A 57,671-nucleotide genomic window follows, 5' to 3' on the forward strand; every position below is an offset into this window, starting at 1 on the left:
AAATCACCATTACAGAGTTATCAAATCGTCTAAACGTTTGGGTGCATTATGTAGAAGCCAAGAGCCGTGCGATAGAGTCCAGGACAGGTATGCGAAGCATGTTTATAGATGAAAGGCTTACACCGGAGGATCAGCGAATGGATTTCCTCCATGAACTCTGCCATTTGCTCCGGCATGTTGGGAATCAGATGATCCTGCCCGATTTATTTACACAGGCGCAGGAATATGAAGCCTTGAATTTCGTGTTTTATGCTGCTATTCCTTTTTTCATGGTTAGCAGCATGCCAATCCCAGATAATAGGCAAAAGGCAATAGAATACATAGCTTATAACTTCAACGTAACCTTACAATTTGCCGCCAAACGATTAGCTCAAATTGAGCGTCGCATACTTCAATGGCAGTTTGATGCTGTAGCTTCTCAATGCTGTACAACGATTGAGACAAAGGACCAAGAGCCGGCCGTAGGCACTACCGTATATGCTTTTTATGATTCATCAGCAGATGTTAGCGGCCCGTCACAATTGGTCATAGAAGCAGATGAGAAAGCTGTGGACTCAGCAGTTGATTACTTGTTCTCCGTGGATGGTCCCTTCGACCGTTTAGAGCTGGAGGATTTGCCTTACTATAATCGGTGCACACGCCTCTTTGCCCAGGACTTGATCTATAAGGATGGTATGATCGGCGTGAATTTTGCGGTTTTAAATATTAAATATGGCAGGAATCAGCAATACGTCTTGCACATGAAGGATATCGAAAAAGTTGTTTATCTAGGGAGATACTTTTAAGGAGGGGATATTAATGAGAGGCCACATCGCTAAGAAGGGCAACAAGTACTACATTGTCATTGATCTTGACCGAGATGAAGTCACAGGAAAGAGAAAGCAGAAATGGTTATCGGGTTACGACAGAAAGAGAGACGCAGAAAAGGCGCTGCCAAGTGTACTATCGGACTTTATGAAAGGGACCTTTGTCGAACCCTCTAAAAAGACATTCGGTGAAATCATGAAATCTTGGCTCGAAGACAAGAAAACCTCCGTCAAGCACGGAACGTGGAAGTCCTATGAATGGCTGGTTAATTCACATATTATCCCCAACCTGGGAAACGTACAGGTCACCAAATTAAAGCCCCAACACCTTCATGATTTGTATCATAAGACTTTGATCGACAAACTGTCCGTGGGATCAATAAAAAAAGCGCATGTCCTTATTCTTGATGCTCTTAACCGTGCCGTTATCTGGGGAATGATTTCTCAGAACGTAGCCCAATATGTTGATCTTCCCCAAGGGAAGAAGAAAAAATTCGAAGTATGGAATGAAGATCAGCTCAGGGTATTCCTTGACGCTGCATCAAAGGATCAATATTACATGGCCTTCGAACTTGCAGCATCGACAGGCATGCGACAGAGCGAGATCCTGGCTTTAAGAAGAGTTGACGTCGATCTGCAAACCAAAACAGCATCCGTTCGCCAGGCCTACACATTGGCCGAAGTCGGACATGACTTTGATGATACGAAGAACGACAGCAGCGTGCGCTCTATCGCGCTATTTGTGGACACAGTCAAACTCCTGGTGTCACACTTTAGGCATCAGGATCGGGAACGAGAAACCAATCCCTTATATAACGATTCGGGTCTTGTTATTCAGACCAGTGTCGGCACCCCACTTGGCCCGCGTAATCTGATGCGTCATTTTTATCGTATTATGGAAGCAATCGTAAAAGATCATTCAGATTTCCCGAAAATTCGATTCCATGATCTTCGGCATACTCATGCGACGCTGCTGCTAAAGGCAGGGATTCATCCCAAGATCGTTCAGGAACGTCTAGGACATAGCTCAATCAATGTCACCCTCGACACTTATTCCCATGTCCTCCCTAACCTTCAGGAATCGGTATTGAAAAACATTGGCGATTCGATTACCGGGAAACGAAATCCCACCCCATAAAACACTTTAATTGAGCGAATGCAGAAAAACCAGGGCAATCAAACAAAAAGGACGCGGTCCCGCTAATCCGGAATGCCGCGCCCTATAAGGATTTTATATGAAGCAAAAAAAATACAACGTTACATTTTTATTTTATTCTAAATATATTTTTGTTTTCAGTAAAAGAACTTTGGATTGTTTTATCATAAACAAAGACATCTAACAATTCTTGCTCCCTAACACCAGTCTGAAAAGATATTTGTGATAATGATGTATCCATCTTTTCCGACAGATACTTAAGAGCATGAGCCAATAATTTTGGCGTTTCTGGAACAATCTCATCATCAAATGGCTCTTTATATCTCCACTTTTTCCTACTAATTTGCTGCCTCAAATAAAGTGCATATTCTTGCGTAAAAAGCTCAAGTTGTTCCGCTCTATAAATAATAGCTTGAACAGATACTAACCAATGCTTTTTTAGCAGGAGGAGATAATCTAGGCCAAGAGAAGACAAGTCCTTGGTTAAACCACTTTCAGGAAGCAATATTGCAGTTCCAAGTCTATTGGCCTCATACTCCATTATTTTACTGTTTTCTTTCTTGCTCAACGTCTTTTTAGAGTATTTAGAGTGAAGTATTAAATGACCCAGCTCATGAGCTATGTTAAATCTAAGACGAACTGCCGAAGTAATATCTTTATTAAGAATAATGTATGGAGTGTCGTCAATAAGTACAGAACATGCATCAATTCCTTGATGATTTAAATTTAAATATACAATGTATACACCCATCTTTTCGCATAAGGCGGTTAAATTGCTAATAGGCCCGTCGGACAAACCGAATCTTGTCCGAATACTCTTTGCTATATCTTCAACCTCACCATCTGGTGTAGGGGAAAAAGTGAACGGATCTACCTCCTTTAACAAACTATTGTCGAAAGAAGGCATCTTCACTTTTGATTTTATGTTTTTAACAACTAAATCGATAAGGCCAATTTGACTTTCAGTCTGATCTTTATATTTCTTTGCAACACTTGCTTTACTTCTATAAATGAACGCTTTATTATATACTTCTTCCTTTATTTCAGTTGTATAGAAAAAGGAAGGTTCAAATCGTAGTATATCAGCCAGTTTATGCAGCATCTCAATACTCGGAGTTGCCCTGTTTTTTTCATACTTTGAAATTGATTGATGGCTCACTTGAGCAAGTAAAGCTACCTCCTCAAGAGTCATATTTCTTATTTTTCTTGCTTCTTCAATTTTCCTGCCGTTGAACGCACTATGAAGTCTTTCTTGAATCATTAGCTTCCTCTCCCTCAGCATAACGCTGAAATTCTTCAAAAGTAAAATCGTCGATAGTCTCTATTTGGGATTTGGGGTAGAAGCCTTCAATTACTCGATATTCTTCGAGCAACTGGACAGATGCTTCAAAAATACCTGAAGTATTAGGAATTCCAAGATTAATAAAATTCGGGTTACTCGATTGATATCCATGATTCATCTGAAAATATTTCTGGGAATCATACGAAATACTGGCCTCAGAGGTATTGTCAACATCAATATAGCTTTGAATTGGCTTGATAAGTCTATCTCGACAAAACGCTTTGCGAGCGCATTGGTCCTTTGACTTAACTTGATTAAAGTGTAAAAGAAGATCAGCATTGTATAATTCAAGAAACGGATGAGAACGGTTGGAATTAAATTTGATTCGATAACTTAACGGAAGTTCCCCATTTTTCACTGCTTGAATCATAAAAAACTCGACAGCGACATTCTTTATTTCAGGAAGCAATCGTTTCTTGCCTCTCAGGCTTTTAAATATTGCAGTGTTATTTAACAAGAGATCTGACCATTTATATGCATCCATTATTGCTTGGGACATTCGCGCTCTTACTGAAGCAGGTAAGTATGTATCAATAAGTTGCCTTGGCTCTGGATTAATTATAATTTCCATCAAAACCCCACCCCTTTATGCATTTGCAACCATTTTACAATATAGAATGGTTTTTTGCAACCTCACTTTAATGGTACTCCCGCCTAAGAATGCCCAATATTCCACTTTACTCAACTAAAGGTTAGAAGAATGTTAGAAGTACAGCTCATCAAATAGAAAAGACGCGGCACCGAAAATCCGGAATACCGCGCCCTGTAAGGCTTTTAAAGGATGCTGGTGAAGGGAATTGAACCCCCGGCCTACGCATTACGAGTGCGTTGCTCTACCCCTGAGCTACACCAGCTTAAACAGGTCTTTCATATCAATACTGCAACGAAACAAAAACTATTATACATCTTTCATTTCAAAATGCAATACCCATTCGATCAATTGGTATTTATTGCAATTTAGAGCGCACAGATTGGAGCTTCTGCTCGCTGGAAGCTGCCTGGTCGCGTCTGTCGTCGATTTTGACGGAAGTGGATACCCGCTGTGCCCCCGACATGAATGGTGCCTCGTGCAGCGCCGCAATCGCCTTCCATACGTCCTCAAGCGGCCCCTCTATGATCGTGCTCATCGACGTTAACTGATAACTTACGCCCTGCTGGGTCGCCAGCACCCGCTGCATATCCGCCACATACGCGCTTAAGCTCGTGGTCGCCGTTCCGATCGGAATGACGGTTACTTCTGCTATCGCCAAAGTTACCCCTCCTCTATATCTAGACATGCTATTTGTTCGTTCCGCCGTCTCCCCTTATTGTATCCAACTCCGGAAAAGATAGCAAAGAGCCGGCAGCCGCCCCCGCAAATTTTTTTTAATCGCGCCATATGTGCTTTTACGGCCCAAAAGGGGCATTTTCGGACATTTTCCGAGTCATTCCTTCAGCCTCTTAGTAGCAAATCCGGTACTTCTCTGATATAATTCATCTTGCTTGTCTTTTTCGAATTTTGTGTTTACAAACACAATATATTGGGTTAAATTAGGATACAACAACCAAATATAGTGGAAACAGGTGAACCGCGCTCGATCGGGCCTACGGTTCCTAACAGGGAAGCACGGTGCAATTCCGTCACGGTCCCGCCACTGTAACCGGACAGCCGGGAGAGCTTCTCTTCGGCAAAAATCGGCAGAAACCACTGTGGGCAAAGTCGCTTCGCGGGAAGGTGCCGACGGACGTTCCGGGAGTCAGGAGACCTGCCTGTTCCTATACACATCACCTACGAGGAATAGGGAACGTGTTGCCATGAACATATCTACATATGGGGTGTAGATACATTCTTCTGCGCCCATTTTTGGTGCCTATAAGAATAACATGCAGCATTTTCGCGATTCGTTAGGTAAGATCGCCGGAAATGCTTTTTGTATGGCCCTAACCCCTTTCCTCGCAAAAGACATTAGTTCATTTTATATCACACCGTTTATTTTACTCATTATTCCAATATTACCTATCTTGAAAGGGGAACTGTACATGCCTCAGCTCGTGACCAAACCGAACAATCGTCAGCTGGCTTTTGATGAAATCCGCCTCTCCGTCTATGCGGACCGCGTTCTGGAAGGATTGGAAATGCTGGATAAGGAGCGCCTGCTTCGCGGCGTAACCAGCAAACTGCGCCGGGAGGAAGTAACCGGAGACGAAATCAGCAGCGCATTTACGATGTCGGCGCTTGAGCTTGTAACGAAGGAGGAGCCGAACTGGAAGTTCGCTGCAGCCCGCTCCCTTTTGACTTCTTTATATAAAAAAGCAGCATACAACCGCCGCTACAAAGCCTACGCGAACGAGCCTTACGGTGCTTTGTATCCCCTCATTTCCGAGCTGGTGAACAAAGGCATCTACCGCGAAGAGCTTCTCGAATGCTACACCAAAGAACAGATTGATGAGCTTGGAAAATGCATTGATCACAGCCGTGACCTGCTGTTTGATTACATAGGCCTTCTCACCCTGTCCGACCGCTATCTTGCCCGCGATTTCGACGGGCGCGTCATGGAGCTGCCTCAGGAGCGCTACATGGTCATCGCCATGTACCTGATGCACACCGAGCCTGCCGAGAAACGCATGGAGCTTGTCAAAGAAGCTTACTGGGCAATGAGCAACATCTATATGACCGCAGCGACGCCAACGATGTCCAATGCAGGCAAAAAAGTCGCCGGACAGCTGTCCAGCTGCTTTATTGACACCGTGGACGACTCGCTGGAAGGCATTTTCGATTCCAACACCGACGTGGCGCGTCTGAGCAAAATGGGCGGCGGCATCGGCGTCTACCTTGGCAAGGTTCGTGCGCGCGGATCCGACATCCGCGGCCATAAGAATACCAGCTCCGGCGTCATCCCGTGGATTCGCCAGCTGAACAATACCGCCGTCAGCGTCGATCAGCTCGGTACGCGCAAAGGCGCGGTTGCCGTCTATCTGGACGTGTTCCACAAAGACATCCTGGCCTTCCTCGACCTGAAGCTGAACAACGGCGACGAGCGCATGAGAGCGCATGACGTCTTTCACGGCGTATGTATTCCAGACTTGTTCATGGAAGCCGTCGAGCAGCGCAGCGAATGGAATCTCTTCTGCCCGCATGAAGTGAAGAAAGTGATGGGCTGGAAGGATGAGAAGGGCAACCCGCTTGGCCTCGAGGACTTCTACGATATGACGGTTGGTCAAGGCGAATTCCGCGAAAAATACGCGGAGGCTGTTGCGCATCCGCTGCTGTCCCGTATCACGGTGCCTGCGATCGACATCATGAAGCGCGTGATGAAGTCGCAGCTGGAAACCGGTACGCCGTACATGTTCTACCGCGATACCGTCAACCGCGCCAACCCGAACAGAGCCCATGGCATGGTGTACTCCTCCAATCTCTGTACGGAAATTATGCAGAACCAATCCGCGACCGTGGTGGAAAAAGAAGAGCTTGTGACGAAAGACGGACAGACCCGCATCGTCATCTCCAAAGTTCCCGGCGATTTCGTCGTGTGCAACCTGAACTCGATTCACCTGGCCCGCGCCGTACCAGCTGACGTGCTGGAGCGTTTGATTCCGATCCAGGTGCGCATGCTGGACAACGTCATCGACATCAACAACATTGAAGTGCTGCAAGCGCAGTACACGAACAGCCAATACCGCGCGGTCGGTCTCGGCACCTTCGGTCTGCATCATCTGCTGGCACTTGAGGGCATCCGCTGGGAATCGGACGAGGCCGTTGCCTATAACGATAACTTGTACGAAAAGATCAACTACCTGACGATCCGTTCCAGCCTGGAGCTGGCCAAGGAAAAAGGCCACTATCCGAAGTTCAAAGGCTCCGACTGGGAGAATGGCGCTTACTTCGACAGCCGCGGCTACACAAGCGGCGAGCGCGAAGGCAAATTCGTGACAACAGAACAGTGGACGGCGCTTCAGAAGGAAGTGCAGGAGAATGGCGTCCGCAACGCATGGCTGTTCGCCATCGCGCCTAACGGCTCCACTTCGATTATCGCCGGCTCTACCGCCAGCATTGATCCGCTCTACGACCTGCTTTCTTACGAAGAGAAAACGACTTACAAAATTGCCAATCCGGCTCCAGACCTGTCTGAAAAGACAATCTGGTACTATAAAACAGCCTTTATGATCGATCAGAACTGGTCTATCAAAATGGCCGCGGCCCGCCAGCGCCACGTTGACCAAGGCCAAAGCTTCAACCTGTACGTCCGCCCGGATATCCGCGCGACCGACTTCCTCGAGCTGCATTTGCATGCCTGGAGAGCCGGCATCAAATCGACGTATTACGTGCGCAGCCGCGCGCTGACGATTGAAGAGTGTGAATCCTGCGCTTCGTAAAGTTTATGAAAAAGGCCTTTTTCCCAACCCTCCCAAACCCTCCCTTCTAAGCTTATGCTTCCGAAGTAGCTTCCCTTTGGGAAGCTTTTAGGAGGGCCCCGAGGGCTCCTGCCCTCTGGACACCCGAAATTTTGGCGTGAAAAGGAGATGTTGTGCGTAGATGTTACTGCGTGCTAGGAGCGCTTTCGTCCTCGGCTCGTTTGCGCTGCAACTCGCTTTAGGACACGCTGGAATTCTACTGCTTAAGGGCAATACTTTAACTGCGCCAGGGCATTCCCTGTTTTGCTTTGCAAAATGCGGTCAGCCCCCGGCTGGTTTTTTTGATAGGAATAAAATATTAGAAGATAGAGCCACAAACAGATTGCAATAGAAATCAGCAGTTTTAGTCGGCAACACCCTAACACGATCACTGCATCACCCAGATGTTGATATAGATGCTTTTCTAACAATTACAAATCTTAAGGAGTGACGGACGGTGCAATTACAGAAAATTTTTAATACCGAAGCGCCCAACCAATCCACGCGCATTATCGAAGGCGAATGCTCGGGTATCCTCAACTGGAACGATATCCGCATGCCTCATATGTATAAATTGTACAAAGTGCTTTTGCTCAACCACTGGATCGCGGACGAAATTCCGATGTCCAAAGACGCGCAGCAGTTTCCGCTTCTGGATGCGGAAGAGCAGCGCACCTTCAAGATCAATATCTCACTGCTTGCGGTGCTCGACTCCATGCAGACCATGTTCGTCGGCGATGTGAAGAGATATTTTACGGATTCCTCGCTGGAAGCCATCTCGGCCATCATCGGACAACAAGAGGTTGTCCATAACCAGTCCTACTCCTATGTGCTTTCTTCGATCGTGTCGGAGCAGGAACAAAAGGAAATTTTCGAATACTGGAAGCATGATCCGGTCCTTCTCGACCGCAATCGCTTCATCTCCGAGATCTATCAGGAGTTCCGTGACGAGCAGTCGCCGCAAACCTTCTTCCGCGCGCTCGTGGCCGATCTCATCCTTGAAGGTATTTTCTTCTACAGCACCTTTGCCTTCTTCTACAATCTCGCCCGTGACCAGAAGATGATGGCGACCAGCCAGATGATCTCGTACATTCAGCGCGACGAGAACCAGCACTGCTACTTCTTCGGCGAAGTGTTCAAGCAGCTGCTCAAGGACTTCCCTGAGCTGAATACGCCGGAAAACATGGACTACGTCTACCGCACCATCGACCGCGCGGTGGAGCTCGAAACAAACTGGGCTCATTACACGCTGAGCAACAACCGCGGCATCGACCTGAACGAGCTGTCCGATTACATCAAATACATTGCGAACAAGCGCCTGAAGCTGATGGGCATGGACAAAGCGTACGAAGGCGTGGACTCCAACTGCATGCCTTGGATCCGTCCGTTCTCCGACGAAGCTTTGAACGCGACCAAAACGGACTTCTTCGAAGCCAAGTCCCGCAACTACGGCAAAGTCGGCGACGACAACGGGTTTGACGATCTGTAAGAAATTGCGAAGCTTTGACATGATATACATTTATATATTCAGCAAGAGCCTGTGGATCTCAGACCCGCGGGCTCTTTTATTTATGTTCTTCGTTTGCGCATGGAGGGGCCTCGCAGGATCTGACTGGATGGACTGAATGCTACCCTCCCTCATAGCTGCCCCGAACCGGTTACTGGCTATGGAGGCGAATCGCCTCTACTGTATTTGAACGCCCAGGCTGCCGATCACGGCCGAACAGATTTCCGGGCTATCTGCTCCTTGTCCGGCTGTGCCCCTCATCCCGCTGCGGCGTCCGAGCTCCACGGCAAGCTCCTCGAGTGCGTTATCAAGCCTTTCTGCAAGTTCTGGCTCAAGCCGTATATCTCCGGATGGAAGCTTCGTTACCTGCGAATCCACGGCATACACGCCCCCGAGGATGTGTCTTGCGCCAAGCGCCGATAGAACCGGCTTCAGTGCGTAGTCCATGGCCAGCAAATGGGCCGGGCTGCCGCCGATCAACAGCGGAAGAATGATTTTTCCGGCCAAGATTTTCTGCGGCAGCGTATCGAGAAAGGTTTTGAGAAGCCCCGTGTAGGAAGCCTGATAGACCGGACTGCCGATCATCACGACGTCCGAAATTTCCACCATCCGGTTGGCCTCGGCGATTTCTGGCGCATCCCGTCTCGCCCGGATCAGATCCTCGGCAGGCAGCATGACCACATCGATTCGCTGAACCTCATGTCCCCGCGCAGTCAGGTAGCCCTCTGCGTAGCGAAGGACTCTCGTAAGCCGGGACGCCGCCATCGGACTCCCGTTCACCGTGATGATTTGTGCCAGCTTGAACAACCCCTTTGGATAGGCTTGCCGAAAGTAGCGACAACGCCCGTAGTCTCCTCTGCTCCCACTACTATAAGCATCCGGCAGGGAAAGTGTTCTTGTCAGGTTAGAGGATGATTGCAGAAAAATGCATATTGCGCCTTAAACCGGTTTACGCTATACTTAGCCGAAAGAATTGAACACGTACCATTATGCCTTTGACCAGCATCCAACTGTGAGGCGTTTTCGACCAGAGCCGGGACTCCCGCTGCTCTCTAAGTTGACCGGCTTTCCGTCCGTTACCGCGGAACCAAGAGGATCGGCTCCTGCCTGCAAGGCAGTCCGGTCAAGTTGGGTGGCACCGCGAGCAGAGCGCTCCTCGTCCCAAAGGATGAGGGCGCTTTTTGTATTTTTACGGACAAAGGAGCTTGATTAACCATGTTAACGATGCAATTTATCCGCGACCATGCGGAACAGGTACAGCAAACGGCGGTAAACAAACATATCCCCTTTCAGGTGGAGGAGCTGCTGGATTGGGATGCGAAGCGGCGAGAGCTGCTACTGCAAGCGGAAGGCATGCGGGCGGAGCGCAACAAGCTGAGCAAGGACATCGCTCCGCTGATGAAGGAAGGCCGCGAGGAAGCGGCCCGGCCGATCATGGAGCGGGTCAAGGAGCTGAACGAAGGACTCGGTGGTTTGGAAGCCGAGCTGCAGGAAGCCGAGCGCCGCGTATCGGAAATGCTGCTGCTCGCTCCCAATATTGTGTCGGAGGATACGCCCGTCGGCAAGGACGACGGCGACAATGTGGAGGTCCGCAGGGTCGGCGCGGTGCCGGCGTTTGATTACGAACTGCGCGATCACGTGACCCTCGGCGAGCTGCATGACATGATCGACATCCCCCGCGGCGTCAAGACCGCCGGCACGCGCAACTATTATCTCAAGGGAGCCGGCCTCTACCTTCACCTGGCGGTGCAGCGGCTCGCGCTGGATTATCTCGCCGCGCATGGATTTACGCCGATGGATGTGCCGGTGATGGTTCGGCCTGAAGCCTTGAACCGGACGGGCTTCTTCCCTACCGGTCAGGACCAGACGTTCGAGCTGGCTGACGAGGGCAAGTGGCTGGTCGGCACGTCGGAGGTATCGCTCGTTTCGTACTACAGCGACGAATTCGTCGATGTGACAGAGCCGATCCGTCTGGCCGGGATGTCGGCCTGTTACCGCCGTGAAATCGGCTCGGCGGGCCGGGACGTCCGCGGATTGTACCGCGTCCACCAATTCGCCAAGGTCGAGCAGGTCGTCCTGTGCAAGAACGACCCGGCTGTGTCGGAGGCGGTTCTGCAGGAAATCACCGGCCATGCCGAGGCCATCCTGCAGCTGCTCGAGCTCCCCTACCGGGTTATGGCCGTGTGCACCGGCGACATGTCGCAGAAAACACACAAGCAGTATGACATCGAGACTTGGATGCCCAGCCGGGAGGCGTACGGCGAGACGCATTCGTCGTCGAACCTGCTGGACTTCCAGGCAAGGCGTTCGAATATCCGGTACCGGGACGAAGACGGAAATGCGCAGTACTGCCATACATTGAACAATACGGCCGTTGCTTCGCCGCGCATCCTCATTCCGCTGCTGGAGAATCATCAACAGGCGGATGGCAGCATATATATCCCTCAAGCGCTGCGCCCTTATATGGGCGGCAAAGAGCGGCTGATCCCCATGCAGCATCTGAAATAAAGCCGGATCAGGCATAATGGAAAGATGGATGGATCAATCCTGAATGCAGCGGCTTACACCGGAACTTTCTCCCTTCTGCGGTTGCAGAAGGGAATTCCGCAGGAATATACTGGTTGTACAATCGATTCAGCGCACCATGATCAATCCTACGGAGGTGATTGGATTGGACAATCCAACAAACGTACAAGATGTGGGGACGCTCTACCTGCAAATCGCAACCGCTAAGTTCAAGGAGCTCAAGCAATCGGCCGAAAAGGCCATGGCCCAAATTCAAGACGATATCAAACTGAATTGGGCTCCGAACGAGGAATCCAACAGCATTGCCGTCATCGTCAAGCATATGAGCGGCAACATGATTTCCCGCTGGACGGATTTCCTCACAACGGACGGGGAGAAGCCGGACCGTGACCGGGATGACGAGTTTGAGGGCACAATCGAGTCCAGAGAAGAACTGCTCGCGATTTGGAATCGCGGCTGGGACGTCTTCCTGCAGACGCTGTCAGAGCTCAAAGGCGAGGATATGCTGCGCACGGTCTACATCCGGCAGCAGCCGCACTCCGTCCTCGAGACCCTTGAACGCCAGATGTCGCACTATTCCAGTCATGTCGGCCAAATGATTTATGCAGCGAAATGGATTCAGGGCGATGACTGGCAGTCGCTGACCATTCCGCGGCGCAAGAAAGCTTAGCATTCTCTTGCAATTTCGCACGGCGAATCACAACACAAAAGCAGCCTCCCGGTCCGGTTCATGGCGGGGAGGCTGCCTTTTGTTCAGCTTGCAATGTTTGATTCATGTTCTGGATGCGTCTCTTCTCTGCCCTTTTCCGTGCGGTGGACTCCTGATGCTGATTCATCAGCACCACGCCCAGCATTGCTGTCACCAGGCAAACTCCGGCGATATAGACCAGCTCGAAGGCTCCCCCCGAGAACAGCAGCACCAGAAACAGCATCAGAAAAGTGCCGCAAAATATACCGACGCCTGCCATGATTTTCTCCATACGCTTCTCGCCTCCTCTCTAACAATAGCTCGATTGACGTCAGCAGGTTGTGGTTCCCACAGTATGAAAATCGTCTCCTTCCACATATTGTATATTCTTCTTTAAACATACGCATTCCTCTCCCATTCGTGTCACCTTTTTCATGGACGGAGACTATGCTGTAACAAGGGATTATAATGGGCAAGGAGCGAACTGAATGATGAAACCGGAGTATTCCTTTATCCATGCCCGGCTGAAGTCGGGCAAATATACGATGAACAAGCTGGCCTCGGCCGGACTTACCCTGCTGATGCTGATGCTGCTGTCGCGGGTGCTGCCGATGCCCGAAACGCCTTGGGGAGCACAGAGCGGCGAGCTGTTCATTACGCCTGAGGTATGGGTTTACAGCTATGCCATGCTGGTATCCATCGCCTCAGACGCCATACTGGCCATTCTTCCGCCTCTGAGCCGCATGAAACAGGCTTCCCTGTATGCGGCGGCCGCTTACACGGCTTTTTACTGCCTGTTCATCCGCACACCGGAATTCGATGGATATCCGGAACTGGCGGCGGTCGCAGGCGTCTGCACCCTCTTGGTCTTCTTCACCGGCAAGCGCATCTTCTCAGGCGATTCCTTGTTTACGCCTTTATTTGCGCTCGTCGTTCCGCTGATCTGTTTATTTTGTCTGTAAGAATCACATGATTGACGATCCTTTCAAAGCAGACAGACCGCGCTTAGAGGATGTTCTTGCGAGGTAAGGTGTTTAGCCCCAGATGCTTTAAGGTTCTTATCTCTAAAATCATCGGCACGGTCCCGTCATCCGGTGCTTTGCAGCGCCTCGATCAGGGCCTCGGCACTCCGCATTGACTGTGGCAGCAAATTTCGTACTTCGAATTGTCTTCCAGCAACAAAAAGCCGCCCCTCGGGTCACATGGACCTTAAGGGGCAGCCGCCACCAATAGCCTTTTCAAATGAAGCTGATTGGCCAGCCCGCCATCCTAATCCAGCCGCTTCAGCTGAACCGGCTTGCCTGTGCGGGCTGACTCGTACGCGGCAAGACCTACACGGGCGGACCGGTAACCATCCTCACCCGTCACGGGCACCGGCTGGCCCTGGATAATACGATCCACAAAGCTGTTCACCAGCTCGGTATCCATATCGTCCCCCCAGTAGCTCCATTCGGCTTTCCGGGCTGCATCGCTGTACAAATCGTTCTTTTGTGCTAATGCATCAATGAAAAGTGACCCTTTGGTGCCGATAACCTCCAAAGTTACATCGCCCCACGTCGGGAAACTGCTCGAACGGGACCAGCTCGGATCCAGCACGGCAAATACGCCGTTCGCAAACTTCACATGCACCATGCCTGCATCATCAATATCCGTTTCATGAAACAAGGTCTCGGCATGGGCATATACCTCCACAACAACACTGCCGGTAAACCAATGCATCAAGTCCATGACATGGACCGTATGATCAAGAACCGCGCCCCCGCCGGAATGCTCCTTCTCAATGAACCATCCGCCCGGCATCGTACCGCGATTCGTTCCCTTCATGGCAACAATCTCACCGATTTGGCCTTCATCAATCGCTTGTTTGGCTTGGCGAACCGCCGTCAGATAACGGCATGGGAAGGCGGTCATCAGCTGAACCCCTTGAGCCCTGCACATCTGAATCATACCGAGCATTTCCTCTTCAGACAAACCCAGAGGCTTTTCACATAGGACGTGCTTTCCTGCTTCGGCTGCTTTAAGGGTTAGCTCCGCATGACGGGCGTTCTCCGAACAGATCACAACCGCATCCACATCCTGGGCCAGCAGCTCGTTATAGTCTGCGTAATAGGGAATCCCCTTCCCCGTAGTAAACGGGGCAACCCGCTCGGCATCCTCATCGGCGATACCGACCACTTCCACGTCGCTTCTCCCCAGCATCGCGTGCAGATAGCTGGCCGCATGCATATGAGCAAAGCTGATAAAGCCTACTTTCATCTTGTTCATGACGTTATCCCTCCCAGGTGGACGGGCTGTCCTGTCTTCGCCGAAAGTTCGCAAGCGAGAGCGATTTCCACGGCTCGTCTGGCATCGGCAGCACTAACGATAGGTTCACTGCCCTCACGAATGCATTCGATGAAATGCTGTACTTCGAAATAATAAGGATCATGGAGCACCGGGCTGGACGGCACCTGAACGGCTTGCTCCGGTACGCTTCCGCCGGATGCAATCTTCAGATCCAGTGATTGAACTTGATTGCTGTCGAAGCGGATGATCCCTCCATCACCGGATATTTCAAACTGGGTCGTAAACGGCCCTGCATATCCCCAGAAACCGGTCAGGCTCGCTATCGCCCCACTGCCGAATTTCATCGTCACCTGAGCGTACTCCATCCCCTTCAAGGAAGGACTTGTAACCGAAGCATACACAGACTCCACCTCACCAAACAACCAGCATGCAAAATCGATGTCATGAATAATCAGATCCATAATGATTCCGCCGCTCTTGGCCCGGTCATGGTACCAGGAATCCACGCCTTGCGGATAGGAACCGCTGCGCTTGAAATGCGCCATTTTGGCTTCGCCAATTTTACCGGCCCTCACTTGTTCAAGCGCATTCCTGTAGTTCGGGAAGAAGCGGACGACATGGCCGATGAACAACCGGACGCCATGCTGGCTGCATGCCGCTTCCATTTCTTTGGCGTCTTCAACCGTCAGTGCTGCAGGCTTCTCGCAAATCACATGCAGCCCGCGCTGCGCAAGCTGCAGTACGAATGTTCTATGCAAGTAGGTCGGCAAGCATACAGCCACGGTTTCCGGCCGCTCTTTCTCCAGCATCTCCTCCCAATTCGTATACGGAGCCGCACCGCTGAGCGCCGCAGCTTGTTCGGCACGCTCCTGAATCAGGTCGGCAACGCCAGATACTTGAACTCCCGGCATGTTCCCCAGGTTATGCGCATAAGTCATGCCCATGGTTCCGCATCCGATGATTGCGATGTTCATGATGATCCCTCCATTCTCTTCCTATATGATGTGGTTTGATCCGTGATTGCCAGCTTGCCAGCAAACATGATTCGTTCTTCTTCACAAGCGTTGGCACCCTAAATATTCTCTTCCGCGTCCGGGATAACCTGCCGCTCTCGAATGTTCATCCTTTTCTATTTCTTAAAAAATAGCCCCTCTCGGCGAATGAACACCAAGAGGGGCTATTTTCGTGGATACTGCTCACATTCTAGTTTTAGTAGGCGGCCGTAAACCGGGATGCCACGAAATACGGATCCTCCATCTCATCAATCAGCGCCGCAGCCAAGTCACCTGTCGTGATCCGGCTTGTTCCGAGCTCATCGGTGATCAGGCGGTCGATGCCGATCCGAAAATTTCCGCTGCGGCGCCCGTCTTCCAGCACGGCTGCAGGACTCAGATAAGACCATTCCAGATCCGACTGGCTGTAAATTTCATAGGCATCCGCATGCGCCTTAGCCAGCGGGTACACTTCCGCCGGGAAAGATGGCGTGTCCATCAGCCGCACGCCTTCGTCCGTCATCAGGCTGCCTGCGCCGCCAATCACGAGCAGACGCTTGGCACCGGACCGGCGCACGCCTTCCACCAGAGAACGGGCGGCTTCCACCAGTTCAGCTTCGGAGCCGAACTTCGGCCCGTAAGCGCTGATGACCGCCTCGCGTCCTTTCGTATGTTCTTCTACCGAAGCCGGGTCCATAATGTCGCCCTGCACCACATGCAGGCGCTCATGCTTCTCCGTTAACCGGGAAACGTCCCGGACCACGGCCGTCACTTCATGCTCGCGGCTGAGCGCTTCCTTCAGGATGGCTTGACCAACCATGCCTGTAGCGCCGAAAATCGTTATTTTCATAGGGTGAATTGTTTCTGTCATAAATTAAAACTCCTCTTGGTTGTTTTCTTTCCTTGATCCTGCAGATTCATAGATGCCCTTCTTCTATATTACCCTCAAATACCCATCCCTGCCCGGAAATCATCCATTTTCATTCATTAGCCGGAACGATTCTGCTTGTGCTCCATGATATATAAGCCCCGTCCTTCCTGCCATTCCACGTAAGCAAGCTCTTCCAGATCCGCGTACCCGCTGCCGCGCAGCTGCTTCATCAGCCATGCCCGGTCTTTGCCGAGAGCCTTCAGCCCGTCATCGTTGATCCGACCCTTCTCGAGCAGATTGTAGGTCATGCCGGGCTCCTCCTCCGAAATGCTCAGATCCGACTTTTGCACCGCCTCGTAGTCGGAATGTTTCATGACGCTGAGCGATCCATTCGTTTCAAAAATCGCATAGGATACCTCCCGTACGGAAAAGATATCCTTCTGGCGCAGCATCATCAGCAGCTGTTCAAAATCCAGGCGGTTTTTCTTCATTTCCTTGATGTCCACTTCCCCGTTCCGAATGAGGATCGAAGGCGACCCTTCGAGAGGTCCGCGGCTTTTCCTTGCATATTGGGTTACTTTTTCAAATACATAAGATAAAATAAACCATATAGCCAGCGAGAACAAAAGCTGGCCTAAATGGACGTCTTCCTGATATACGGTATTACCCACCAACTCGCTAAGCATGAGCGAAGATACGAAATCAAAGGGAGTCAGCTGGGAAATTTCCTTTTTGCCCAGAACCCGCGTCATAATCCACAGCCCGAGAAATCCGGCGACCAGCTTGACGGCAATCATTCCCAAGTCCATTACATAGCCTCCCCGCAGTCCTTTTGGTATCTATATAACCACCGCAGATACGGGTTGAAAAAATCCGCCTTCGATTCACGGGAGAAAATGGGGTAATAAATCAGGAACTCTTACGTTATCGTTTGGTAAAAGGAGCTGATGAATGCATGATTGGAGAATACATCATCCGTTTGGCAGTAGCCGGGCTACTCGGTGCCGTCATCGGGCTGGAACGCGAGCTGAGGGCCAAAGAAGCCGGGCTCCGGACCCACTTTCTCGTCGCCGTCGGCAGTGCGCTGATTATGCTCGTTTCGCAATATGGATTTGCCCAGGTACTGGGCCATGACCATATCGCCCTCGATCCGAGCCGCATCGCGGCCCAGGCCGTCAGCGGCATTGGATTTCTCGGAGCCGGCATGATCATCATTGAACGCAAAATGGTACGCGGCCTCACGACGGCCGCAGGCGTATGGGCCACCTCGGGCATCGGCCTGACCATCGGCTCGGGCATGTATGCCGCCGGAATCAGCGCGACGATTCTTGTCATGATCGGCCTTGAGCTGCTAAGCATGATCTTTAAAGCCGGGCGGTCGCTGAACATCTCCTTCGAGCTGGAATCCAAGGATTCCGTGGAGCCGATTCTGGAGTCGCTTGCCGATAGGAAGATTTCCATCTCGTCTTACGAAATGGAGCAGGACCCCGAGCGCCTGGGCATGTATCATCTCAAGATTGAAGGCAAAGCGAGACATAACGGTACGCTGCAGGAGCTGCTCAAGGACTTGGACAGCCTGCCGCATATTTTGTCCGCCAAGCTGGAATAAATCAGGCATCGGGAAATATTGAAATCCGGACGCCGTTGTGCAATAGTGAGAACAATAGCGTTAAGGGGGGAACTCGGCGTTGTACCTTGCTGCTTGGATTAATATAAACGATATTTCGGATACGCAGTCCAGAATCATCGTCACCGGACTCGCGGTCATCCTTTTCCTATGGCTGTACATCCGTACCGCCCGATCCTTTAAACATGCGGCCGTCTCCCGGCTCGAACGGCTGCATCAAACACTGGAGCTGTACTCCCGGGCAGCCGGAATGCTGGCCGGCGATACGGCGGCTGACATGCCCGCAGAGGCTGAACAAGAGCCGGATTCTCTGATCCTGATCCTGCAGCAGTGCAAGGCGGCCCCCCTGATTACGGCCGAGCTGCTGGAGAGCATCGATCACTTCGTCATCGAACGGGATGCTTCGCGGCTAACGCAGCTGCAGAGAACGCTGGACCGGGAGATCCGCCGGCGCATCGGCGAGCAGTCGTCCATTATAAGGTCGCTGGACAACCCCGGCTGGGGCATCGGCTTCTGGAGGCTGATCCGCCCTGCCATTCCTTTCGCGGCCTTGATGCTCATTCTGTATTGGTGCCTGCAGCTGTACCAGGCCTTCCACGAGCGGAGCATTCCGGCTGCTTCCTGGACAAGCGCAGAGCTGTGGATGCGATTTCTCTCCTGTCTGACGGCCGTCATCGCCTTCTATCTCGTCGTCATGACGCCCCGGAGAGATTCCATCCGGACGGCATATCGCGTTCTTGCGCTTTTGATTGCCACGGCTGCGCTTGCCCATTTCGCCGGAATCATGGCTTCACCTTACATATTAGCTGTTCAGCTTGTCCTTTTTCTCGGAGGCTTCGCCTTGGGTCCGAAGCGCTCCCGGCGTGACCGCCCGTACGCGGGCTCCGAGGATATACCGGAAGATTCGATTACAGAGAACAGTGCCCGGCCCAAAAAATAACCCGTTGAAGACCGCCCCCGGCAGGGCGGTTTCAACGGGTTTCGTTTGTGTGCACCAACAAACGGACCCGGAGGGAGAAAGATAACGGCTGGACCATCTCCTGGTAACTGGCAAACGTCCCGGAGACTGCTGTCGGCATACTGCATGGGATGGCTGGTACGAATTATGCCGCTTTGGACGGCTCCCTTAAGCCTGGCGGTGATCCCGGGCCGCCTTTTTCAAATCCTGCCGGGTCCTTGCCGTGATTCCCGCCTTGGCTGCTTTCGCATTTTCAAAACGCTTCCGCTCGGTCCGTTCCATCTGCACGATCTGACCTTCATGCACGACGATATGCAGAGAGCCGAATTCCATGTCATTCAACTGGCCCGCGATCCGCTCAAGCCATAACTGGTCTACCTGAAGCCCTTTTGCCACGGCGCATCCTCCTTAGCCCTCAGAACTTTTTTGGCGTTTCCTGCTATTCCCTTCGATCCTTCACAACGGACTATTATTCATCCTTTTCCAACCCATTTACTATGATTAATGTTTACAGTTACATTATCATGCCGCCAAAAAGGCTGTCAATGCGCATTTTTCCGGCCGTAGAAACTTTTGATGAACAGCGTAACCAGCGCGAGCAGCAAGAGTAGGGACGCCACCGCGAAGGAAGCAGAAAATTGGTATTCGTTATATAAAATTTCCACATGCAGCGGCAAGGTGTTGGTCTCGCCCCGGATATGTCCGGAAACGACCGACACGGCGCCGAATTCGCCCATCGCCCTCGCGTTGCACAGAATGATGCCGTATATCAGGCCCCAGCGGATGTTCGGCAGCGTCACCTTCGTAAAAACCGTCCAGCCCTTGGCCCCCAGCGTCATGGCTGCTTCCTCTTCCTGCTGTTCTTGGTCCTCCATCAGCGGGATCAGCTCCCTCGCCACAAAGGGGAATGTTACGAAGAGAGTAGCCAGCACCACGCCGGGGATCGCATAGATGATCTTGACGTCGTGGTCCGCCAGCCAAGGGCCAAACCAGCCGTTCGCGCCGAACACGAGCACGAAGATCAGCCCGCCGATGACCGGCGAGACCGCAAAGGGCAGATCAATCAGCGTAATCAGGATCCCCTTGCCCTTAAACTTGAACTTCGTGATCGCCCAGGCTGCAGCGACGCCGAAGATCGTGTTGAGCGGCACGGTAATCAGTGCCACCAGCAGCGTCAGCTTCAGCGCCGACAAGGCATCCGGGTCGGATAAAGCACTGATGTAGACATCCCAGCCCTTCTTGAGCGCCTGCGTCAGAACGACGGCCAGCGGGAGCACGATTAACCAGAGGAGCACAAGACCGGCACCGGCGATCAGCACCCATTTCACCCAGGATGCTTCCGTGGTCGCCTGCGAGGTTCGTACCGGACGTGCAGCCGTCCCTCCAGGAATGTGACCGGCCATGTTACACCGCCTCCTTTTTCCGGCTGGACCAGCGCTGCAGCGTATTGATCACGAGCAGCATCAGGAACGAGATCAGCAGCAGCAGCACGGCTACCGCGGCCGCGCCGGCATAGTCGTACTGTTCCAGCTTGGACATGATGAGCAGTGGAGCGATTTCCGTCTTCATCGGCATATTACCCGAGATGAACACAACGGAGCCGTACTCCCCGATGCCGCGGGCAAAAGCCAGCGCAAAGCCCGTGAGCAGCGGCGGCACCAGCCCCGGCAGGATGATGGAGCGGAAGGTCCGAAGCCTCCCCGCGCCAAGCGTCGCGGACGCCTCTTCGGCGTCACGCTCCGCGTCCTGGAGCACCGGCTGCAGGGTGCGCACCACGAACGGCAGGCCGATGAACATCAGCGCCAGCGTAATCCCCAGCTGCGAGAAGGCAGCCTTGATGCCGAGCGGCTCAAGCCAGGAACCGATCCAGCCGTTCGGAGCGTACAGGGCTGTCAGGGATACCCCCGCCACCGCTGTCGGCAGCGCGAACGGCAGGTCGATCAGCGCATCGCACAGCCTTCTACCCGGGAACTCATACCTGACGAGCACCCAAGCCAGCAAAAGACCCAGCACCGCATCCGCGAGTGCGGCGGCGGCTGACGTCGTAAAGCTGATCCGATACGAGGCCAGGACGCGCGGGTCCGTCGCCACCTGCCAGAACTTCGCCCAGTCGAGTCCCGTGGAATTAATCAGCAGCGCGGACAGCGGCAGCAAAACGACAAGGCTCAGATACGCAACGCTGTATCCCAATGTAAGACCAAAGCCGGGAAGTACCCGGCTCCGCCCCGTTCTTATTCGGCTCATTCGCTATCATCTCCCCATGGCTTCCCCGCCTTTATTTGCCTGGCGTGTAAATCTGGTCGAATACCCCGCCATCCTGAAAATGCTTGGCCTGGGTCTCCTCCCACGTTCCGAATACATCTTTCAATGTGAAGAGCTCCAGCGATTTGAAGGTGTCCTTGTACAGGTCAATGACAGGAGCGAGCGTCGGACGGTAAAAGTTATCCGCGGCTATTTTCTGTCCTTCTTCGGAGTAGAGGTATCTCAGATAAGCTTCCGCAACTTCGCGCGTGCCCTTTTTATCCGCGACTTTATCGACGACGGCGACCGGAGGTTCGGCCAAAATGCTGATGGAAGGATACACGATATCGAATTTATCCGGCCCGAGTTCCTTCACGGACAGCAGCGCCTCATTCTCCCAAGCGAGCAGCACGTCGCCGATCCCGCGTTCCACGAAGGTCGTCGTCGCTCCGCGCGCTCCCGTATCGAGGACAGGCACATGCTTGAAGAGCTCCTGAACGAATGCCTTGGCTTTCTCCTCGTCGTTATTGTTCTTCTTCAGCGCGTATCCCCAAGCGGCAAGATAGTTCCAGCGCGCCCCGCCCGACGTCTTCGGATTCGGCGTGATGACCTCAACACCATCCTTGGTCAAATCGTTCCAGTCCTTGATCTGCTTCGGGTTGCCCTTGCGCACCAGAAAGACGATTGTCGAGTTGTATGGCGTGCTGTTCTGCTCGAATTTGTTTTGCCAGCCTTCGTTGATCAGCCCTTTTTTCTGGATGGCATCGATGTCGTAGCCCAGGGCAAGCGTCACGACATCGGCTTCCAGCCCGTCGATGACCGACCGGCTTTGCGCGCCGGAGCCGCCGTGCGACTGCTTGATCGTGACCTTTTGCCCTTTTTCCTTTTCCCAGTAAGCCGCAAAGGCTTTGTTATAGTTCTCGTACAGTTCCCGCGTCGGGTCATAGGATACGTTCAGCAGGTTGATTTCTTTGGCGCTGCTGCTTGCTCCGGTCCCCTGTGTCTTCCCTTCTGCCGATGCACCGGCGTCATCCTTGGAACCGCAGGCGGCCAGCGCCGCCGTCAGCAGCAATACAAGACCGATGACCGCTCCCCGTTTGGCCGTTCTGACTCCCTTGCCCTTTGTCTTTGTCATTGTCCCCACTCCCATGTTCTCAAATTGGTTTGTTCCCGCTCTTAGGCAAGCTCCTACGGAGCAATGCAAAAAAACGGAGAAACGCCTGATCCAAGGCAGCTGCGGTCCGTTATCCGGCGCAGTCCATTCCTTTGGTTCGGCAGTTCCTCCGTTTGTACGGCGAGAACGATCATGATTTTATAACCATTATTCCTACCTGTTTAGTATGTTATATTCGTATTGTAATCATCGCCTTCTCCCCCGTCAATCCTTTTTTTGGGAAGCTCAACAAAAAAAGCAGCCTGCTGCATCATGCAGCAGGCTGCTCTTTCGTTCTAGGCTTCTAATGCTTGCACGGGACTACCGGGAAAATGCATACAGGCTTAGGTACCTCCAGCACATAACCTGTCGGCGTCAGCCTTCCGCTTCCCTTATCGATCTTGAAGGAGACGATCGTGCTACTGTTCTGATTGGCCGCCAGCACGTATCCCCCTTTGAACACAGCGAAGTTCCGCGGCGTCTTGCCGTTCGTGGACACCCACTCCACCGCAGTCAGCAGGCCTGTCTCCGAATCGACGTGGTAGAGGCCGATGCTGTCGTCACTGCGGTTGGAAGCGTAAAGGTATCGTCCGCAGGGCGTGATATGGATATCCGCGCTTGCACTTCCAGGTTGGGCGCCTTCCGGCAGAGCCGAGAGCGTCTGCAGTAATTTCAAATCGCCCGTCTGCGTGTCGAGTGCGTATACGTTCACCGTATCATCCAGTTCGTTGATGCCGTACGCCCACTTGCCGGACGGATGAAAGTCCATGTGGCGCGGGCCAGCGCCCGGAGCCGTCTTCACGTTATGATGCGATACGAGCTTTCCGTCCTCCAGCCGGTAGAAGACGACTTCATCCAGCCCGAGGTCGCACACAAGCACGAACTTTCCTTCCGGATCCTGAAATACGGAGTGCGGATGAGCCGCTTCCTGACGTTCCTGGTTGATGCTGCTGCCGCTGTGCAGGATGACGCTCGTCGGCTCAAGCTCACCGCCTGCCTCGATTCGATAGGCGTTCACATGCCCGCTCGTATAATTGGCCGTCAGAACATGTGCTCCGTCTTGGGTCACCGAAACGTAGCAGGGCGCCGCGCCTTGGGTCGGTTTGCGGTCGAGCAGATGCAGCTCCCCGGTCTCTTTGTCCACCGCATAAGCGAAAACTTCGCCTTCATCGGTTTCGCTCACCGCGTACAAGCGGTCCCTGTCCGCATTCATCGTCAAAAAAGACGAGTTCGCGATGCCGTCCGTGGCGTTCACGATTTCCATTTGTCCGCTATGTAGGTCAAGGGAACACAGGAAAATCCCCTTTTCATCCGCTCCGGTATAGGTACCTGCATAAAACAAGCTTTTGTTGTCACTCATGCTCATTCACTCCTTCTTCAACATTTAAGGTTCATTTTCATGTGAAATGGATCTGTTATTCCTACAATAAAGGTTTACATGCCTTCCAGCAACGTTAACTTGTCATTGAAAGAATGCCAAACCGGAAAGGTCTCACTTCCTATTACCCACAGGGGCTCCTTTTCCTACAACCCCATCAGGTTATCTCCGTCCATGCAAAAAGGCACCATCCCGCGCGGTGAGCGCAAAGACGGTGCCAACATGTTCATGTATAGACTTAATGCCGCAGCTTTCTTCTGGCTTTGAACTGCTTGTATTGAAAATATACCGTGCAGCCGATGCAGTACCCGCAAAGGGCGGCAAAAGCGGCAGCAAACAGCATAGCTGCGAATGCATAGCCGAGTACCGGCAGCCCCGCCAGGAAACCGAGCAGGGATAAGGTCAGGAATAGGACGGCCAGCGTGTTATTAAAGCGCTGCAGCTCCTGCGCCTGCGTCTGTGCACCTTGTACTTTTAAAAAGGGCTTTGCCAGCAGCACGAACAGGTTTTTGCCCGTCAGAAGGCCGATGACCTGGATCAGCCATAATGCGAGCAAAAGATAGGGCTGGTTAAACACAGCGGTTAAGATGACCAACAAAACGATTCCGGTCTGATTTGCTTTCACGTACGGTTCGGGAATTTCTTTCATGACGGAGCACCCCTCTCTTGAAATCAACTATATTATATTATTCCGATGAGATCAATATGAATTATACCCGAAAATTTAGCTGCCCAAGCCGTCATACTCCTCCCATGCCTGCAATATGGTTAACTGAAGCCATTTGAAGGAGGAGTTTGATGTGGGAATCAAGCTGATGAAAATCGCCTCGGTGTACCTGGTCATCGGTATCTTGTTCGGTATGTTCATGTCCATCACCCACAAATTTGGCTATGCTTCGGTGCATGCACATATCAATCTGCTCGGCTGGGCATCGCTAGCTCTCGCGGGAATTATCTATTACCTTTTTCCGAGCGCCAGCGAAAGCGTGCTTGCCAAAATCCATTTCTGGCTGCATAACCTCGGCCTGCCCGTCATGATGATCGGCCTCATCCTGCTCGTGAATGAGGTCGCCGGCGTGGAACCCGTCATTGCCACCGGCGGCGTGCTGGTCACGCTTGGCATTATCGCGTTCATGTTCAATATGCTGAAGAACGTGAGGAGATAAAACCGCCGTTCCAGAGCGCAAATTCAAGCCCTGCTTATACCAGGGCTTTTTGGGCTTCGTTTATTTTATATAAATAAGAAAAAATGATGTTCCCCGGTTAACCTTCCTCCTTCCCGTCTAGGATATAATGGAGTAGCGTATAGGAAGGTATAGAGATATAATTTGCGAGGAGGAATATAGAGTGAAATCGGTAGCTGTATTTTGCGGATCTAGCAAAGGGGCATCCCCCGTGTACGTGGAAGGCGCCAAACTATTGGGTCAAGAGCTGGCCCGTCGCGGCATAACTCTGGTGTACGGTGGATCCAGCGTTGGCGTCATGGGCGCCGTGGCGGATGCCGCGCTGGCAGCGGGTGGACAAGTGATCGGCGTCATGCCCGGATTCCTGGACAAAAGGGAAATTTCCCACAAAAATTTGACGGAGCTGATGATCGTCGAGTCGATGCATGAGCGCAAGGCCAAAATGGCCGAGCTGGCAGAAGGCTTCATGACCCTTCCCGGCGGACCCGGCACAATGGAGGAATTCTTCGAAGTGTTCACTTGGGCTCAGCTGGGGCTTCACAGAAAGCCGCTGGGATTCCTGAACATCAACCAATATTACGACCCGCTGATTGCCTTCTTTCAGCATATGGAGCGGGAGAAATTCATGCATGAAAAGTATCTCAACATGTCTCTTGTCGATGCAGACCCCGGCCGCCTGCTGGATCAATTCGAAACCTACGAGCCCCCGGCCGTAAAAACCTTCTTGAGACCGGAACAAACCTGAATTCAAATTATGCAAAAAACAGACTCGGCAAACGCGAATGCTTTGCGAGTCTGTTTTCATATTGAAAAAAGCAGCCCCTTATACCGGAAGCTGCTTCACGTCGTGCTATTCAATTGAAACCGCTCCGCCGCTTTCAGCTTCCGCGATTTGACGTTTGACGTCCTTCATCGTAATCCCGTCAAGATAACGTTCAAGAGCCGATTCCCCGCCGCTGTATATTTGATCCATGATTCCTTGAATGTTGGACGCTACCTCGCAAGGCAGCTCTTCGCCCCCGGAACACCAGCCCGGCTTCAGGGAACCCTGGGCGAGCAGACGATACAAGTCGCCAAGCGTCGCGTTCTCTGTATCCGGATTCAGCAAATACCCGCCGCCAACCCCTTCTTTGGTCGCCACATATCCATGTTTGCGCAGCAGGCCAAGCACTTTCCGGATACGGGCAGGATGCGTGCAGACGCTTTTCGCAATCTCCTCGCTGTTAGCCATATGATCCTCTTTTAAGCTAAGAAGGGTTAAACAATGGACGGCAATGTTGAACTCACTATTCATCTTCGCTCCTCCTTATACTGTAATTATATGGTTAACAGTTGGTAATGTCAACCTGAATGAGGCTTGACCCGGGCCTGCCTTAGCCGTGAAATCTCCGCTGGTCCATACGCTTTTTATTTTGTGACACCCTCTAGGAATAGATTAACCTTATCTCCCGTGATTTTATCCTGAAACAGGTTTGCGTTACAATACAATAGGGGGAGCCTCCACCAACTTTTCTTCAAGGAGATGAAACACCGGTCATGATTATCAAATTCATTCGCTTGCGTTAATGGAAGGTGCAGATCGAGTCGGCCCGGCTGCTTTTTTACAAGCTAAACTCCCGGGTTTATTTCGCTGCGCCTTTTCATTGGTCTACAAACGAATGAATGAGGTGTTTTACATTGTCCAAAAAAGAAAATGCAATGGCACGGGCACGCTTGTTTGCTCGCAATGAGCAAATTTTCCGCTGTCCCGTCTGCTCTCTGCCGATGAGATTGGGAGCACAATGGAGCCTGGCATGCGCAGCAGGCCATAGCTTCGACCTTTCCAAGGATGGTTATGTTCACCTGCTGCCGAACGCGAAAGCCTCCAAATACGACAAAGAGCTGTTCAGGTCGCGACGGCTGATCAACGGCAGCGGGTATTTCGCGCCCTTATTGGATAAGCTGGCGGACGGCATGAAGGAAAGCATTGTGGAGCCTTCATCCGCGCAGCCGCTGTCCATTCTCGACGCCGGCTGCGGGGAAGGATCGCATCTGCTTTACCTGCTTCGTAAGCTGGAGCCGGCCTCGCAGCAGGATATCCTGGCAGCGGGTATGGATGCATCCAAGCCCGGCATCGCGCTTGCGGCCAAAGGAAACGCTCCGGTGATCTGGTGCGTGGCGGATCTGGTCCGCAGCCCGTTTCGGGATCGGACTTTTCATATGGTTTGCAATATTTTATCGCCATCCAATTACGATGAATTCCGGCGACTTCTTGCTCCGGGCGGCAGGCTCGTGAAAGTCATTCCGGGACCCGATTATTTGAAAGAATTCCGGCAGGCTCTGTTCGGACGACCTGGGCCTGAACGGGAGGAGACGTCCGGTGAAACGGCAGCCTTGTTTGCCAGGCATTTTCCGGGGATGACGCAGCAGCGCGTCCGGTACGAGGTCCGGCTGGACGGACAGCATCTGGAAGCGATGCTGAGAATGACGCCCCTGTCCTGGCATGCGCCGGAGGAAAACATGCGGCGGCTGCTGACACAGTCAGCCTTTGCAGTGACGTTTGACTTCATCATTCTATGGAGTGAACCTTTAAGAGGAAGTTCAAAAAGTCCGCTTAGATAAGAAAACCAATCGAAGCCAATCAAAGATGAGCGACCGTGAGTTTTCTACGAAAACGTGAGGCTCCGCTCCTCAATTAATAAATAGGCGCACAAGAAACAAGCCGACATGTTCGTTTCATGAACATGTCGGCTTGTTTGCGTTGCAACTTCTAGCGGAGCGCCTGCGCGAGTCCGGTGAATATGACGCCAAGGGCATACGCTCCGGCATCCGGATAGCCGATGCTCCGTTCCCCGACCGTTCCGGCCCGGCCCATCCGGGCCACGATCGATTCGGTCATGCGCGCGCCTTCCACGGCGGCTTCCGCTGCTTGAACGCCTGCCTGCTTCAGCTCCAGGCCGTCACGGGCTGCTGCTGCCCATGCGTCGGCATAAGGCACCAGGGCATCGATCAGCGTCTTGTCCCCGACGACGGCTCCCCGTCCGAAGGAGCGTTCGCCCGTATCCTGAATGCCTTTGACGACAGCGCTCATCATGTCCGCGATCTCTTGCACGGACAGTTCCTTCCGGGTTCCGGCGTACTTGCCTGCTGCGCGGAATGCCGAGCCCCAAATCGGGCCGGAAGCCCCGCCGCAGTGCTCCATAATCACGAGCGAGCAGGCGTCCAGAAATGCACCCAAATCACTCGCCTGGGCCGTGATTTCGTTCCATTCCGCCTTGAGCTGCTTGAAGCCCTTGGCTACGCTCATGCCAAAATCACCGTCGCCCGCGTGCGAGTCCAGCTCGCAGAACGGAATTTCGTTCGCAATGATGATATCGCTCATGCAATCGATCAGATACATCATATTATTCAGCGACAGCCTTCCGTCCTGAAGAACGGCCGCCTCTTCATCCATCACAGCATGCGCGGAGGCAGTGACTTCTCCTGCCTTCTCCGCAACCGCCTCGGTATAACTCACCGGCTCAAACGGACCGCGAACGACCAGCGCAGGCGTATCGCAATCCGCACTGAGCAGCTGTTTCAGCTGTTCATCGAGCTTCATGATGGACAGCGAGGCTCCCGCCATGTCGATGCTCGTCATGAAGTTACCGACGAAGACTTTCACGACGCGGATCTTCCGGGCGCTGAGCTCCCTCATGACGGAGTTGTTCAGCAGATACAACTCCTGCAGCGGCGTTCCCCCGAACCCGTTGACCAAGACGGCGACTTCCTGCGGAGCATCTCCTGCGATCTGGAGGCTTTCCAGCAGCTCGCCCGTCATGCGGTGCGCCAGCTCGTCCGCCGAGATCCGCTTCTCGCGCCGGATGCCCGGCTCGCCATGGATGCCTACGCCATATTCCATTTCCTCCTCCCCGATGGAGAAGGTTGGCGTGCCTTTGGCAGGCACCGTACAGGAGGTGAACGCAAAGCCGATGCTTTTGACGTTGTCGATGGCGTTCTGGGCCGCAGCCTTCACCTGTTCCAGGGACATGCCCGCTTCCGCGGCAGCACCTGCGATTTTGTGAACGAGCACCGTTCCCGCCACGCCTCTTCTGCCGACGGTGTACAGGCTGTCTTCGACGGCAATATCATCGTCCACCTTCACGTAATCGACCTGAATGTCATCCTCCGCGGCCAGATGGGCCGCGTTTTTGAAATTCATGATATCGCCGCTGTAGTTTTTAATGATGAGCAGGGTTCCCTTTTCGCTCGCCGACGAACGGATTGCTTGATACACCTGAATCTGGGACGGGGAAGCGAACACGTCGCCGCAGACGGCAACGTCCAGCATTCCTTTTCCCACGAAGCCCGCATGGGCAGGTTCATGACCGCTGCCCCCGCCGCTGATCAGCGTGACCTTTTGCGTCTGAAGATTTCTCTTCATGATGATTTTATGCTTGCTATCAAATTCCAGCTCCGGATGGGCCATGACGAAGCCATTGCACATCTCCCTGACGAGATTCTCCGGTTGGTTCATGATCTTTTTCATGTTATCGCATCCTTATTGTTGTTTGAATTCCCGGCCGATCCGGTCGGCAACGACGATCGCAGCCGCGACGGCTTCCTCCGTGATCGGGAATGGCATGGCATGTATGGATTCCTCCGGAATGCAGGCCATCTGCGCGACCTTGGCCAGCTCCTCCGGCGTCACGCTGTCCACACCGATGTCGGCAAGGCAGACCGGCAGGCCGACTGCCGCGCAGAATTCCAGCACTTCGTTCAGCTCAGAAGTCGGTGCGTTCTCGAGCACCAGCTGCGCAATCGTGCTGAAGGCGACCTTTTCGCCGTGGAAATAATGGTGGGTTCCTTCCAGTGCCGTCAGACCATTGTGGATCGCATGCGCAGCAGCCAGGCCGCCGCTTTCGAAGCCGAGTCCGGACAGCAGGATGTTCGTTTCGATAATATTCTCGAGTGCTGGCGTCACCTGATTGCCGTCGCAGGCGATTTTGGCGTTCACGCCGTCCTCAAGCAGCGTTTCATAGCACAGCTTGGCCAGCGCGAGGGCTGCCTTGGTGCCCCGGGCTGCCGGTGCCGCGCCGGCATGGACGCCGCACGGCAGTCCTGCATTCACTTTGGTAAAGGAGCGGGAAGTAGCTCTTGCCTCAAAATAGGTCGACAAGGCGTCTCCCATGCCGGATACGAGAAAACGGGTCGGCGCATTCGCGATGACCGTCGTATCGATCATGACGACGCTTGGGCTCTGTTTGAAGTATGCATAATCCTCAAATGCCCCTTCATTCGTGTAAATGACCGCCGAATGGCTCGTTGGCGCATCCGTGGCCGCAATCGTCGGCACGATGATCAGTGCATCGCCTTCGGCTACGCATTTCGCTGTATCGATCGCTTTGCCTCCGCCGAGTCCGATCGTGCAGGAGCAGTTTTTTTCCTCCGCCAATGCCTTTAAACGAGCGATTTCCTCGCGGGAGCACTCGCCGCGGAATCCGCTTTCAACCAGCGTCACCTGAAACTTCGCCGCAGTCGCGTCCAATTTGTCCTTTACGCGCTTCACGTCTTCCGGATGGGCAATCAGCAGGGCGGATTCGCCGTACGTACGAATAAAATACCCCAAATTCAGCAGTTCGTTTTCACCCTGTACATATTTGCTTGGACTGATAAATGCTTTTCTCATCGTCTCGTTTCCCCTTTCGATGGTCGTCTATTGCCCATTATACGCGGGGGGACACGGGGAATTCATGGCATTAAACATGCCTTTTAAAGCGCTTTCTGATAGTATTATTATGTACGGCCTTCTGAGAAATAGTACTATCCTGTTCTATGAAAGTTCATGTTAGTATAATGAAAGTAGTAAATCGCAAGGATCATTGCGCAACTTACGTTTGGGAGCGAAGCCTATGAACTCACGTTACGATCTAAACCGGATCATCGATATCGATAAATGGCATAAGCTGCAGGACTCGATCTCCCTCGTCACCAAGATGGCGATCATCACGGTGGATTACAAGGGCGTTCCGGTCACCAAGCACAGCTACTGCCAATCCTTTTGCCAGGCGGTGCGCAAGGATGCCGCGCTGTCTCCCTACTGCCAGAAATGCGATGCCCGCGGGGGACTGGAAGCGGTCCGCACCAATAAGCCTTATGTGTATCAATGCCATTTCGGCATTGTTGATATTGCTATCCCCATCATTATCGACAACCAATACATCGGCGCGGTCATGGCGGGCCAAATCAAGCTCCGTGATTCCGACCTGCCGCTGGAGCAAATCGTGAACCGCCCGCCGAACGCGGAAACGAAGCGTAAATTCCGTGCCCTGCAGCCGGAATACCAGTCCCTGCCGGTGCTGTCTTCGGAAGAAGTCACGACCATCGCCGATATGCTGTTCCACCTCTGCAACTATATCGTGGAGGAGGCCATCCACAAAAATAATACGATTGATATGTATAAAAAGACCCTGTCGCTGGAATCACCGGCTGCCGCCTCCATGCGCGCCGCGGCTCCGACGTACGAAACGATCCAGGCGATGCAAAGCGAGCTATCCAGCACGCTGATCGAGACGAAAATCAAGAAGAGCACGGCCAATGAATACCGCTCGTCGAATCCGCTGCTGCAGCCCGCCTTCGATTACTTGTACCGCCATAAGCACGAAAACGTCCGTTTGCAGGATATGGCCGGCCTTTGCCATGTCAGTCCCAGCTATTTCAGCCGCGTGTTTACGCGGGAAACCGGCGAGAATTTCTCGGTGTTCGTTCCCCGCCTAAAAATCGAATGGGCCAAGCAGCTGCTGGAAACGACCGATCTCCCCGTCAACCAGGTCAGCGACGAGCTTGGCTTTGCCGAGCCGGGGTATTTTATCAAAACCTTCAAGAAATTCGAAAGCTTAACCCCGGCGGTGTACCGGAAGGTGTACTATCAGAAGCATGATCAGAAAATGTAGGCAGCTCTCGTTCCCAAGCATATTCATCCTTCGCAGAAGCTCTGCCAAGCCAAACGTTCACAACCAGTCGAGATACAGAATATACGGAAAGATCGAGCGAAAAAAAGAGTATTCCTGAACCGGTCCGGGCGACCGGCAGGGATACTCTTTTCACTTTCGTTCAAGATTAAGGTGTCTCCGAGCGCAAGTAGCTCTCCGGATCGACGTTCTCAAGTCCGGGAATGGGCTTGCCCATCGGCAGCTCGAAGGACCACTTCACGTTTGAATACCACTTGTCGGTCACTTTGCGGATCAGCGTGGCCTTTTCCGGCAGTTCGGTCATGCCCTGCACGACAAAGCCGGGGTCGCCGTCAATGTCCTTGATTTTCCCCATACTGTAAGACCCTCTGAAATGCGCATCATATTCTTTGCCATCCTCATCCTTCAAGACCCAAACATCCTTACTGAACTCATTAAGGAAAGCGCCATGCATCTCGATCAGCCCCGCCGTTTTCTGTTCCTGAGCCCTCGCGTTCGGATCATGTCCCACCGTAAAGCCGTGAAGGGTTAGTGTATCTTCCTGATCCTTAAATGTTACGGGATGTTCCTTAAGCTCACTTGGAACCAGTTCAACCGAACCGCTGCTTTTCACCGGAATGGAATACCCGTCCAATACGAAGCGCAGCTTCTGGCGGTCATAAGGAAGATACCTGAAGGTATAGGTCCAGTGCCGTTTACCTTCGCGGAGTTCGCTATGCTGCGAAATGATCGTCTCCGGATGTCCACCCCGATTATTGTTTACGCTTGAGATATCTTCACCCTTTTCATTCTCAAAATGAAACATCAGCTGCTGCTGACCCTCAAGCTCGCCCGGTGAGCGTAGTGCGGCATCGGTGATCAAGGAAGTGCTTAGATCCAATCTCACGCCACTTGGCGTCCGTACCAGCTTTTCCATCTCAATGCGCATACCATCGGGCGTAACATACTTCTCATTCAGAGGTGTCGTAATATTCAACGCATTCGCCTTTTTCATGTCGAGCTTGAAGTTGAAATCCCAGTTTCCTTTCACGATCTTTTTAGAAAATACATTTCCTATTTCGCTTACCTCTCCTAATACAGTTACTTGATCATTCTGAACTTCATGAGTAAAAACAAAAGTCAGTTTATCAATGAACTTCGATCCTCCTTGTTCCCGGAGCCGTGCCACCTCATGATCGTTAGCATCTAGAACAAGGATTTTACTCCAGTCCACCTGGTTCACGGCAGGCTCCCCTCGCGGATCCGTCACCTTAACCCCCATCACAAGCCGGGTCGCATCGGCGACCACTTCGTTAATCTCAATCGTGTAGCCTTTATCCTTCACTTTGATATGAGGGTTCTGCACGAGTCCCAGGCTCTGCGCATCCATTATCCCGCTGTCCGAGGTCTCCCTCGCAAAGATGGACCGTACCCAGTCGGCAATCGAAGGCTGCGCATACAGGGTTAATGCCATCGCTACCACAAGAAGCGAAGCGACCCACAAGGCCCCTTTTTTCAAGAAAGGCCGTGATCTGGGATGACGCACCTTGGAAGCAGCCACGGATTCTTCCTCCGCAGGCTCGATGTCCAGCAGCTCCAAGGAAGCCATGACCTGCTCGGTAAAGCCTTCCGGCAGGCTCTCGGCATACAGCAGCTGCGTCCATACCTGTTCTTCCTCCTCGGCTGCAGCTACCAGACTCCGGCATTCCGGGCACATCCGGATATGGAATTCCAGCTCTTCATCCGCCTTATTTCCAGACCGAACGGATTCTTTGGTCTGAGCAAGCTTCCAGCATGTCATGCATCATCCCCTCCTTTTCCTTGAACTTTTTGCGCAGAGACTTCTTGGCCCGGTGCAGCCGGTTGCGCACCTGATTCACCTCAATGCCGGCAATATCGGCAATCTCGTCGTAGCTTAGCTCATTCGTATATCGCAGCAGCAGCACGATCCGATATTGATCAGGCAGCTCCTGCAGCAGTCTCTGCACTTCCCCGCCGGTTTCCTTGCGGAGATAAGCCGATTCCGGCGTCTCGGCGGCGTGATGCTGCGCCCGGATCAGCACCTCATCCTCCACCGGATCGGGCTTTTTTCTCCTTCCGGCATCCTTCATCACATTCACGGCGATGGCGTACAGCCAAGAGGCAAAGCTCGCCTCCTCCCTGAAGCTTGCCAGCTTGCGGTAAGCTTTGAGAAACGCCTCCTGCATATAGTCCTGGGCATCCTGGGGACTTGCTCCCAAGCCTCTGAATAGGCCGTATATTTTATTTTTGTGTGTATCCACCAGCTGTGCGAAGCTTCTCTTGTCGCCAGCCAGTACCTGCCTGACCAGTGCAACGTCTTGTGACGGGTCTGCCATAACGATCCTCCCTGCTCATCATCGTTCCTTTATATAGTAGACGGATGTGACCCGGCGTTTCTCTCACTTCTTTCACACACAAAAAAAGGAGCCCTTCCCAAGGAAGGACTCAAAATCAGATTAGACATATGAAAGGGTTTACAAAACCATTATAGTATGAAAATGTCTATTTGAAAACGCTTTTTCGTAAACGCAGACCGTAATCGTAGACAAGGAACAGGTTCCTCGGTGAGCTTGTCCTTACATTAGGCTCTTATCCCGTTCTTCCTTGGGGCTTTTATATTGGAGGAAAGGTTATCGGGTCTGCTGAGAATAAAAAGAAAAATACGGATTGCCAAAACTAATATCATTAGTTATAATACTAATAACATTAGTTTACATTGTGGGAGGATGCTTCATATGAGAAAAACAACCGTTCATCAGGTGACCCAGCTTTCCTTTTTACCCCGTCTGTTCCCGGTTAATGTCTATCTTGTCGAGGAAGATAATGACCTGACGCTGATTGATGCAGGCATGCCGTTCAGTCTGAAGGGAATTTTGAAGGCTGCGCAATCTCTCAGCAAACCCATCACCCGTATCGTGCTTACCCATGCCCATGGTGACCATGTGGGCGCACTGGATAGCCTTAAGGAGGCCCTTCCGGGCGCCAAAGTATATATATCACGCCGGGATCAGGCCCTTCTTGCTGGAAGCCGGGCCCTTGAAGAAGGGGAGCCGCAGCTGCCGATCAAAGGCGATGTTCCGAAGAAAATACGCACCAAACCCGATCATTTGATCCATGACGGCGATCGGATCGGTTCCCTGCTCGCCATCGCTTCCCCGGGTCATACGCCGGGCCATATGGCATTCCTGGATACGCGCAGTCAGGTATTGATTGCCGGCGATGCGTTCCAGGTCCGGGGCGGCATGGCCGTATCCGGCCATGTACAGCCGCTGTTCCCCTTCCCTGCCTTGGCAACATGGAACAAGGGGGCTGCACTGGCCAGTGCCCGCCGCCTCGCCGACCTTCGGCCCTCCTGGCTTGCGGTAGGGCATGGACGGATGCTGGAACAGCCGCAGGCTGCGCTGACACTCGCCATACAACATGCGGAAGCCGCATTCGGAAAGGAGGCCTAGTCGATGGCCAAAATGGGACTCGACCGCCAAACCCTGCTCGTAGCCGCCGCCGAGCTTGCGGACGCTTCCGGCCTGGATTCACTTACCTTGGCCGCGCTTGCGCAAAAGCTGAACGTGCGCTCCCCTTCCTTATATAATCACGTGAAGGGCCTCCCCGACTTACGGGCTGCCCTCACCATCTATTGCATTCACCTACTCGTCGATACGACGCGCGATGCGGTGATCGGCAAATCCGGGGATAAGGCCATCCTCAGCCTATGCGAGGCATATCTCCGGTTTGCCCGTACCCGCCCCGGTCTATATGAGGCCTTTTATAAGGTAAACACGCAGCAGCACGAGGAACTGGATGCCGCCAAACAAGAGCTGCTGGAACTCTACCTGCGGATTATGGAGCCTTACCGGTTGAGCGAGGAGGAGACGCTTCACGCCATCCGCGGCCTGCGCAGCCTGCTGCACGGATTCGCGACGCTTGACCAGCATGGAGGCTTTCAAATGAGCCTTCCGCTCGAGGCCAGCGTACAATATGTACTCCGTGCTTTTCTAAGAGGAATAAGCCGGTGAATAAAGCTTGTCCCACAGCTGAAAGATGTCATATGACGTTCAAGTTTACTTCTGATTGCGTGTGATATAATATAGTTATACGTGATTAATTATCTTTTGTGATAGAGAGGAGTCTTGAACTTGGCTCATATGAGTCCCTCATATCTTCAAATCGGCTCTACCGTGGGGGCACTGGTAATGGCGCTTTTGGTTATTTTCGTGCGTTTAAAGGCCAGCAACAGACCCGTAACGATCAAAAAAATTATCATTCCGCCGCTTGGCATGTCCACAGGCTTCCTGATGTTCGTGGCTCCCGAGGTTCGGGTTCCATGGCTTTGGGCCCTGGCTGCCTTTCTCGTCGGCTGGTTCATATTTTCCTATCCGCTGATACGCAGCACCAAGTTTGAAGTCAGCGAGGGCCAAGTTTTCGCAAGACGCTCCAAGAGCTTTATCGTCATCCTGTTCGTGCTGCTCATCGTACGCACCGTACTCCATCAGGTCATTGACGAGTACGTATCGATCCCGCAGTCCGGCGCCTTGTTCTTCCTGCTGGCCTTCGGCATGATTCTCCGCTGGAGAATTTTCATGCTGAAGCAGTACCGCACCATTGAGGCTGCAGGCGAACTGAACGGCCACCCGGGCAATGCCGAGGCGGAAACGCCGCATCAGCCGTAAGCCATCCGCATCGGGTCGGACTTCGATTTATGCATACAAGATGCTGCATAGCTTCGTATTAATGAACCGGTCAACGGGCCCAAACGGCCGTTGGCCTGTTTTCATTCCTGAATGCATACGGGCATGCCTATTTGAAGAAGCTATGGGAGGATGCCAAAGAAACGGAAACCCAAAGACGGGATGTATGCGGCGCTGTGGAATTCATCACGTTTTTCTCGTAAAAATGAAGCAAAACTGAGAATTTTGGACCAAGATGCCGTAATCATGTGTAATTCTTCACAATTCGTGGCTTCCCAAGAAAATGCCTCGTTATCCTTTTGAAGATCATTATGTTACCATAGGAAATGGTGATTTAGATTCGAGACTTTTTTCGTTTTTCGAGGAAGGTCTTCAGCTTATAGACCCCTCTGCCTGAAAAGGGTCTATCAGCCCTTTTTTATAATAAAACTAAGCATTGCTGCTTACGCAAAGGAGAAATGGACATGTCAGAAATTACTACTGATGCAAAGACTGAACAAGCGAACACGCCTGTCAGCCACGATCAAAACGATTTGCTGGACCAGCTGCTCAAGCCAGAGGTTCAGGAATCCTTGACTACACTGGTCAACCATCTTCCAAAGCTGACTGAGCTTGTGAATGTATTGACAAAGTCTTACGACTTCGCTCAATCCGTGGCTACCGACAAGACGCTGAAAAGCGATACTGTTGGCGCGATTTCGGAAATGGCTTCCCCAGTCATCAAATCCGCTAAGAACGTTGCTGCAAACGTGATCGAAGCAAAAGACCGCGCTGACGAAAGTCATGAAGTGATCGGTCTATTCGGCATTCTTAAGCTGCTCAAGGATCCGCAAGCGCAAAAAATGTTCCGTTTCGTGAACGCTTATCTGCAGGTTTCCGCTGAACGCGCGAAAGAACAAGACCAACATTAATTCTCTTAATATGACCAGTAAGGACGGAGGAAAAACTATGTCAAAACATATTGTCATTTTGGGTGCAGGATATGGCGGACTTCTCTCTGCTCTGACTTTGCGCAAATATATGAACAAAGATCAGGCTCGCGTAACCGTGGTTAACCAATATTCGACGCACCAGATCATTACCGAGCTTCACCGCCTGGCTGCAGGCAGCATCGCCGAAAAGGCGATTGCCATGCCTCTCGACAAGCTGTTTAAAGGCAAAGACATCGATCTGAAAATCGCGAAGGTGGATTCCTTCTCGGTAGACAGCAAAGAAATCAAATTGTCCGACGGCTCCAAGCTTACTTATGACGCTCTGGTTGTCGGCCTGGGTAGCGTTACGGCTTACTTCGGCATCCCTGGACTGGACAAATACAGCATGGTGCTGAAATCCGCTGATGACGCCAACCGCATTCATCAGCATATCGAAGACCGCATCAAGGCTTATGCACAAACCAAAGACGCTGCGGATGCAACGATCCTTATCGGCGGCGGCGGCTTGACCGGCGTTGAGCTTGTGGGCGAAATTGCTGACATCATGCCGAAACTGACTGCCAAATACGGCGTGAACCCGGCCGAAGTCAAATTGCTGCTCGTTGAAGCAGGCCCTAAAATCCTGCCGGTGCTTCCTGACCACCTCATCGAGCGTGCAACGGAAAGTCTTGAAAAACGCGGCGTAACCTTCCTGACAGGTCTTCCTGTAACGAATGTCGAAGGCAACACGATCGACCTGAAAGACGGTCAAAAAATTGTTGCCAACACCTTCGTATGGACTGGCGGCGTTCAAGGCAATCCGCTCGTTGGCGAATCCGGTCTTGAAGTGAACCGTGGACGCGCAACCGTCAACGAATTCCTGCAATCCACATCCCATCCGGATGTATTCGTGGCTGGCGACAGCGCCGTCGTATTCGACGCAACGGGTCGTCCATACCCTCCAACCGCGCAGATCGCTTGGCAAATGGGTGAGCTGATCGGCTACAACCTGTACGCTTACCTGAACGATAAAGCATCCCATACGTTCAGCCCTGTGAACTCCGGTACACTGGCAAGCCTTGGACGCAAAGACGCTGTTGCGAGTGTAGGGGAAAACAACACTTCCCTTAAAGGCCTGCCTGCAACGATGATGAAGGAAGCAAGTAACATCCGTTACCTCTCCCACATCAAAGCGTTGTTCGCTTTGGCTTACTAAGCTTATCTGATATAGGCAACAATAAAGCCCCATTCCAATGTCGATCATTTGGATGGGGCTTTTTGCTTGGCTTTTATTCGCTTGAACCGGCCTGCACTGCTAAGCTCTTTTCCAGAGCCTCTTGCAGGGATAACAGCTCCTGCCGGACTTTCGGGGCAAGCGCCAGCTCGGGTACTTCGGGCAGAATCATGCTGCGCTGCTGCTCAGCGCTTTGAGCCATTTTCTCGAAAGACAGCAGCAGCCGGGCAAGCTCAGAATCAGACAGCTCGGGTCGGTTTGGCGTTCTGGCATAGGAATTCAGCAGATAGGCGAGCTGATCCAGTGCCCATACCACGGGCAGAAGCCGCTGCAGCTCCGCTTCGCTCCTCGGAATCTCGCCAAGCGCCGTTGAATAGACGGTCGTCAAATTCGACAGATTCGTCTTCATCACCCGCTGCTCCTGGCTTTCTTCCGCGCGGTATGCAGCCGGCTGCTTGGTGAACAGCATCGATGCCAGCTGCGACTGGCTCCGGATCGTCCGGCCCATCAAATAAGGGATGCGGCTTGATGCGGATCTGCGGCCGAGGAGCAGCACGCCGATCAAGCCGATCACGCTGCCGGTGATGACATCCACGATCCTCGTTCCGGCAAAGTACGCCACATGATGGATATGCGAGCTGGCTTCCGCCATCAGAAGCGCATTCGGCGTGACGAATAAAAGGGCGATCGCATAGTTGCGGACAATCGTCAGCTCGGCAAAAAAGGTGAACAGCATGATGGCAACCGAAATGACGAAGCCCTCCGGACGGGTCCACAAAATTGCACTCGCGGCCAAAATGCCGATAATCGTCCCGATCGAGCGCTGAATAGCCCGGTGGAAGGTCGCAATCACCGTCGAACCGAGCATGACCGATGCGCAGGACAACGGCACCCAATAAGAGCGGTTCAGATTAAACGCATGGGCTGCCAGTGCCGCGATTGTCAGCACGATCCCGAATCGGAGCGAAAGGAGAAATACGAGCGAATTTTTGTCAAAAGCGCCCAGAAAGACGCTTTTCGCCGGGGTCCCCGGCGATCTTCTTCCCTGCCATGCTTCTTCCGGGTCTGCCTGCATGATGGATGCCAGCGCTTGGACAGACTGGAGAAGGCCCTTCAGCCGCGGATCACCATCCAGCGCCCGGAGGGCTTCCGCCTTCCTATTCCCGTGTGCGTGAAGCTCAGCGGCTACACTGCCCACCGCCTGCCCGAGTTCCGCCGGGAGCGGCTCCCTTCCTCGCCTGTTCCAGGCGTCCGTCTCCTGGTAGATCACATGGGCCTGCCGGAACAGCCGGAGAAGCAGACCTACAAGCCTGGGCTCACGCCAGGACAGGCCTTGACCTGCAAAGGTGGTTTCGGCCTCCACCATGGAGATCAGGGTCTCATGCCTCGCCTTGGTGTAATGTTCCGTTCCGGCTGCATTCATCATTGCCGCTAAATTGCGATACAAGGCGCGGACCGCCAGTATTTCGGGACCATGCGGATTCGTAAGCCAGCCCGCCATCGCGATCAGCCAGGCGAGCGCTCCTCCCAGAATGACGAGCATCCCCCTTGTCAGCGCCTCTGAAGGTCCATCCGGCATGCCGGAGGCGAGCGCGAAGCCGAGGACGAAGAACAGCGCTGCCGGGCCCTTGAATTTCAAAGCTCCAAACATAAAGGTGGCCAGCGCCCCGATTCCTCCGAGCACCACCGCCGACAGCACCGGGTACGGCGACAGCAGCGAGCCGCTGAAGACGGAGAACCCGAGGCCGAGCATCGTGTAGAAGAGCTTTCTCGCCCTTAACGCATAGGGTTCGTTAAATGTATACAAATACGTAAAGCCGCCCGTCCCTGCCAGCAGTCCATAATCAAAGCGGCCGAGCAGGAGGCCAATCAGCGATGGAAGCCCGAGGCAGATGCCCGCATGGATGGCACGGCTCCAAGGCAAGGCCGTTTGCTTGATTTCAAACGCCTGCCGAATCACGGGGTGAATGAGAGACGGCCGTTGACTTCGCGTGTTCATACCTTTTCTTCCTTTCTGAATGCCCGAGACATTCTAAAAAGAGCAGCTTTACAGGGAGCAGAATTTCATCCCGCGCCGTGTAAAGCTGCCCTTTCCAGCGTATATATGAAGAGTATTTCCATATTAAGAATCAAGTATAACCAGGCCATGCGAACGAAAACTCTCCGCTATGACCTCCCCCTCACCCTTGAATCAATTATGTCGCATACGTTGAGTTACTAATAAAACTTAACCTCATACTCGCAGTGTTCGTCGCCGTTCACGTTGCATTTCACTTCCTTGACGGATACCCTCCGGCCTGTGATCCGGGTTAACGCCCCCTCCATGATCGCGCCTTCCAGATCGCATACAAGCTTGCCCTCCTGGACAGGCAGCCCCTCGCAAAAGCAATCCTCCACCGCCACACGCATCGCGTGCTCATCCTGCTGCACAATGACCGGAATGCCGATTTTCAGCTCCACCAATAAGCGGAAGAGCTCCTCCACGGTCTGGGCCGGCAGGCTTTCGCCAATTTTCCGCCCGATGGTCGCCGTCGTATTTTTCCCTCCCATCGGCAGCCCTTCATGCATCCCGATCAGCCGGATCGCGCGGAACAGCTCCAGCGGAACCTGATTGCCGAGCTCTGTTCTCTTGATATGTTTCAAATCATCGAATGTAAAGCTTGCCATGTGATCTCCTCCCGATTCTTCATTGTTCCTCTCGGAACGGACAAGCGGCCACGTGAATGGATGCCGTCGGGCAGCCATGCTCCGCTTCGTCCAGGCTGTCCCATTGATCTTCCGGGACTTCCGTAATGCCGAGGTTATGGTCACCGGGTAAAATGTTCTCGGCGAGCCCTTCGTCATCATAATCAAAGATATCAGGGGCCAAGACACCGCAAGCGCCGCAGGCAATGCAGGTGCTTTTATCCACAAAAGTATAGGTCTTATTCATCTCCCAACCCTCCTCCTGATTGCTGACATCGGATCCGGATCTATCTGCGATCTTCCAGCCTTCCCTTGATGATTTCAGCGTATCATCGGCTGCAAACCGACCTTGTGATTTTCATCACATCGTTTTTGTCGGTTCCTTGATGAGTCCGGTCACCAACCAAAATTCGTGTTTGTCCGCATGTTCTTAAAATCCTCCATCCCCTATATCCTAAAAAAGGGGTTTTATGACGAAAGCAAGGAGGAACGCATGCGAAGGCTTGTCGCTACGGAATTTACGGTCTGGGTGTTTACCCGGTCGGAACTGGTCAAATTTGTGATGGTGGAAATCCTCTTCAGCTCCGCGCTTTATGCGGGGTTGAGGCGGGTAAACGGGCATGAGGCTATCGCGATTTTGGGAAGCTCCATCGGTACGCACCTGTTCAAATATGTGGGACCAGGCGGGAGATTCCCTGTTTGGCGCAGCAAAAAGCAGCCGCAGTCTCTGCCATGGAGTCCTGCGGCTTGGAGGGAATAGAACGCTCGGGAACCGGTTAAGCTGCTGCTGCCGGTTTTGGTTCGTATGGGGCATTTTTCAGCCGTTTTCAGCCCATTTTCGTCCGTGATGGGATTTTAGTTGAATCCTCATGTAAAATAGGAATGAAGGAGCGGATGAACTATGAACCGTAAAAGAAGAAGAGTCGCCATCGTAGGCTCCGGCATGGTCGGATCCAGCTGCGCGTACTCCATGATTAACCAATCCATCTGCGACGAGATCATGATGATTGACCGTACGTATGACCGGGCGCTCGCACAGGCGCTCGATTTGTCGCATTGCATTGATTTCACACATACACGTACCACCGTTTATGCCGGTACCTATGCGGATTGCTCCGATGTGGATGTTGTCATCCTGACGGCAGGAGCGAATCCCAAACCGGGACAGAACCGGATGGACGTGCTGGCCGAGGCCGCGGAAATTACCCGCCAAATCGTGACTCCGATCGTAGAGAGCGGATTTAACGGCATATTCATCGTGGCCGCAAATCCGGTCGATGTGGTCACCTACATGATCTGGAAGCTGACAGGCTTTCCGCGCCATCGCGTGATCGGCTCCGGCACTTCCATCGATTCCTCCCGCCTCAAAACGCTGCTCTCCGACGTCTTCTCCATCGATCCGCGCAGCGTAAGCGGTTATGCGCTCGGCGAGCACGGAGAGTCGCAGTTCGTGGCCTGGTCGCATGTGACCATTGGCGGCAAGCCGATCCTGGATATTCTGGCGCAGCATCAGGAGCGCTTCAAGCATGTTGACCTGAACGATATCGCCCGCAAAACAAAGGATGCGGGCTGGGAGATATTCACGCGCAAAGGCTCGACCCATTTCGGGATCGGGAGCGCGATCGCCCATATTGCACGGGCCGTGCTCAATGACGAGCATAAAATTATCGCCGTATCCGCCATACTCGACGGAGAGTACGGCCAATACGGCGTATGTGCCGGCGTGCCGGCGATTATTAGCAGCGACGGCATCCAGGAGCTGCTGGAGCTGAAGCTGAATGAGGAGGAACAGGAGCGTTTTCAGGCTTCCTGCGACCTCATCCGCCGCAATTTGGAGGGACTCGAGCTGGAACCCATCCAAAAAGGCTAAAAGCCTTTCGGATCAAGGAGAATAGGGATATAATGGTAAATAATTGTTATATAAATTGAACTAAAGAATAGGAACGAACTTTGCCTGTATTTCAGATGGAATCAAGGAGAAACACGGTTAAACTTTAGTTCATTTTATATAGAATGGAGCTGATCCCTCTGGACTTCGTTGCTGCCGCGATCGCCATCATGCTCATGTGCGGCTTCTACTTTGCCGTCGCCTATTTCGGTTTGAGGCTTTTGTTCAAAAAAGTGCTTCGCCGATCCGTGGATCCCGCTATGCTGATGGCCGCTATTACGATAGGCGTTGTCCTGATCTTGATCGGGCAGCGATTATGGTATCACCAGCCATTTGAACCGGCGCTGGTACTGATGCCGATCGCCGTGACCGCGGTGCTGCTGCGCCGCATCCGAATGCAAGGAAGAAAGAAATAATTGTATTGTCATTAAGGAGCCTTACCCCGCCTTCCGGCAAATGAAGATCATTTCCGGACTGGCGGGGGTTAACGGCTTCTTTTTCCATCCCCCGTAAACATGCAATATCTCAGAGCAGATCTGCTTTAGGCGGAGAGCTTCCTGATTACAAAAATCAAGAAAACTGCCAAAAGCCAGCTACTGGAGCCTTTACTTCACCTGCTTGGATTCCAGCATATATGTACAGCGCCCCATAGCCAAACGGATAACTGTAATGATCCACGAGCAGCGTGTCCGGATAGCCGTCTTCATCAACTTGGAACAGGAAAGATAACAAATCCTCCGCCAGCCTCTTCGAATAAAATCCTTCCTTCTGAATCAGTCTCGGCGTCCCGCCGAATTTAATCAGGAAAGGCTCTTCCACGGATTCATGGTCATTGCGGACTTCTCCGTCCGTTATCTTGTGCCGGATCAGACCCGGGTGTTTGAAGATATCTTGGGTGCTTTCGGCTGAAACCGGATGCTCAATCACTTTGATGGAGCAATCGGGGTAAATGTTATGTTCCAAGTACTCCTCATAGCTCTGAGGGATGAAGACCGAAATCATCCATGCAGGCTTGAAGGGATGGGCGATGCTCATGTAAAAATAAAAGAATTGGTCTCCTTCATGGATAAAATCCGCTTTGTCATCAAAGTAAGCGGGTGCATTGCCGCCAATCCAGCTCTTACATGTCTCTGCAGTTGGACCTTCACTCGCATAATACAAAATACACTGTGTCCGGTCGGTTAAGAAGCTCGCCGGATTCATTTACAGCTCCCCTTCAAGAAATTGAATAAGGTACGCCTCTGGTTGTTCGATAAATTGAGTAAAGCTGCATAAATCGGCGTGCGTCTGGTGCTCCTCGTCATAACAACCGATCATACCCTTCTTCGGGTTCCACACCAGCTGCAGATCCGAATAATTGTCGATATCGGCTGAGAGACGCAGCAGCTTTTGCCGGCCGTACTTCATCTCGACCGTATCGGTCAAGGTGAAGAAATCGATATAACCAATGCCATATTCATTATCTGAAAGGTCTAGGCGCAGATGATCTCCGGAAAGAAAGCGGATAAGCTCGTCATTTAATTTATACTTTTTAAGTTCATATTTCCGGTTCTCTGCATCATGAAACTCTGGCGGCTCCAGTGACTTCAAATAATCCGCCATGACCTTATCCTTATTGCTTACAGCAATCGTGTATGCCCGGTCGCCATTCTTCTCTGCGATAGTAACGTCAGCGCCGCGTTCAACCAAAAATTTCACCATTGCTTTATTTCCTATTCTCGCTGCAACGGTTAACGGAGTCGCTCGATAAGGATAGACCATGTCCGGCTCATTATAATTAATGTCCGCCCCGTGATCCAATAAATACGTAAGGATCTTGATATCATGGTTGGACACGGCTTCACGCAATACAGCACCCCCGAACTGCTGTATATCTAATCCCAGCTCATGAATAAGCGGAATATTGCTCTTATTGCCGTAGTACGCTTCCCAATAGGCATCTGAGCCGACGTGATTGAGCATATCCATCCTGGCTCCATGCTCTACAAGGTATCGGATGATATTTTCCTTACAGTAGCGGACAGCCTTCAGAAATGCCGGATTCTGAGGGATATTCAGGTTAACTCCCTGCTCCACAAGCAGCTTAATCACATCGAATTTCTGACAAATAAGCGCCAGATTGAGCGGACTTAATTTCGTTCTCTTACTAAGTACAATCTCCTTTTCGATATCCCAGCCAGCTTCCAGCGCAGCCTGCAGCTCCGGAATATTACCTGTGTAAATGTGCATCGCGATTTCCGGCAGCGTCTCGAATTTCCCGATATCTTTCAGTTGAATCATCCTGCATTCACTCCCGTTCCAAATATTGATGGTATTTCCTATGTTCAATTGATGGTATTCTGCCGGTTAGACCTGTTCCAGCTGGCTCATCTCCGGCGGAACCCTATGCTTCGTTGCCTGCTCGTATCCGTAAGCAAGCTTGATCAATGTCGGCTCGCTATAGGCTGTTCCGATAAACGTGATGCCTACCGGGCCTTTCGTGATGTAACCACCAGGCGCAACCACACCGTTCCGTGCATATCCGCCGGGTACAGTAATGACCGGATATCCGGCGCGGGCCGCGATATCGTCGCCCTCCTCGCAGCCGAGGAACAGAAGCGCATCCAGCTGATGCTGCTTCAGCGCTGCGTCGATTCCCTGCTCCCGGGCCATCTGCCCGTTCAAGCGGCACGCTTCGGCGTATTCCGGTTCGGTCAGCATGCCGCTTGTGGCCTCCGATGCTTCCAGCACGTTTTGTCCATACTTCAGGCATTGATCGGCATGCTCCTTGTTGAAAGCGATCACCTCGGCCAGCGTGTGTACGGGAATGTTCTCCGGCAGCGGTGCAAGATAATCGTTGACGCCCTTTTTGAATTCGTAATGCATGACGCTCCAGTTCCAGCTCGTTTCCTGGCACGGAAGCTCCACCGGATCGATAATCGCGGCCCCTTCTCGGCGGAGCACACCGATGGCATCCTCAAGAATTTGCATCCGGTCAGGGTCCAGCCCTTCGTAATAGAACCGCGGTATTCCGATCCGCGCCTGCTTCAGGTACGAGGCATCCAGGAACGGCGTATAGTCGTTTAGAGAACGGCCTTCGCTCGCCCGGGTCGCTTCGTCCCGCTCATCCACACCCGTCATCGCGCCGAGGATAATCGCGGCGTCGGCAACGGTCCTGGCCATCGGCCCGGCGGTATCCTGCGTGTGTGTAATCGGAATGATGCCGCGGCGGCTGACCAGCCCTACCGTCGGCTTGATGCCGACCAGCATATTTTGGCTCGCCGGGCTGATGATGGAGCCCGATGTTTCGGTGCCGATGGATGCCGCGGCCAGATTAGCGGCGACGGCCGCTCCAGACCCGGAACTGGAGCCGCCCACGAACAGCTCGCCCGGCCCATACGGGTTCAGGCATAGGCCGCGGCGGGTGCTGTATCCCGACCACATGCCGTCCGCCATGAAGTTTGCCCATTCCGTCATATTCGCTTTGCCGAGGAAGACCGCACCAGCCTTTCTTAGCTGCGCGGCCACGAACGAATCCTGCGCAGCGGTATGCTCTGCGAGGGCCAGCGCACCGGCGCTGGTATGCAGCGCGTCGCAGGTGTCGATGTTATCCTTCAGAAGCAGGGGAATGCCGTGCAGCGGTCCCCGGCTGCCTTTTTCATACCGTTCGTCATCGAGCGCCTTGGCAATGCTTATCGCTTCAGGGTTCACTTCGATGATGGATCTGAGCTTGCCGTCATATCGCCCGATTCGCTCCAGATAGGCCCGGACCAATTCCTCGGAGCTGGTCTCTCCCGATTCCATCGCTGCCTGCATGCTGCGGATATCCGCTTCGATAATCCACTCTTCTATGTTAGCTGTGTTTTCCATTCGTTTTCACCTCAACGTTTAAGTGGAGCGCGGCCGGAGGACCGGTTCAGACATTCGCATACTTTTCCATATGCTGTCTGTACAGCTTCCACGCTCCCTGTTCCTTGCGGAATACTTCCATCGCCAATGCGCTCGCAACCTTGCGGCCCTGCAGACTGAAGTCCACGATGGCCGACAGGACCAGTTCATGGTCCTCGCGCATGTTCAGGGTCAGATCGGTGTACTCCCAGTGAGGGTTCTTGCCCTCATAGAGCGCGAGGGTTTCGGTATTATCGGTTCTGTAATGCTCCCCCCGGTAAATTGCATAGTCCTTGTCCTGGTAATAGCCAAAATATCCGATAAAATCGTCCGATATCCACTCGTTTATCTCTTCTGCGGTTCCTTCGTTGATGACCTTCCGGTACTCTGCGACCGCTGCAATGGCCTCGTTGAACATGCAACCACGCTCCTTAACTAATAAAATCCGATGGTTCACGCGATACCTAGATACCGGCCGTATTCTGCAAAACGATCCTCCAACCGTCCGGGTCGCAAATCGTAATCCCGTTTACATCCCAGTACGGATTCTCCGACGGCACAGCCGGATACCCCATCCGGTGCAGCCGGCTTGCGATTTCATCCCTCGCGTTTTTATCGGGTATGTAAAATACGAGCAGATTGTCCGCTGAAGGCGGCGGCACAGGGGCTCCATGCTCATGCTGCGTAAATTCCAGATGATAAGCCTGATCGGGCATCCCGAACATTACCCCATCATATCCCTGGTGGTTTTGAAAAGAGCCGATCTCCGGAAGTTCGAGCCCTTTCCCATAAAACTCCCTGATTCGTTCCAATTGATGCGTCGGCCGCGCGGCGCGGAACTGCACCGCAGGCATGCTGCCATTCCACAGACGTCCCATAGTTTTGCCTCCATAACTCGCGTAATTCATAGTTCTCTTGTTCCATGGTCTCTGTCAGATATTCCACAACCATCCCTCCATTTCCTCTTGTCTCGGGGGTTCTTCACCTCCTACAAAAAGACCGGAAACAGGGTGATTCCATGCTACTTCCGTCCTTGCGGGCCTTTTGCCCCAAATTCCAGAAATTGTGTTTAGATGGCTGATTTACGGTTAAAAAAAGTGAAATAAATGGTAAAAACAGTCGAAATCCCGTATCAGCACGACTAACGAAAAAGAACGGAAAAGGAGGAACGGCGTTGATTCGCAAAATTCAACTTCCGCTGCAAACGGGCAGTCTGGTTGCTTCATTCATGTGCTGGGTGTTGATCTCATCGCTTATGTCCTACATCAAAGCCGACATCGCCCTGTCTCCCGGCCAATCCGCCTGGGTGACGGCCATCCCGGTCATATTGGGCTCCCTGCTGAGAATACCCGCAGGCTTCCTCGCCAACCGGTTCGGCGCCAGGGTTTTGTTTACGATCAGCTTTTTGGCCCTGATGCTGCCGATCGTTTATCTCGGATACTCGCACACGTTCGTGGATCTAATGATCAGCGGGTTTTTCCTGGGCATCGGAGGCGCTACCTTTTCAATCGGTGTCACTTCCCTGCCCAAATATTATCCGAAGGAGAAGCACGGCACCATCAACGGCATCTACGGCGTGGGCAATATGGGAACCGCTTTCACAACGTTTGGAGCCCCCTTGCTCGCGAACGCTTGGGGATGGCGTCCTACGGTGTATGCCTTTCTCTTCCTGGTCGCCGCTTTTGCGCTGCTTAATTTCATCGCCGGCGACCGGCATGAACCGAAAGTGAAGGTGTCCAGCCTCGAGCAGTTCCGCCAGGTACGTGGAAATGAAAAGCTGTGGTTTCTCAGCATCTTCTACTTTATTACATTCGGTTCGTTCGTTGCCTTTACCATTTACCTGCCGAACTTTCTCGTCAGCGAATTTGGCCTCGATAAAGTCGATGCAGGAATGCGGACCGCAGGTTTCATTGTGCTGGCCACGCTTCTGAGGCCAGTCGGAGGCTTCCTGTCCGACAAAGCCAACCCCTTTATCGTACTGATGATCATTTTTGCCGGGTTAACGGCTTCCGGAATTTTGCTGTCTTTCAGCTTGTCCCTGCCGCTGTTTACGGTAGGATGTCTGACGGTGGCCGTCTGCGCCGGCATCGGCAACGGGGCCGTGTTTAAGCTGGTTCCGCTGTATTTTTCCAAGCAGAGCGGTATCGTCAACGGGATCGTTGCCGCGGCCGGCGGACTCGGCGGATTCTTCCCGCCGCTGATGCTGACGACGCTCTACAGTGTGACCGGCCATTATTCCATCGGATTCATGGCGCTGTCCGAAGCGGCCTTAGCCAGCCTTGTGATTGTATTCTGGATCTCGTTTCAATCCAAGCTCCAGTTATCGGCCGACATTATCCGTTCGACGGCGGATGCGGTGATGGTAACCGACAGCAATAGCATCATCGTCAGCGTAAACCATGCCTTCAGCCGCATCACCGGTTTCGATCAGGAGGACGTGATCGGCAAGACCCCCGCCATACTCAGCTCCGGCCGTCACGGCCGGGCCTTTTACGAATCGTTCTGGCAACAGCTTCTGGAGAAGGGGCACTGGCAGGGCGAGATCACCAATAAGCGCGCGGACGGCAAGCTGTACCGTGAGTGGCTGACGGTCAGCGCCATCAAGGATGAGCGGGACAAGGTCAAAAACTATGTGGCGATCTTCAGCGACCTGTCCGATCAGGATCAACCCAAACCAAAGGAGAGATAAACATGTCAGGACCCGCATTAAGAAACGTAGATAGCCATGCCTCCATTCATGAGGCCGCTCTTGAGGAAGCCAGGGAGCTGACTGCCATGCTCGCACAATGCCTGAACGCGGGGGATGCGGACCGGGCGCTCGAGGTCGCCTTTGTGGCCATTGAGCACTGGGAGACCCGTACCCTCCAGCATGCGGCCAGCGAGGAAGAAGGATTGTACAGGGAGATGGCGCTTGCCCGTCCGGAACTGAGGGATACGATCATCTCGCTGACGCGGGATCACCAATTGATGAGGGAGCTTGCCCAAGACATCCGCGAGCTTCTGGCATCCGAAGGAGCTTCCATCGGCGTGTTGGACCGATTCCGCGCGATGATACGGATCGATGAAATTCATAACCGTGACGAAGAACGAATGATCGGCCATACGGAGGTGATGGGACATGCAGACGGAGAAGCAGTCTGAGCCGAATGCAAGCCTGAAGGAAAGGCCGCTGCAGTATCTCGCCCCCGAGCTGTACGACAAGCTGAAGCTGGAACTGGACCGCTGTAATCTGCATCCGTATGATGTCAAAGCGTCCGGCGCAGTTGTTCCCGGGGGCATCGAGGTCATTCTGCGTTACGGCGAAGGGCTCGCCTACCTGAAACGGCAGATATTCAACCGTGATTCGTCCACCGGATCGGCTGAAGAGCTTAGCGCCTTCTTCCGCGCCGCATGCGACGATATTCAGAAGGCGCTGGTTGCCGATTATTTCAAAATGATGAAGCCTTGAGTTGACTTCCCGGGCATTACTCCCTACCAATCCAAGCGAATAAAGGAGGCTGTTCCATGACGTCCGATTTTGAAGACGAAATTGTGAATCAGGATCGCGAGGATCTCTCCGCGGTTCTCAGCATGCGTTTCGGCGCCATTCCCGTCGAAGCCGCAGAGCTGATCGCAAACATTCATGATCCGAACCGGCTGCAGCGGCTTATCCTGGCGGCCTGTAATGCGCCTGAATGGAGCATTTTCTTCGATGAGCTGCAGGAAGACGGCAGCGCATTCAAGCTGACAGGGGAACGTTTCAATCCGATCACAATGACTTCCGGGAAAGGGTGAACTGAAGCGTGAGCAACAAGCAGAACAAGCTACTGCAATCCCTGAAGCACTTGAGACGGGGATCGAAAATCAATGACGGCTGGACCGAGGAGAGCACCAGCGGACGGGACTGGGAGAACCTGTACCGGGGCCGCTGGCAGCACGACAAGGTGGTTCGTTCCACACACGGGGTAAACTGCACCGGCTCCTGCAGCTGGAAGGTGTACGTCAAGGACGGAATCATTACCTGGGAAACCCAGCAGACCGACTATCCGTCCACGGGAGCCAACTTTCCGGAGTACGAGCCTCGGGGATGTCCCCGTGGCGCCAGCTTTTCATGGTACACGTACAGCCCGGCCCGGGTGAAATTCCCATATATCCGCGGGGACCTGCTGGAGCTATGGCAGGCCGAGACCGCACTCGGCTTCGACCCGGTGACCGCTTGGGGAAATATCATGAACGACCCGCAGAAGCGGGAGCGCTATGTAAAGTCACGGGGAAAAGGCGGCTTCGTGCGGATCGATTGGGACACCGTCTGCCAGATCATTGCCGCGGCTTCCATCCATACGATCCAAACCTACGGACCTGACCGTATCGTCGGCTTCAGTCCCATCCCGGCCATGTCGATGGTAAGCTACGCCGCGGGCTCGCGGTTTCTGTCCCTCATCGGCGGGACGATTCTCAGCTTCTATGATTGGTATGCCGATCTGCCGCCCGCATCCCCGCAAATTTGGGGCGAGCAAACCGACGTTCCTGAGAGCGGCGACTGGTATAACGCCAAGTATTTTATCATTTGGGGAACCAACCTTCCGCAAACGAGAACTCCGGATGCCCACTTTATGGTCGAAGCCCGCTACAACGGTACCAAGGTCGTCGGCGTCAGTCCGGACTATGCCGAATACGAAAAATTCGCGGATATTTGGCTTCCCGCCCGCGTCGGCACCGATGCCGCGCTCGCCATGGCGATGACCCATGTCATTCTGAAGGAATTTTACGTGGATCGCGAGACGCCGTACTTCCAGGAATACGTCAAAAAATTCACGGACCTTCCCTTCCTGGTGCTTATCCGCGAAGATGCCGGCGGCTGCCGGACAGACCGCTTCCTGCGGGCTTCGGATCTCGGGGATATGCAGGAGCTTGCCGAATGGAAAACACTCGTGTGGGATAGCCAGGCGGATGCCCCGTATGCCCCGAACGGAAGCCAGGGCTTCCGCTGGGATCAGCAGAGCAAATGGAATCTGGATCTGACAAGGGAGGACGGCTCGGAGGTGCAGCCTACCCTCTCCTTCATCGATCATGCCGATCAGGTCCTCCTGGTCGACTTCCCTTACTTTGCGGAGAAGGAAGGCGACATTGTCCGGCGGGGTGTGCCGGTCAAGCAAGTCCAAGGGGCAGACGGCCAGACGCTTACCTTTGCCACGGTGTACGACCTGATGATGGCCCATGTCGGAGTCGCGCGCGGCCTTCCCGGCGACTACCCTGCCGATTACGATGATCTGAAGCCCTATACGCCGGCCTGGCAGGAAGCCATTACGGGCGTAAACAAATCGCATGTCATCCAGGTTGCCCGCGAATTCGCCGATACCGCGGCGCGGACGGGCGGCAAGTCGATGATCGCGATGGGCGGCGGCACGAACCATTGGTATCACAGCGATCAAATCTACCGGGCCATTCTGAACCTGGTCCTGCTGACCGGAGCGCAGGGCGTGAACGGCGGCGGCTGGGCCCACTATGTGGGACAGGAGAAAGTGAGGCCCCTCGAAGGCTGGCAGCAGGTCGCGTTCGCCGGGGACTGGACCAAGCCGCCGCGGCTGCAGAACGGCACGTCCTTCTTCTACTTTGCCACCGAGCAGTTCCGGTACGAGTCCCGGGTGAACGAAGAGGAACAGACGCCATGGGGAGGCATGTACAACAAGAAGCATCCCGCCGACGTCAACGCGCTTGCCGCGAGGCTCGGCTGGCTGCCGTCCTTCCCGCAGTTCTCCCAGAACTCGATCGACCTCGTCAAGGAAGCCCGGGCCGGCGGCGCGGCAACCGACGAAGAAGCGGCAGCACGCATTGCCTCCCAGGCGGCTTCAGGCGAAATCGAGTGGGCGATCGAGCATCCGAACGACCCGCGCAACTTCCCGCGCGTCTTTTTCAATTGGCGTTCGAACCTGCTCGGGGACAGCGGCAAAGGGCATGAGTACTTTGCCAAGCATCTGATCGGGGCGGACAACAACGTGCTGACGGACACGGCCCATTCCTGGCAGCCGGAAGACGTTCATACCGATCCGGTGCCGCCGGAAGGCAAGACGGATCTGTTCGTCAGCATCGACTTCCGGATGACGAGCTCCGGCCTGTTCTCGGATATCGTGCTGCCTGCGGCGACCTGGTATGAGAAATCGGATCTCAGCAGCACGGACATGCATCCGTTCGTGCATCCGTTCAATCCCGCCATCTCCCCGCCTTGGCAGGCGAAGAGCGACTGGGATACGTTCCGGGAGATCGCCAAGGCGTTCTCGGAGCTTGCAGAGAAGCATCTGCCTGCATGCGAGGACGTCGTCATGTCCCCTCTTGCCCATGACACCCCGAGCGAGATCGCTCAGGCTTACGGCAAAATCAGCGATTGGCGCAAAGGCGACGTGCCCGCCATTCCGGGGAAGACGATGCCCTCCTTCCAGATCGTGCAGCGGGATTACCCGAACGTGTACCGGAAAATGACGACGATCGGCCCTAATATTAAAAAGGGCTATACCGTCAAAGGCGTTCACATCCCCGGCGAGAAGGTGTACGGCCAGCTGCTCGAACGGCTGGGCGTCTCCCGCCGCGAGGGCGTCGGACATGGGCAGCCCGATCTGCTGACGGACAAGCAGGCGATCGAAGCGATCCTGCTTATGTCGGGTGCGACCAACGGTCAGCGGGCCGTCGAGGGCTGGCGCTCCATGGAGGCCAAGACGGGCAAGAAGCTGGCCCCCATTGCGGAGCCGCGCGAGGAGGACGCCTATTCGCTCGCGGATCTCACCGTCCAGCCGCGGCCGGCCATTTCGGCGCCAGTCTGGAGCGGACTTGAGAAGGACAACCGCCGCTATTCTCCGTTCACGCTGAATACGGAATACAGCATTCCGTGGCGGACGGTGACGGGCAGGCAGAGCTTCTATCTTGATCACGAAATGATCCTGGACTTTGGCGAGGCGCTGCCGATTTACCTCCCGCCGCTGGCCCATGTTCCTTTCCTCAAGGGAGAAAAGGAAGTGTCCAATCCAGGCAAATCCTTGACGCTGCGCTATTTGACGCCTCACCAGAAATGGGGCATTCATACGATGTTCACCGAAACCAACCAGATGTCCACCTTGTTCCGCGGCTGGCAGGTCGTCTGGCTGAATGAAAAGGATGCGGCTTCCATCGGCATCCACGATAACGACTGGATCGAGGTCTACAACCGGAACGGCGCCGTCGTCGCCCGGGCCGTAACGACATACCGCATCCCCGAAGGCATCGCCTACATGTACCATGCGCAGGACCGGACGATGGGTGTGCCGGGGACGAGCATCAACAAGAAACGCGGGGGAACCCATAACAGCGTCACCCGGATTACGCTGAAGCCGACGCATATGATCGGCGGATACTCGCAGCTCAGCTACGGGTTCAACTACTATGGCCCGACAGGCAATCAAAGAGATACGATCACGATCATCAGACCGCTGAAGGAGGTTGATTGGCTTGAGGATTAAAGCACAGGTTGCCATGGTTATGAACCTTGATAAGTGCATCGGCTGCCATACCTGCTCCGTAACCTGCAAGAACACTTGGACGAACCGTCCCGGTGCCGAATACATGTGGTTCAACAACGTGGAAACGCGCCCGGGCCCAGGCTATCCGAAATCCTGGGAGGATACCGGAAAATACAAAGGCGGATGGGTGCTGCGCAACGGCCGTCTGTCCCTGCGGGCCGGCGGCCCAATCACCAAGCTCGCCAACATTTTCTATAATCCCGACATGGCCAAGCTTGATGACTTCTACGAACCCTGGACCTATGATTACCAGAGCTTGATCGACAGCCCCAAGCGGAATAACCTTCCGGTGGCACGGCCTGTCTCGATGATCACCGGCGAGCATATCGACAAGCCCGAATGGGGTCCCAACTGGGACGACGATCTGGCGGGCGGCAGCGAAGTCGTTCCGCTGGACCCGAGCGTGCAGAAGCTTCAGGAGCACATCGCGATGGAATATGAAAAGACCTTCATGATGTACCTTCCGCGGATTTGCGAGCACTGCCTCAATCCTTCCTGCGTCGCCTCCTGCCCTTCCGGCGCGCTCTACAAGCGCGAGGAGGACGGAATCGTGCTGGTCGATCAGGAAGCCTGCCGCGGTTGGCGCTTCTGCATGAACGGCTGCCCGTACCACAAGGTCTACTACAACTGGAACACGCACAAAGCCGAGAAGTGCAACTTCTGCTACCCGCGCACGGAAGCCGGGCTTGCCACCATCTGTTCGGAAACCTGCGTGGGCCGGATCCGGTATATCGGCGTCGTTCTCTATGACGCTGACAAGGTCAAGGAGGCGGCTTCCGTACCGGACCCGCAGGATTTGTACGAATCCCAGCTCTCCGTGTTCAAGGACCCGTTCGATCCGGAGGTGATTCAGGCAGCCCGGGAGGCCGGCATCAACGATGCATGGATCGATGCCGCCCAGCAGTCGCCGGTTTACAAGCTGGCGATGAAATGGAAAGTGGCGCTGCCGCTGCATCCGGAGTACCGGACGCTGCCGATGGTCTGGTACGTCCCTCCGCTCAGTCCGATCATGAACCATATCGACGAGGAGTCACTCCAGCAGGCGGATCACTACATTCCGGCCGTGGACCACATGCGGATTCCCGTGGAATACCTGGCCTCCCTCTTATCGGCTGGCGATACGTCTGTCGTGCGGCGTGTCCTCTTGAAAATGACGGCGATGCGCGTGCATATGCGCGATAAATCGGTCGGAGGCATGGATGAGCTACGCCACAGCCAGCTGCTGGAGGAAGCGGGGATGACGGTGGAAGACATCGAGGATATGGCCCGCCTGTTTGCGGTCGCCAAATACAACGAGCGCTTCGTCATCCCGACGGGGCGGCGGGAAATGGACGACAACCTCGCTTTTCAGCAGGGAGCGTGCAGCATCGAAGGCATCGCCCCGCCGGAAGGCGTCGTATCCTATCCTTTTGCAAGGGGGGAAGGCTGATGAACGACGAGCAAAGAATCATCCTGGCCGCCGTCTCGCGGGTCACGGGATATCCGGCCGACGGATTTCAGGAGGAGCTTGAAGAGATCATTGCGGCAATCGATTCAGAAGATGCGTTATCCGGAGCAATCCGGGGTGAGCTGACTACGGCACTGGAACAGCTGCGCCGCCTCCCGCTGAAGGAGCTGCAGGAAACGTACGTGGCCGCCTTCGATCTGAAAGAGGCTACGGGCCTTTATCTTACCGCGCATGAGCTGGGTGACAGCCGAGACCGGGGATCTTCGCTCATCCTGCTGCAGCATATTATGGCTGATGCCGGTTACGAGACGGCGGACGGGGAGCTGGCAGATTACATGCCTGCCCTGTACGAGCTGGTCGCGGCCGCGCCGGACAATGTCCATCTGCGCGCGCTTCAGCGCCGGCTGGCCGTAGCAGCCCAGCGGATTGCGGAGCATCTACCCGAGGGCCATCCGTACCTGCCTTTCTTCATCATCGCGATCCGGCATGTGTTCGGCGTACCGACGGAAGAGGATGTCCGGAAGCTTGAGCAATCCAGAGAGAAAACGGATCTCGCGGATATGCCGTATCCGCTCCTGTACGGCATGGATGGCATGGCGAGGTCGGATGCCGGCATGCATGCGATGAGCCCGTGCAAAGGAATGGAGGTATAACATGTCCGGGATATTCTGGTGGATCATCTTTCCCTACTTGACGATGACGGTTATGATCGTGGGGCTCCTCTACCGCTTTGCTTTCCGTCAGACGAGCTGGGCGGCGCCTTCGACGGAGGTATTCGAAAAGAAGATGCTCAAAGTGGGATCCCCCCTGTTCCATTACGGCATTATTTTCGCCTTCGTCGGGCATGTCATGGGTATGCTCATTCCACGTCGGGTATATTTGGGGCTTGGCGTGTCGGACGAGATCTATCATATCTTTGCCATTGCGGGCGGCGGATTGGCGGGGCTGATGGTGGTCGCGGGACTCGTGCTGCTGATCGTAAGGCGCCTGACGAGCGACCGGGTACGCCGCCAAGCCACATTTACGGATTATTTCTCGGGCTTGATGCTGCTGATCGTGGCCGGGCTCGGTACCTATTTGACGGTGATATACGATACGACGGTCGCGGCTTTCGAATACCGGACCTCAATCGGCCCCTGGTTCCGCAGCCTGTTCATCTTCCAGCCCCAATATGAGCTGATGGAGAATGTTCCGATCCTGTTCCAGCTTCATGTCGTCTCTGCGTTTCTGCTGTTTGCATCCATCCCGTTCACGAAGCTGGTACACATGTTTTCGCTGCCTATTCGGTACCCGGCTCGCGCGCCGCAGCAGTACCGTTCCCGGTCAGGCTATGCGGATAAGCCATACCGGAACAAAGCCCGAAATTCGGACCGCTTTTAATGATTAGATGGTTCCCTGGACAGCTGCCGAAGG

57 protein-coding genes, 1 tRNA gene and 1 riboswitch (1 of these 59 only partly in view) are annotated in these 57,671 nt (G+C 53.6%); of the genes, 29 read left to right on the top strand and 29 right to left on the bottom strand.

Annotated elements, in window-relative coordinates:
* Positions 1–785: the 3' portion of an ImmA/IrrE family metallo-endopeptidase gene (locus tag ACTHPM_RS19215; protein ID WP_440397166.1), read on the top strand. The gene continues 82 nt to the left of window position 1, outside the view; only the last 785 of its 867 coding nucleotides appear in the window; the start codon falls outside the window, past its left edge; its stop codon occupies positions 783–785.
* Between the two features lie 13 nt (positions 786–798).
* On the top strand, positions 799–1,944 hold the full coding sequence (locus ACTHPM_RS19220) for a tyrosine-type recombinase/integrase (protein WP_440397165.1): 1,146 nt from the start codon (positions 799–801) through the stop codon (positions 1,942–1,944).
* 127 nt (positions 1,945–2,071) lie between these two features.
* On the opposite strand, the gene ACTHPM_RS19225 is transcribed toward ACTHPM_RS19220, so the two are convergent.
* From ACTHPM_RS19225 to ACTHPM_RS19240, 4 genes are all read right to left on the bottom strand, one after another.
* Entirely contained in the window at positions 2,072–3,223 is a 1,152-nt protein-coding gene (locus ACTHPM_RS19225) for an ImmA/IrrE family metallo-endopeptidase (protein ID WP_440397164.1), read from the bottom strand.
* The gene (locus ACTHPM_RS19230; RefSeq protein ID WP_440397163.1) at positions 3,201–3,875 is read right to left on the bottom strand and encodes a hypothetical protein; all 675 of its coding nucleotides are present in this window, start codon (positions 3,873–3,875) and stop codon (positions 3,201–3,203) included. Before ACTHPM_RS19230 ends, ACTHPM_RS19225 begins: the two co-directional genes overlap by 23 nt.
* Positions 3,876–4,086: 211 nt before the next feature.
* A tRNA-Thr gene (locus ACTHPM_RS19235) sits at positions 4,087–4,158 on the bottom strand.
* A 93-nt stretch (positions 4,159–4,251) separates the two neighbouring features.
* On the bottom strand, positions 4,252–4,554 hold the full coding sequence (locus tag ACTHPM_RS19240; RefSeq protein WP_440397162.1) for an MTH1187 family thiamine-binding protein: 303 nt from the start codon (positions 4,552–4,554) through the stop codon (positions 4,252–4,254).
* A gap of 294 nt (positions 4,555–4,848) precedes the next feature.
* Positions 4,849–5,071, top strand: a riboswitch (cobalamin riboswitch).
* A 252-nt stretch (positions 5,072–5,323) separates the two neighbouring features.
* Here ACTHPM_RS19240 and ACTHPM_RS19245 point away from each other — a divergent pair.
* Both ACTHPM_RS19245 and ACTHPM_RS19250 read left to right on the top strand, forming a co-directional pair.
* Positions 5,324–7,657, top strand: coding sequence for a ribonucleoside-diphosphate reductase subunit alpha (locus tag ACTHPM_RS19245; RefSeq protein WP_440397161.1), 2,334 nt, complete (start codon positions 5,324–5,326; stop codon positions 7,655–7,657).
* Positions 7,658–8,132: 475 nt separating this feature from the next.
* A complete protein-coding gene (locus ACTHPM_RS19250) occupies positions 8,133–9,164 on the top strand; it encodes a ribonucleotide-diphosphate reductase subunit beta (protein ID WP_440397160.1) in 1,032 nt (343 codons plus the stop codon).
* A 195-nt stretch (positions 9,165–9,359) separates the two neighbouring features.
* On the opposite strand, the gene ssuE is transcribed toward ACTHPM_RS19250, so the two are convergent.
* Positions 9,360–9,989 (bottom strand): NADPH-dependent FMN reductase, encoded by a 630-nt coding sequence (gene ssuE / locus ACTHPM_RS19255; RefSeq protein ID WP_440397159.1) that lies wholly within the window; start codon positions 9,987–9,989, stop codon positions 9,360–9,362.
* A 408-nt stretch (positions 9,990–10,397) separates the two neighbouring features.
* On the opposite strand from ssuE, the gene serS reads away from it, so the two are divergent.
* Both serS and ACTHPM_RS19265 read left to right on the top strand, forming a co-directional pair.
* Entirely contained in the window at positions 10,398–11,690 is a 1,293-nt protein-coding gene (gene serS, locus ACTHPM_RS19260; RefSeq protein WP_440397158.1) for a serine--tRNA ligase, read from the top strand.
* A gap of 163 nt (positions 11,691–11,853) precedes the next feature.
* Positions 11,854–12,378, top strand: a complete 525-nt coding sequence (locus tag ACTHPM_RS19265) for a DUF1572 family protein (protein ID WP_440397157.1) — start codon at positions 11,854–11,856, stop codon at positions 12,376–12,378.
* Positions 12,379–12,436: 58 nt separating this feature from the next.
* Here the strand turns inward: ACTHPM_RS19265 and ACTHPM_RS19270 are convergent, their stop codons facing one another.
* Entirely contained in the window at positions 12,437–12,688 is a 252-nt protein-coding gene (locus ACTHPM_RS19270) for a hypothetical protein (protein WP_440397156.1), read from the bottom strand.
* Positions 12,689–12,884: 196 nt separating this feature from the next.
* On the opposite strand from ACTHPM_RS19270, the gene ACTHPM_RS19275 reads away from it, so the two are divergent.
* Entirely contained in the window at positions 12,885–13,358 is a 474-nt protein-coding gene (locus ACTHPM_RS19275; protein ID WP_440397155.1) for a hypothetical protein, read from the top strand.
* A 307-nt stretch (positions 13,359–13,665) separates the two neighbouring features.
* On the opposite strand, the gene ACTHPM_RS19280 is transcribed toward ACTHPM_RS19275, so the two are convergent.
* The 4 genes from ACTHPM_RS19280 to ACTHPM_RS19295 form a co-directional block, all read right to left on the bottom strand.
* A complete protein-coding gene (locus ACTHPM_RS19280; RefSeq protein WP_440397154.1) occupies positions 13,666–14,661 on the bottom strand; it encodes a Gfo/Idh/MocA family protein in 996 nt (331 codons plus the stop codon).
* Positions 14,658–15,656, bottom strand: coding sequence for a Gfo/Idh/MocA family protein (locus tag ACTHPM_RS19285; RefSeq protein WP_440397153.1), 999 nt, complete (start codon positions 15,654–15,656; stop codon positions 14,658–14,660). Before ACTHPM_RS19285 ends, ACTHPM_RS19280 begins: the two co-directional genes overlap by 4 nt.
* A gap of 235 nt (positions 15,657–15,891) precedes the next feature.
* Positions 15,892–16,524 carry an NAD(P)-dependent oxidoreductase gene (locus tag ACTHPM_RS19290; protein ID WP_440397299.1) on the bottom strand — a complete coding sequence of 211 codons (633 nt, stop codon included), beginning with the start codon at positions 16,522–16,524 and terminating at the stop codon, positions 15,892–15,894.
* 137 nt (positions 16,525–16,661) lie between these two features.
* Positions 16,662–17,354: a DUF421 domain-containing protein gene (locus tag ACTHPM_RS19295; protein ID WP_440397152.1), complete on the bottom strand. Its 693-nt coding sequence runs from the start codon at positions 17,352–17,354 to the stop codon at positions 16,662–16,664.
* Positions 17,355–17,500: 146 nt separating this feature from the next.
* Here ACTHPM_RS19295 and ACTHPM_RS19300 point away from each other — a divergent pair, with 146 nt between their 5' ends.
* Entirely contained in the window at positions 17,501–18,154 is a 654-nt protein-coding gene (locus ACTHPM_RS19300; protein WP_440397151.1) for an MgtC/SapB family protein, read from the top strand.
* Between the two features lie 79 nt (positions 18,155–18,233).
* Complete coding sequence (locus ACTHPM_RS19305; protein WP_440397150.1) at positions 18,234–19,112, top strand: hypothetical protein; 879 nt, start codon at positions 18,234–18,236, stop codon at positions 19,110–19,112.
* A 186-nt stretch (positions 19,113–19,298) separates the two neighbouring features.
* Here ACTHPM_RS19305 and ACTHPM_RS19310 read toward each other — a convergent pair whose 3' ends face one another.
* The 6 genes from ACTHPM_RS19310 to ACTHPM_RS19335 form a co-directional block, all read right to left on the bottom strand.
* Complete coding sequence (locus ACTHPM_RS19310) at positions 19,299–19,526, bottom strand: YezD family protein (RefSeq protein ID WP_440397149.1); 228 nt, start codon at positions 19,524–19,526, stop codon at positions 19,299–19,301.
* A gap of 146 nt (positions 19,527–19,672) precedes the next feature.
* A complete protein-coding gene (cysW, locus tag ACTHPM_RS19315; protein ID WP_440397148.1) occupies positions 19,673–20,533 on the bottom strand; it encodes a sulfate ABC transporter permease subunit CysW in 861 nt (286 codons plus the stop codon).
* 1 nt (position 20,534) lies between these two features.
* On the bottom strand, positions 20,535–21,374 hold the full coding sequence (gene cysT / locus ACTHPM_RS19320; RefSeq protein ID WP_440397147.1) for a sulfate ABC transporter permease subunit CysT: 840 nt from the start codon (positions 21,372–21,374) through the stop codon (positions 20,535–20,537).
* Positions 21,375–21,405: 31 nt separating this feature from the next.
* Positions 21,406–22,506, bottom strand: a complete 1,101-nt coding sequence (locus ACTHPM_RS19325; RefSeq protein WP_440397146.1) for a sulfate ABC transporter substrate-binding protein — start codon at positions 22,504–22,506, stop codon at positions 21,406–21,408.
* A 322-nt stretch (positions 22,507–22,828) separates the two neighbouring features.
* Positions 22,829–23,884, bottom strand: coding sequence for a lactonase family protein (locus ACTHPM_RS19330; protein WP_440397145.1), 1,056 nt, complete (start codon positions 23,882–23,884; stop codon positions 22,829–22,831).
* A 256-nt stretch (positions 23,885–24,140) separates the two neighbouring features.
* On the bottom strand, positions 24,141–24,551 hold the full coding sequence (locus ACTHPM_RS19335; RefSeq protein ID WP_440397144.1) for a DUF4395 domain-containing protein: 411 nt from the start codon (positions 24,549–24,551) through the stop codon (positions 24,141–24,143).
* A gap of 151 nt (positions 24,552–24,702) precedes the next feature.
* Between ACTHPM_RS19335 and ACTHPM_RS19340 the strand changes: the two genes are divergently transcribed.
* Positions 24,703–25,068 (top strand): cytochrome-c oxidase, encoded by a 366-nt coding sequence (locus ACTHPM_RS19340; RefSeq protein ID WP_440397143.1) that lies wholly within the window; start codon positions 24,703–24,705, stop codon positions 25,066–25,068.
* A 181-nt stretch (positions 25,069–25,249) separates the two neighbouring features.
* Entirely contained in the window at positions 25,250–25,831 is a 582-nt protein-coding gene (locus ACTHPM_RS19345) for a TIGR00730 family Rossman fold protein (protein ID WP_440397142.1), read from the top strand.
* A gap of 105 nt (positions 25,832–25,936) precedes the next feature.
* Here ACTHPM_RS19345 and ACTHPM_RS19350 read toward each other — a convergent pair whose 3' ends face one another.
* On the bottom strand, positions 25,937–26,380 hold the full coding sequence (locus ACTHPM_RS19350; RefSeq protein ID WP_440397141.1) for an Rrf2 family transcriptional regulator: 444 nt from the start codon (positions 26,378–26,380) through the stop codon (positions 25,937–25,939).
* A gap of 404 nt (positions 26,381–26,784) precedes the next feature.
* Here ACTHPM_RS19350 and ACTHPM_RS19355 point away from each other — a divergent pair, with 404 nt between their 5' ends.
* Complete coding sequence (locus ACTHPM_RS19355; RefSeq protein WP_440421639.1) at positions 26,785–27,687, top strand: putative RNA methyltransferase; 903 nt, start codon at positions 26,785–26,787, stop codon at positions 27,685–27,687.
* 148 nt (positions 27,688–27,835) lie between these two features.
* Here ACTHPM_RS19355 and dhaK read toward each other — a convergent pair whose 3' ends face one another.
* Together dhaK and ACTHPM_RS19365 are read right to left on the bottom strand one after the other, a co-directional pair.
* Positions 27,836–29,593 carry a dihydroxyacetone kinase subunit DhaK gene (gene dhaK / locus ACTHPM_RS19360; RefSeq protein WP_440397139.1) on the bottom strand — a complete coding sequence of 586 codons (1,758 nt, stop codon included), beginning with the start codon at positions 29,591–29,593 and terminating at the stop codon, positions 27,836–27,838.
* Between the two features lie 12 nt (positions 29,594–29,605).
* Entirely contained in the window at positions 29,606–30,733 is a 1,128-nt protein-coding gene (locus ACTHPM_RS19365; protein WP_440397138.1) for a glycerol dehydrogenase, read from the bottom strand.
* A gap of 223 nt (positions 30,734–30,956) precedes the next feature.
* Here ACTHPM_RS19365 and ACTHPM_RS19370 point away from each other — a divergent pair, with 223 nt between their 5' ends.
* Positions 30,957–31,997: a PocR ligand-binding domain-containing protein gene (locus tag ACTHPM_RS19370; protein WP_440397137.1), complete on the top strand. Its 1,041-nt coding sequence runs from the start codon at positions 30,957–30,959 to the stop codon at positions 31,995–31,997.
* 166 nt (positions 31,998–32,163) lie between these two features.
* Here ACTHPM_RS19370 and ACTHPM_RS19375 read toward each other — a convergent pair whose 3' ends face one another.
* Positions 32,164–33,795, bottom strand: a complete 1,632-nt coding sequence (locus ACTHPM_RS19375; RefSeq protein ID WP_440397136.1) for a DUF4179 domain-containing protein — start codon at positions 33,793–33,795, stop codon at positions 32,164–32,166.
* Complete coding sequence (locus ACTHPM_RS19380) at positions 33,743–34,351, bottom strand: RNA polymerase sigma factor (protein WP_440397135.1); 609 nt, start codon at positions 34,349–34,351, stop codon at positions 33,743–33,745. Before ACTHPM_RS19380 ends, ACTHPM_RS19375 begins: the two co-directional genes overlap by 53 nt.
* Positions 34,352–34,750: 399 nt before the next feature.
* On the opposite strand from ACTHPM_RS19380, the gene ACTHPM_RS19385 reads away from it, so the two are divergent.
* From ACTHPM_RS19385 to ACTHPM_RS19405, 5 genes are all read left to right on the top strand, one after another.
* The gene (locus ACTHPM_RS19385; RefSeq protein ID WP_440397134.1) at positions 34,751–35,467 is read left to right on the top strand and encodes an MBL fold metallo-hydrolase; all 717 of its coding nucleotides are present in this window, start codon (positions 34,751–34,753) and stop codon (positions 35,465–35,467) included.
* Positions 35,468–35,470: 3 nt separating this feature from the next.
* Positions 35,471–36,028: a TetR/AcrR family transcriptional regulator gene (locus ACTHPM_RS19390; protein WP_440397133.1), complete on the top strand. Its 558-nt coding sequence runs from the start codon at positions 35,471–35,473 to the stop codon at positions 36,026–36,028.
* Between the two features lie 120 nt (positions 36,029–36,148).
* Entirely contained in the window at positions 36,149–36,682 is a 534-nt protein-coding gene (locus ACTHPM_RS19395) for a CcdC family protein (protein ID WP_440397132.1), read from the top strand.
* Between the two features lie 482 nt (positions 36,683–37,164).
* Positions 37,165–37,611, top strand: a complete 447-nt coding sequence (locus ACTHPM_RS19400; RefSeq protein WP_440397131.1) for a DUF1641 domain-containing protein — start codon at positions 37,165–37,167, stop codon at positions 37,609–37,611.
* A 37-nt stretch (positions 37,612–37,648) separates the two neighbouring features.
* Complete coding sequence (locus ACTHPM_RS19405; RefSeq protein ID WP_440397130.1) at positions 37,649–38,827, top strand: NAD(P)/FAD-dependent oxidoreductase; 1,179 nt, start codon at positions 37,649–37,651, stop codon at positions 38,825–38,827.
* Positions 38,828–38,900: 73 nt separating this feature from the next.
* On the opposite strand, the gene ACTHPM_RS19410 is transcribed toward ACTHPM_RS19405, so the two are convergent.
* From ACTHPM_RS19410 to ACTHPM_RS19420, 3 genes are all read right to left on the bottom strand, one after another.
* Positions 38,901–40,844, bottom strand: a complete 1,944-nt coding sequence (locus tag ACTHPM_RS19410) for an FUSC family protein (protein WP_440397129.1) — start codon at positions 40,842–40,844, stop codon at positions 38,901–38,903.
* Positions 40,845–41,062: 218 nt separating this feature from the next.
* Positions 41,063–41,512 carry a V4R domain-containing protein gene (locus tag ACTHPM_RS19415; protein ID WP_440397128.1) on the bottom strand — a complete coding sequence of 150 codons (450 nt, stop codon included), beginning with the start codon at positions 41,510–41,512 and terminating at the stop codon, positions 41,063–41,065.
* A 19-nt stretch (positions 41,513–41,531) separates the two neighbouring features.
* Positions 41,532–41,777 (bottom strand): ferredoxin, encoded by a 246-nt coding sequence (locus tag ACTHPM_RS19420; protein WP_440397127.1) that lies wholly within the window; start codon positions 41,775–41,777, stop codon positions 41,532–41,534.
* 246 nt (positions 41,778–42,023) lie between these two features.
* Between ACTHPM_RS19420 and ACTHPM_RS19425 the strand changes: the two genes are divergently transcribed.
* From ACTHPM_RS19425 to ACTHPM_RS19435, 3 genes are all read left to right on the top strand, one after another.
* Positions 42,024–42,290, top strand: a complete 267-nt coding sequence (locus tag ACTHPM_RS19425; RefSeq protein ID WP_440397126.1) for a hypothetical protein — start codon at positions 42,024–42,026, stop codon at positions 42,288–42,290.
* Between the two features lie 141 nt (positions 42,291–42,431).
* Positions 42,432–43,400: an L-lactate dehydrogenase gene (locus tag ACTHPM_RS19430; RefSeq protein ID WP_440397125.1), complete on the top strand. Its 969-nt coding sequence runs from the start codon at positions 42,432–42,434 to the stop codon at positions 43,398–43,400.
* A gap of 143 nt (positions 43,401–43,543) precedes the next feature.
* Positions 43,544–43,834, top strand: a complete 291-nt coding sequence (locus ACTHPM_RS19435) for a hypothetical protein (protein WP_440397124.1) — start codon at positions 43,544–43,546, stop codon at positions 43,832–43,834.
* 154 nt (positions 43,835–43,988) lie between these two features.
* Here ACTHPM_RS19435 and ACTHPM_RS19440 read toward each other — a convergent pair whose 3' ends face one another.
* The 5 genes from ACTHPM_RS19440 to ACTHPM_RS19460 form a co-directional block, all read right to left on the bottom strand.
* Positions 43,989–44,621: a hypothetical protein gene (locus ACTHPM_RS19440; protein ID WP_440397123.1), complete on the bottom strand. Its 633-nt coding sequence runs from the start codon at positions 44,619–44,621 to the stop codon at positions 43,989–43,991.
* A complete protein-coding gene (locus ACTHPM_RS19445) occupies positions 44,622–45,698 on the bottom strand; it encodes an ankyrin repeat domain-containing protein (RefSeq protein WP_440397122.1) in 1,077 nt (358 codons plus the stop codon).
* 66 nt (positions 45,699–45,764) lie between these two features.
* Positions 45,765–47,267 (bottom strand): amidase family protein, encoded by a 1,503-nt coding sequence (locus ACTHPM_RS19450; RefSeq protein WP_440397121.1) that lies wholly within the window; start codon positions 47,265–47,267, stop codon positions 45,765–45,767.
* 46 nt (positions 47,268–47,313) lie between these two features.
* Positions 47,314–47,703, bottom strand: a complete 390-nt coding sequence (locus ACTHPM_RS19455; RefSeq protein ID WP_440397120.1) for a DUF4440 domain-containing protein — start codon at positions 47,701–47,703, stop codon at positions 47,314–47,316.
* Positions 47,704–47,749: 46 nt separating this feature from the next.
* Positions 47,750–48,163: a VOC family protein gene (locus tag ACTHPM_RS19460; RefSeq protein ID WP_440397119.1), complete on the bottom strand. Its 414-nt coding sequence runs from the start codon at positions 48,161–48,163 to the stop codon at positions 47,750–47,752.
* A gap of 296 nt (positions 48,164–48,459) precedes the next feature.
* On the opposite strand from ACTHPM_RS19460, the gene ACTHPM_RS19465 reads away from it, so the two are divergent.
* The 8 genes from ACTHPM_RS19465 to narI are packed head-to-tail and all read left to right on the top strand — an operon-like array spanning position 48,460 to position 57,638.
* Complete coding sequence (locus ACTHPM_RS19465; RefSeq protein WP_440397118.1) at positions 48,460–49,974, top strand: nitrate/nitrite transporter; 1,515 nt, start codon at positions 48,460–48,462, stop codon at positions 49,972–49,974.
* 2 nt (positions 49,975–49,976) lie between these two features.
* Complete coding sequence (locus ACTHPM_RS19470) at positions 49,977–50,426, top strand: hemerythrin domain-containing protein (RefSeq protein WP_440397117.1); 450 nt, start codon at positions 49,977–49,979, stop codon at positions 50,424–50,426.
* Entirely contained in the window at positions 50,404–50,733 is a 330-nt protein-coding gene (locus ACTHPM_RS19475; RefSeq protein ID WP_440397116.1) for a hypothetical protein, read from the top strand. Before ACTHPM_RS19470 ends, ACTHPM_RS19475 begins: the two co-directional genes overlap by 23 nt.
* A gap of 56 nt (positions 50,734–50,789) precedes the next feature.
* On the top strand, positions 50,790–51,059 hold the full coding sequence (locus tag ACTHPM_RS19480) for a hypothetical protein (protein ID WP_440397115.1): 270 nt from the start codon (positions 50,790–50,792) through the stop codon (positions 51,057–51,059).
* 8 nt (positions 51,060–51,067) lie between these two features.
* Positions 51,068–54,751: a nitrate reductase subunit alpha gene (locus ACTHPM_RS19485; protein WP_440397114.1), complete on the top strand. Its 3,684-nt coding sequence runs from the start codon at positions 51,068–51,070 to the stop codon at positions 54,749–54,751.
* Complete coding sequence (gene narH, locus ACTHPM_RS19490) at positions 54,741–56,240, top strand: nitrate reductase subunit beta (RefSeq protein WP_440397113.1); 1,500 nt, start codon at positions 54,741–54,743, stop codon at positions 56,238–56,240. The genes ACTHPM_RS19485 and narH overlap by 11 nt, the downstream gene beginning before the upstream one ends.
* On the top strand, positions 56,240–56,911 hold the full coding sequence (narJ, locus tag ACTHPM_RS19495) for a nitrate reductase molybdenum cofactor assembly chaperone (protein ID WP_440397112.1): 672 nt from the start codon (positions 56,240–56,242) through the stop codon (positions 56,909–56,911). Before narH ends, narJ begins: the two co-directional genes overlap by 1 nt.
* A gap of 1 nt (position 56,912) precedes the next feature.
* On the top strand, positions 56,913–57,638 hold the full coding sequence (narI, locus tag ACTHPM_RS19500) for a respiratory nitrate reductase subunit gamma (protein WP_440397111.1): 726 nt from the start codon (positions 56,913–56,915) through the stop codon (positions 57,636–57,638).
* Positions 57,639–57,671: the final 33 nt, after the last annotated feature.

Source organism: Paenibacillus sp. SAFN-054 (assembly GCF_051966755.1).
GTDB lineage: Bacteria > Bacillota > Bacilli > Paenibacillales > Paenibacillaceae > Paenibacillus_AQ.

Bases quoted from the DNA above. Each gene is read 5' to 3' on its own strand.
- ACTHPM_RS19405 (WP_440397130.1), top strand. From the start codon at position 37,649: ATGTCAAAACATATTGTCATTTTGGGTGCAGGATATGGCGGACTTCTC.
- narJ (WP_440397112.1), top strand. From the start codon at position 56,240: ATGAACGACGAGCAAAGAATCATCCTGGCCGCCGTCTCGCGGGTCACG.
- ACTHPM_RS19370 (WP_440397137.1), top strand. From the start codon at position 30,957: ATGAACTCACGTTACGATCTAAACCGGATCATCGATATCGATAAATGG.
- ACTHPM_RS19365 (WP_440397138.1), bottom strand. From the start codon at position 30,733: ATGAGAAAAGCATTTATCAGTCCAAGCAAATATGTACAGGGTGAAAAC.
- ACTHPM_RS19220 (WP_440397165.1), top strand. From the start codon at position 799: ATGAGAGGCCACATCGCTAAGAAGGGCAACAAGTACTACATTGTCATT.
- serS (WP_440397158.1), top strand. From the start codon at position 10,398: ATGTTAACGATGCAATTTATCCGCGACCATGCGGAACAGGTACAGCAA.
- narI (WP_440397111.1), top strand. From the start codon at position 56,913: ATGTCCGGGATATTCTGGTGGATCATCTTTCCCTACTTGACGATGACG.
- ACTHPM_RS19385 (WP_440397134.1), top strand. From the start codon at position 34,751: ATGAGAAAAACAACCGTTCATCAGGTGACCCAGCTTTCCTTTTTACCC.
- ACTHPM_RS19350 (WP_440397141.1), bottom strand. From the start codon at position 26,380: ATGAATAGTGAGTTCAACATTGCCGTCCATTGTTTAACCCTTCTTAGC.
- ACTHPM_RS19290 (WP_440397299.1), bottom strand. From the start codon at position 16,524: ATGAAAATAACGATTTTCGGCGCTACAGGCATGGTTGGTCAAGCCATC.
- ACTHPM_RS19380 (WP_440397135.1), bottom strand. From the start codon at position 34,351: ATGGCAGACCCGTCACAAGACGTTGCACTGGTCAGGCAGGTACTGGCT.
- ACTHPM_RS19455 (WP_440397120.1), bottom strand. From the start codon at position 47,703: ATGTTCAACGAGGCCATTGCAGCGGTCGCAGAGTACCGGAAGGTCATC.
- dhaK (WP_440397139.1), bottom strand. From the start codon at position 29,593: ATGAAAAAGATCATGAACCAACCGGAGAATCTCGTCAGGGAGATGTGC.
- ACTHPM_RS19415 (WP_440397128.1), bottom strand. From the start codon at position 41,512: ATGGCAAGCTTTACATTCGATGATTTGAAACATATCAAGAGAACAGAG.
- ACTHPM_RS19480 (WP_440397115.1), top strand. From the start codon at position 50,790: ATGACGTCCGATTTTGAAGACGAAATTGTGAATCAGGATCGCGAGGAT.
- ACTHPM_RS19275 (WP_440397155.1), top strand. From the start codon at position 12,885: ATGATGAAACCGGAGTATTCCTTTATCCATGCCCGGCTGAAGTCGGGC.
- ACTHPM_RS19325 (WP_440397146.1), bottom strand. From the start codon at position 22,506: ATGACAAAGACAAAGGGCAAGGGAGTCAGAACGGCCAAACGGGGAGCG.
- ACTHPM_RS19335 (WP_440397144.1), bottom strand. From the start codon at position 24,551: ATGAAAGAAATTCCCGAACCGTACGTGAAAGCAAATCAGACCGGAATC.
- ACTHPM_RS19450 (WP_440397121.1), bottom strand. From the start codon at position 47,267: ATGGAAAACACAGCTAACATAGAAGAGTGGATTATCGAAGCGGATATC.
- ACTHPM_RS19400 (WP_440397131.1), top strand. From the start codon at position 37,165: ATGTCAGAAATTACTACTGATGCAAAGACTGAACAAGCGAACACGCCT.
- ACTHPM_RS19225 (WP_440397164.1), bottom strand. From the start codon at position 3,223: ATGATTCAAGAAAGACTTCATAGTGCGTTCAACGGCAGGAAAATTGAA.
- cysT (WP_440397147.1), bottom strand. From the start codon at position 21,374: ATGAGCCGAATAAGAACGGGGCGGAGCCGGGTACTTCCCGGCTTTGGT.
- ACTHPM_RS19425 (WP_440397126.1), top strand. From the start codon at position 42,024: ATGCGAAGGCTTGTCGCTACGGAATTTACGGTCTGGGTGTTTACCCGG.
- ACTHPM_RS19295 (WP_440397152.1), bottom strand. From the start codon at position 17,354: ATGGACTTGGGAATGATTGCCGTCAAGCTGGTCGCCGGATTTCTCGGG.
- ACTHPM_RS19270 (WP_440397156.1), bottom strand. From the start codon at position 12,688: ATGGAGAAAATCATGGCAGGCGTCGGTATATTTTGCGGCACTTTTCTG.
- ACTHPM_RS19390 (WP_440397133.1), top strand. From the start codon at position 35,471: ATGGCCAAAATGGGACTCGACCGCCAAACCCTGCTCGTAGCCGCCGCC.
- ACTHPM_RS19280 (WP_440397154.1), bottom strand. From the start codon at position 14,661: ATGAACAAGATGAAAGTAGGCTTTATCAGCTTTGCTCATATGCATGCG.
- ACTHPM_RS19300 (WP_440397151.1), top strand. From the start codon at position 17,501: ATGATTGGAGAATACATCATCCGTTTGGCAGTAGCCGGGCTACTCGGT.
- ACTHPM_RS19245 (WP_440397161.1), top strand. From the start codon at position 5,324: ATGCCTCAGCTCGTGACCAAACCGAACAATCGTCAGCTGGCTTTTGAT.
- ACTHPM_RS19355 (WP_440421639.1), top strand. From the start codon at position 26,785: ATGGCACGGGCACGCTTGTTTGCTCGCAATGAGCAAATTTTCCGCTGT.
- ACTHPM_RS19435 (WP_440397124.1), top strand. From the start codon at position 43,544: ATGGAGCTGATCCCTCTGGACTTCGTTGCTGCCGCGATCGCCATCATG.
- ACTHPM_RS19440 (WP_440397123.1), bottom strand. From the start codon at position 44,621: ATGAATCCGGCGAGCTTCTTAACCGACCGGACACAGTGTATTTTGTAT.
- ACTHPM_RS19460 (WP_440397119.1), bottom strand. From the start codon at position 48,163: ATGGGACGTCTGTGGAATGGCAGCATGCCTGCGGTGCAGTTCCGCGCC.
- ACTHPM_RS19375 (WP_440397136.1), bottom strand. From the start codon at position 33,795: ATGACATGCTGGAAGCTTGCTCAGACCAAAGAATCCGTTCGGTCTGGA.
- ACTHPM_RS19230 (WP_440397163.1), bottom strand. From the start codon at position 3,875: ATGGAAATTATAATTAATCCAGAGCCAAGGCAACTTATTGATACATAC.
- ACTHPM_RS19470 (WP_440397117.1), top strand. From the start codon at position 49,977: ATGTCAGGACCCGCATTAAGAAACGTAGATAGCCATGCCTCCATTCAT.
- ACTHPM_RS19445 (WP_440397122.1), bottom strand. From the start codon at position 45,698: ATGATTCAACTGAAAGATATCGGGAAATTCGAGACGCTGCCGGAAATC.
- ACTHPM_RS19430 (WP_440397125.1), top strand. From the start codon at position 42,432: ATGAACCGTAAAAGAAGAAGAGTCGCCATCGTAGGCTCCGGCATGGTC.
- ACTHPM_RS19330 (WP_440397145.1), bottom strand. From the start codon at position 23,884: ATGAGTGACAACAAAAGCTTGTTTTATGCAGGTACCTATACCGGAGCG.
- ACTHPM_RS19285 (WP_440397153.1), bottom strand. From the start codon at position 15,656: ATGAACATCGCAATCATCGGATGCGGAACCATGGGCATGACTTATGCG.
- ACTHPM_RS19475 (WP_440397116.1), top strand. From the start codon at position 50,404: ATGCAGACGGAGAAGCAGTCTGAGCCGAATGCAAGCCTGAAGGAAAGG.
- cysW (WP_440397148.1), bottom strand. From the start codon at position 20,533: ATGGCCGGTCACATTCCTGGAGGGACGGCTGCACGTCCGGTACGAACC.
- ACTHPM_RS19410 (WP_440397129.1), bottom strand. From the start codon at position 40,844: ATGAACACGCGAAGTCAACGGCCGTCTCTCATTCACCCCGTGATTCGG.
- ACTHPM_RS19420 (WP_440397127.1), bottom strand. From the start codon at position 41,777: ATGAATAAGACCTATACTTTTGTGGATAAAAGCACCTGCATTGCCTGC.